This is a genomic window from Micromonospora sp. ATCC 39149 (genome assembly GCF_000158815.1).
Classification (GTDB): Bacteria; Actinomycetota; Actinomycetes; order Mycobacteriales; family Micromonosporaceae; genus Micromonospora.
The window spans coordinates 1,925,393-1,968,038 of sequence record NZ_GG657738.1; the positions used below are offsets into that span (position 1 = coordinate 1,925,393).

The following is a 42,646-nucleotide window of genomic DNA, read 5'->3' on the forward strand; positions in this document are numbered from 1 at the left end:
CACGGAGAGCCCGGCCGGGGCGCGTACCAGCTCGGCCAGGTCGGCGAGGCTGCTCATCCGGCACCGCCGGCCAGCGACGGGCCTGCCTCGGCGTGCAGGGTCGCGGCGAACGCCGTCAGCCGGGCCCACTGCTCGCCCAGCGCGTGGCTGGGGGCGCGGCCGGCGGCGACACCCGCGTCGGGCGCGGGGCGGGCGGCACTCGGCTTGGCGGGGTCGAGCGGGTCCTTGAAGAAGAACGCGAGGTCGACCAGGGGCCCGTGCCGGCCGGCGGCGTGCGCGGCGGCGGTGATCCGGGCCAGGTCGAGCACGAGCGGGGCGGCCAGCGCCGAGTCGCAGCCGTGCCAGGTGAACTCCATCCGCATGGCGGTGCCGAGGAAGCCGGCGAAGGTGACCAGGTCCCAGGCGGTCTTGAAGTCGCCCAGTTCCTCGACGTAGTCGATGCGGGTGTCGCCCTGCGGGACGTATCCGAGGATCTCGCCGAGGACCCGCTGCTTGCTGGCGACCTTGGCGGCGTTGGCGTCCGGCTCGGCCAGGGTGGCGCCGTCGCCGCCGCCGAGCAGGTTGGTGCCGGACCAGGAACGCACCGCGAGGTGCCGCATCGCGAACATCGGGGCGAGCACGGACTTGAGCAGCGTCTCCCCGGTCTTGCCGTCGTGCCCGGCGTACGGCAGGGCGTGCCGGGCGGCCAGCGCCGCGAGAGCGGGCAGCCGGGCCCCGGTCGACGGGGTGAAGTCCACGTACGGGCAGCCGGCGGTGAACGCCGCGTACGCGTACAGCGAGCTGGGCGGCAGCGCCTCCTCGCCGGCGGCGAGCGCGGCGGCCAACGCGTCGGGGTCGGCGTGGCCGGGGTGCGGGCGGGCGGCCGGTTCGGTGGCGGAGACGTTGACCACCACCACCCGGTCCAGCCGGTGCCGCTCGGCGAACGCGGCGAGGTCGGCGACGGCGGCGGCGGCCCGGTCGGCCTGGGTTCCGCCGGCCGGGGCGGGGCGCACGTCGTCGTCCACGGCGGCCAGCTCCTCGCCGAGGGCGGCGACCAGCCGGGCGGGTACCACCCCGGCGTCGGCCAGGGCCTCGGCGCGTTTGGCCAGTGGGGTGGTGGCCACGTCGTGGCCGCCGAACACCAGGTCGGCGAAGGAGGGCCACGCCGGGCCACGCAGCTCGGGTAGCTCGGTGACACAGCCGGTCGGGCCCGTGAGCCCGGCCCGCAGGGCGAGCGCCCCGACGACGCTGGTGGTCGCGACCGAGCCGCGCGCCCCCACCAGCCAGACACCTGTACGCATGGTGCTCCTTCCGCCAGGGTCCAACTATAGATGAGCATCGATGCGGCGGGCCCCGCCCGGCCGCCCGTTCCGGGTCCCCACGCCCGGCGCCGAAGGCGGCGACGACGGTGCCGGTCGGGTTCGCCGGATCGGGTGGGGCGGACGGGGCTGGCAGGCAGGGCCGGTCGGCGTCCCGTCCCTGTCTCCCCCGCATCCGTGGTGCGTGGTGCCCGGCCCTCCGGCGCGGCCGGGGAATCCCGGTCCGGCCGCGCCGGAGGCGCCGTCGTGCTGTCGTGCGCGCCGGGCGAATGCCCGCCGCCGCACGCCCTCCGGAGCCGACCTCGTCCCCGCCGCGGGGCGCAACCGCGGCGGGTCCCTCGCCGGCCGGTCCGGAAAAGCATCTGGCGGGCGGTGCCGGTGCGCTGTCCGGCACCGCCGTTCGGTCAGGCGGAAACCGCTTCAGACGTCGGCTCCTCGGCGGTCCACGAGGAACCAGCTCCGCCGAGCGTGTCACCGCGTCTAGGACGAGCTGGACCTGCAACCCTTCGGAGAACGATGGGGCCGGATCGGTGCCGGTGGCGATCGCCTCGACGAAGTCGCGCGCCTGGTGGGTGAAGCTGTGCTCGTAGCCGATGATGTGGCCCGGCGGCCACCACGCCGACATGTACGGGTGCTCGGCCTCGGTCACCAGGATTCGGGTGAAGCCCTGCTCGGCGGCGGGTCGCGTGGCGTCGTAGAACTCCAGCTCGTTCATCCGCTCCAAGTCGAAGGCCAGGGTGCCCAGCGAGCCGTTGATCTCCACCCGCAGCGCGTTCTTGCGCCCGGTGGCGAACCGGCTCGCCTCGTACGTGGCCAGCGCCCCGCCGTCGAGCCGGGCCACGAAGACCGCCGCGTCGTCCACGGTGACCGGCCCCGTCGCCGGGCCCTGCCCGTCGGCCGGGCCGTTGTCGGCTGCCTGCGCGGCCAGGCCGCTGTACTCCGCCGGCAGCGGACGCTGCTTGACGAAGGTCTCGGTGATCGCGCTGACGCCGGCGACCCGCTGCCCCGTGACGTACTGGGTCAAGTCGATGATGTGCGCACCGATGTCACCCAGCGCGCCGGAGCCCGCCTTGTCCTTCTGCAACCGCCAGACCAGCGGGAACTGCGGGTCGACGATCCAGTCCTGGAGATACGCCGCCCGAACGTGCCGGATGGTGCCGAGCCTTCCCTCGGCGACCATCCGACGCATCAGGGTGACCGCCGGAACCCGGCGGTAGGTGAAGCCGCACATGGACCGTGTCCCCGAGGCCCGCGCTGCGGCCGCCGCGGCGGCCATCTCGCGGGCCTCGGCCACCGTGTTGGCCAACGGCTTCTCGCAGAGCACGTGCTTGCCGGCGGCCAGCGCGGCCAGCGCGATCTCGGCGTGACTGTCCCCGGGTGTGCAGATGTCGACCACGTCGATCTCGTCGGACTCGACGAGACTCCGCCAGTCCGTGGTGTACGCGTCCCAGCCGAGCCGGTCGGCGGCGTCGGCCACCTTTGCGGTGTCCCGGCCGCAGACCAGCGCCATCCGGACCCGCGACGGCAGGTCGTACACCCGGTTCACGGTGCGCCACGCCTGTGAGTGCGCGGCGCCCATGAACGCGTAGCCGACCATCCCGACCCGCAGTTGACTGTGGTGAGTGGACAAGGTGGGTCTCCCCCCGTGTATCAGAACCCGAGCTTGAGGTAGTCGCTCGCGTTCTCCTTGGTGATCGTCTCGGAAGCCAGCACAATCTCCTTGGGCACCTGGAGCTCCACCAGGTCGGACATGCCCTTGCCCTGGCCGATGAGCCGGGCGAGCGAGATCGCGGAGGAGGCCATCGACGGGCTGTAGGTGACGGTGGCCTTCAGGACCGTGTTGTCGGCCTGGATGTCCTCCATCGCCTTCTTCGAGCCTGCGCCGCCGACCATGAAGAATTCCTTGCGGTTGGCCTGGTTGACGGCGGCGAGCACCCCGATGCCCTGGTCGTCGTCGTGGTTCCAGACGGCGTCGATTTTCGGCAGGGCCTGGAGCAGCCCGGTAGCCTCCTGCTGGCCGGAGTCCGCCGTGAACCGGGCCGCCCGGCGATTGGCCACCTTCAGGCCGTACGAGGCGAGGGTGTCGGCGAAGCCCTTCGAGCGCTCCTGGGTCAGCTCCAACTCGTCCATACCCGCGATCTCGCCGATGACCGGGGTGCTGACCCCCTTGGCCTTGAGCTGCTCGGCGATGAAGGTGGCCGCGGCCACCCCCATGCCGTAGTTGTCGCCCTTGATCTGGAGCCGGTAGGCCCGGGCGTCCGGGAAGGCCCGGTCCAGGTTGACCACGGGGATGCCGGCCTTCATCGCCTCCAGGCCGAAGGCGTTGAGCTCCTTGCCGTCGTGCGGCAGCAGCACGATGACGTCCGGCTTCTGGGCGATCAGGGTGGACAGCGCGGCCCGCTGGGCCGCCGCGTCCGCGCCGGCCTCGACCGACGTGAACTTCACGTCGGAGTACGCGCCGGCCTGCGCCTTGGCGTTGTTGGTGATGGCGGCGATCCAGCCATGGTCGGCGGCCGGGGCGGAGAAGCCGATGTTCACCTGCTTGCCGGGGGCGCTGTTGCCGCTGGCGGCGGTGTCGGCCGCCTTGGTCTGCGCGGCGGTGGGCGCCGCCTCGTTGCTGGTGCAAGCGGTGAGCAGCGCGCCGGCGCCGAGCGCGGCCCCGCCGAGCAGCAGCCGCCGACGGGACAGGTCCCGACTGTGCTGGGTCATGACGACCTCCTGGAGAGGGTGGTTGGCGGAAGAACGGTGTGGCGGGCCGAGCCACCGTCGGTACGACGGTTGCCGGGGTGGTGATCGGTGTGGTGCCTCGGGTGGTGGTGCGGGTGGGGTGCCCCGGGTCGTCAGGTGCCTCGGGTGATGCCCGGGTGGATCAGGTGGTGGTAAGGCGGTTCCGGCCGAGGAACTGGGTGAAGCTGCGGAACTGGAACTGCTGGATCAGGACGGCGGCCACGATGATCCCGCCCTTGACCATGTTCTGGGCCTCGGTGGAGAGGCCGTTGATGGCGAAGAGGTTGGTGATGGTGGAGAAGATGATTACGCCGAGCAGGGAACCGATGATCGTCCCCCGCCCGCCGCTGAGCAGCGTGCCGCCGATGATCGCGGCGGCGATCGCGTCCAGCTCGTAGAGGTTCGCCATCGCCGCCTGGGCGGAGTTGGCCTGCGCGGTCAGCATGATCGCGGCGATGCCGCAGCAGAGGCCGGACAACGCGTAGAGCAGCACGGTGTGCCGCCGGACGTTGATGCCGGCGAGCCGGGCCGCCTCCGGGTTGCCGCCGACGGCGACGGTGCGCCGGCCGAACGTCGTCCGGTTCAGCAGTACCCAGCCGGCGACCACCACGGCGGCGAGGATGTAGACCAGCAGGGGGATGCCGAGCAGGCTGGTGCTGGCGATCCCGTTGATCGTGCCGTTGCTCGACACCTGGGTCTGCTTGTCGGAGATCTCCGCCGCCAGGCCCCGGGCGGCCACCATCATGGCCAGGGTGGCGATGAACGGCACCAGCTTCCCGTACGAGACGAGCAGGCCGTTGACCAGGCCGACCCCCACCCCGACGGTGAGCGCCGTGAAGATCATGCCGCCCGTGCCGTAGCTCTGGGTCGCCAGCGTGGTGGCCCAGACCCCGGCCAGCGCCACGATCGCGCCGACCGACAGGTCGATCCCTCCACCGATGATCACGAACGTCATGCCGACGGTGACCACGCCGACGACGGACGCGAGCTTGAGGATGGTGAGCATGTTGTCCCACACCCAGCTCGAATTGCCGTACAGGTCGGGGCGGGTGGCCATGCCGATCACGACCAGCACCACGAGGACGCCGATCAGGCCGAGGTTGCGCCGGGCGCCCTCGCCGCTGCCGCCGCGCCACCAGGAGAGCCGGCCGGCTGCCCCGGCCCCGTGGCCCGGGGTCTTGCCGACCGCCGCCGTCGCGGCGGGATCCACGGGTGGGGACTGGGCCGGCAGCTCCGCCGGCCGGTCGGGTGTGGCGGTGGGGGTGGTATCGGTCATGCTGGTGCGCCTTCCATCAGCGACCCCGCCATGACGAGGTCGAGCACCGTGTTCTCGTCCAGTTCGCCGGCGGGCGCCTCGCGCACCATCCGACCCTCGCGCATCACCAGCACCCGGTCGGCCAGGCCGAGCACCTCGGGCACCTCGCTGGAGACCAGCAACACCCCGACGCCCTGCGCGGCCAGCCCCCGGATCACCTGGTACAGCTCGGCGCGTGCACCGACGTCCACGCCCCGGGTGGGCTCGTCGAGCAGCAGCAGCTTCGTGTCGCCGAGCAGCCAGCGCCCGACCACCACCTTCTGTTGGTTGCCGCCGGAGAGAGTGCGCACCGGCCGGCGCACGTCGCGGGGACGCAGCTCCAGGGACTCGGCGACGCGGTCCGCCTCGGCCCGTTCCCGCCCGGCGTCGGTGAAGCCGAGGCGGGCGAACCGCCCGAACGTGGCCAGGGTGACGTTGCGGAAGATCGGTTCGCCGAGCAGCAGCGCCTGGCTCTTGCGCTCCTCGGGGGCCATCCCCATGCCGGCCCGTACCGCCGCGCCGACGCTGCCCGGACGCAGCGCGCGCCCGGCCATCCGGACCCTGCCGGCGTCTGCGCGGCGGGCGCCGTAGATGGTCTCCAACAGCTCGGAGCGGCCGGAGCCGACCAGCCCCGCGATCCCGACGATCTCGCCGGCCCGCACGCGCAGCGACACCTCGGCGAACTCGCCGGCCCGGGTCAGCCCGTCGACCTGGAGCAGTTCCGCGCCGACGCCGGTGTCGGCCGGGCGGTCCGGGAAGACGTACTCGATGGTCCGGCCCGTCATCCTCGCGACCAGGTCGCCGGTCGGGGTGTCGCGCGCCGGCAGGTTCGCCGCCGTGGTCCGGCCGTCCTTGAGTACGGTCACCCGGTCGCCGATCTCGCGGATCTCCTCCATCCGGTGGGAGATGTAGATGACGGCGATGCCCTGCGCGGTCAGCTCACGGATGATCCGAAACAGGTTGCCCACCTCGTCGTGGGCCAGCACCGCGCTCGGCTCGTCCATGATGATCAGTCGGGCCTCGTGGGACAGCGCCCGGGCCATGCTGACGATCTGCTTGCCGGCCGCTGGCAGCGCCCGCACCATCCGCCCCGGCGGGATCTCGCCGTGGCCGAGCCGGCGCAGGATCTCCCGGGTCCGGCGGGCCATGTGGCCGCGGCGGACGAAGCCGGCCCGCCGCGGCTCGTGGCCGAGGAACGCGTTCTCGGCGACCGAGAGGTCGTCGACCAGGTCGAGTTCCTGGTAGATGGTGGCGATGCCGGCGCGCATGGCGGCCTGCGGGTTGGCGAACTCGACTGGCTGGCCCCGCCACTGCACCTGGCCCGAGTCGGGCCGGTGCACCCCGGCGAGGACCTTGATCAAGGTGGACTTGCCGGCACCGTTCTGGCCGAGCAGGCAGTGCACCTCGCCGGCCCGCACCTCGAGCTGCACCCCGTCCAACGCCCGTACGCCGGGGAAGGTCTTCACCACGTCGGTCAGCCGCAGCACCACCTCGCCCGCGACGGTGTCGGCGGGGGCCTCGACCAGCGGGGCCACGCTGTCGTCCTGGCTCATGACGCCTCCCCGAACGCCACGTCGCTGGCGAGCACGGCCGCGCCGGCCACCCCGGCACGCGCGCCCAACTCGGACAGGACGACCGGCAGATTGCCGGTGGCCAGCGGCAGCGACCGGCGGTACACCACACTGCGGATCTCGGCGAGCAGGATGTGGCCGAGCTGGGCCAGCCCGCCACCGATCACGATCATCGACGGGTTGGCGAAGCTGACCAGGCCGGCCAGGACGCTGCCGACCCGCCGGCCGCCGTCGCGGATGAGCTGGATGCAGGCCACGTCCCCCTCGACGGCGCTCTCGGCGACGTCGAGAGCGGTGACCGCGCCCCGGATGGACAGTCGCTCGGCCAGCGCCGGGGAGGACCCGTTGCGCGCGGCGGCGTTCGCGTCGCGGGCCAGGGCGGCCCCGCTGAACAGCGCCTCCAGGCAGCCGACGTTGCCGCAGGAGCACGTCGGGCCGTGCGAGTCGAGCTGGATGTGGCCGATGTCCCCGGCGCAGCCGTCGGTACCCCGGTAGACCTCGCCGCTGAGGTAGATCCCGCAGCCAATTCCGGTGCCGATCTTGACGAACAGGAAGTCGTCCACCGAGTGGGCGACCCCGCCGTGCCGCTCGCCGATCGCCATGATGTTGACGTCGTTGTCGACCACCGCCGGGCAGCCGTGCTCGCGGGTCAGCAGCTCGCGGACGGGAAACCGGTCCCAGCCCGGCATGATCGGCGGCGAGACCGGCACGCCGTCGCGGAAGCTGACCGGCCCCGGCACCCCGATGCCCACGGCGTGCAGCCGCTCGTACGCCCCGTCGACGCGGGCCTTGTGCAGCAGCTCGTTGACCCGCTGGAGAGTCACCTTCGGACCGTTGCGGATGTCGGCCGACTCCGTGTACGCGGCGATTGGCTCCAGCCGGCCGTCGACCACCTCGACGTCGATCGAGCTGGCCCCGAGGTCGACCGCCGCGAACCGTAGCTGGGGGTTCAGCTCGACCAGGGTCGATCGGCGTCCGCCCCGTGACGCCGCGAGGCCGGCCTCGGCGACGTAGCCGAGCCCCACCAGCCGCTCCAGCTCGGCGAGCAACCGGGGACGCGGCATCTGCAGCCGGTCTCCCAGTTCCGCCCGGGACACCGCCCCCTCGTCGCGGAGCGACCGCAACAGCCGCAGGTGCAGGGGCTCCACCGTTCGCACCGGCACTTCACCTCCACATCGAAGTCAGTCACATCGACGAAACCGCGACGTGTTGTGTCCGACACAGTAGGAGCGTTCCGTGGCCGCTGTCCAGAGCTTCAACCAATCCGACCGCAGCTTTCGTCCATTCAAACAAAAGCATAAAGCTGATCTAGTAAAGTTCGCCGCGTTCGCCGCGTTCGCCCGGAAGGCGCGGCCTCGCCCGGGTGCCCCGACGCCCGGGAGCCGGGCGGTCAGAGGTCCGCGGGGGCGGTGGCGGCGCGGGCGGCGGCAACCAGGCCGTCGGTCTCGGCGAGCACCGGCTCGTCGTCGGCGGGGGTACCCGGGTCGTAGCGGACCGTCCAGGTCAGACCGTCCACCCCGGGCACTCGGCGGGCGGCGATCCGGCCGGCGCCGCCGGGCACCGGGTGATGCTCGGTGTACGCCACCGAGCGGGTCACCCGCGCCCGCACCTGGTGGGGCAGGTCACCCGGTTCGAGCAGCAGGTACGTCTCGGCCGGGCCGTCGGCCACGACGAAGTACCCGGTGCGCTCGGCGACCCGCTCGGCCGGGGTGACGGTCAGCTCCCGCCCGGACCAGACGGCCTTGAGCACGTCGTGCCAGCCCAGCCGGGCGTCCCGCCCCGGCAGCCAGAGCCCGAGGTTGCTGGCGACCAGCACGCCGCCGCCCGCGCCGTCGCCGACGGCGGCCCAGGCCAGCACCCGCTCGCCGTCGGCCAGCGGCGGACGGGCCGCCGGGGGCAGCTTGGGCTTGCGGCTGAACAGCCCCATCACAGCCCTCCCGCAGCCTGTTCGCGTAGCGCCCGCGCGTGCTGCTCCAGCGACAGCAGCTCCCCGAACAGCGCGAAGTACTCGTCCTTGTTGCTCACCGGGTTGATCCGCTGGATCTTGGACTTCAGGTCCCTGACCCGGCCGGTCACCGAGCCCCACTGCAACCGGGCGATGGTCACCGAGACGTACCGGGGGTCCGGTTCGCCGTCGATGCGCAGCGGCTCCACGGCCAGCTCGCCCACCAGCGCCTGGGCGGCGAGGTCGGCGCAGGCGTCGCGAACCGCCTCGACCCAGACCGCGCCCTGCGTGGCGGCGGCGGCCCCACCGGCCGCCGCGATCGCCTCTCGCACGGCCACGTGCACCGGGTGGCGGTACGCCGCCGCGTCGACCGCGTCGAACATCGGCCCGGCCAGCACCGGTTCCTGGAGGGCGAGCTTCAGCGCCTCCCGCTCGACCAGCGACATCGGGCTGTCGGCGCCGGGCGCGGGCCGGGCGGCGCGGGCCGGTGCGGATGCCGTGCCCCCGGCGGGCTGACCGGAGGCGGCGGCGAGTACGGCCCGCTGCACCGGCTCGATCTCCATGCCGAGGTCACCGGCGAGCTTGCGGACGTACTCGGGGCGCTTCTCCCGGTCCTTGATCTTCGCGACGATCGGGGCGGCCCGGCGCATCGCCTCCACCCGGCCGTCGACGGTGTCCAGGTCGTACCGGTTGATCACGTGGCGCAGCGCGAAGTCGACAAGCGGCTCGCGGCGCGCGACCAGGTCGCGCACGGCCAGGTCACCCTTTGCCAGCCGCAGGTCGCACGGGTCCATGTTGTCGGGACTGACCGCGATGAAGGTACGCCCGACGAAGCGCTGGTCGTCGTCGAACGCGCGCAGCGCCGCCTTCTGCCCGGCGGCGTCGCCGTCGAAGGTGAAGATGATCTCGCCGGCCACGTCGTCGGTGTCCAGCAGCAGCCGGCGCAGCACCGAGATGTGGTCCGCGCCGAAAGCCGTGCCGCAGGTCGCCACCGCCGTCGGGACATCGGCCAGATGGCAGGCCATCACGTCGGTGTAGCCCTCGACGACCACCACCTTGCCCTGCTTGGCGATCTCCCGCTTGGCCTGGTCGATGCCGTAGAGGACGTGCGACTTCTTGTAGATCGGCGTCTCTGGGGTGTTCAGGTACTTCGGGCCGTCGTCGTCGTCGAACAGCCGGCGGGCGCCGAAGCCGATCGGGTCGCCGGTGATGTCCCGGATCGGCCACATCAGCCGGCGGCGGAACCGGTCGATCAGGGTGCCGGAGCGCGACGGCCGGGACAGCCCGGCCGTGACCAGTTCGTCGTGGGTGAAGCCCTGCTGGCGCAGATGCTTGGTGAGCAGGTCCCAGGCGTCCGGGGCGAAGCCGCAGCCGTAGCGCTGGGCGGCGGCCCGGTCGAAGCCGCGCTTGGCGAGGAACTCCCGGGCCGGGCGGGCGCCGGCCGTGGTGAGCTGGGCCTGGTAGAACTCGACGGCGGCGGCGTGCGCGGCCACCAGGCGCTGCCGTTGGCCCTGTTGGGGGCGGGCGGCGCGCGGGGTGGCCTGATCGTTCTCGACGTAGCGCAGTTGGATGCCGGCGCGGGCGGCCAGCCGTTCGACGGACTCGACGAAACTGAGGTGCTCGGCGTCCATCAGGAACTTGATCGCGTCGCCGCCGGCCCCGCAGCCGAAGCAGTACCAGACGTTGCGGGCGGGCGAGACGTTGAACGAGGGGCTTTTCTCGTCGTGGAAGGGGCACAGCCCCTTGAGGTTGCCACCGCCCGCCGACCGCAGCGTCACCGTGTCCGAGATGACCTCGGCGATCGAGGTGCGCTCCCGGACCAGCGCGATGTCCTCGTCCCGGATCCGCCCAGCCATTCGCCACCCCCTCGGCCCTACATCCTGCCCTGCCGGGGTGACCCGCGCGGCGTCGGGGGGACGGCGGGGCGGGCGGCACCTCAGACGGGCGCGGTGGCCTCGTCCGCCTCCACCAGCCGGTTCCAGTCGGGCTTCGTGGAGCGCCAGCCCTCGTCGTCCATGCCGCGCCGCCAGTAGCCGGAGATCGACAGCTGCTCCCGGGGCACGCCCCGCTCGACGCGCAGCAGCCGGCGCAACTCGCGGACGAAGGTCGCCTCGCCGTGCACGAAGGCGTGCACCTCGCCGGGCGGGAAGTCCAGCGCCGACACCGCCGCCACCAGCGCCTCGCCGACCGGCCGGTCACCCCGGTGCAGCCAGGTCAGTTCGACCGCGCCCGGGCTGGGCAGCGGTTGCTCCTCGGCGGCGTCGGCCACCTCCAGGAAGACCCGCGCCGGGGCACCGGCCGGGAGCCGCTCCAGGGCGGCGGCGATCGCCGGCAGCGCGCTCTCGTCGCCCACCAGCAGGTGCCAGTCGGCGTCCGGGCTCGGCGCGTACGCCCCGCCGGGGCCGACGAACCGCACCGGGTCACCGGGGCGCAGCCGGGCCGCCCACGGGCCGGCCACCCCCTCGTCGCCGTGGTGCACCACGTCGATGGTCAGCTCGCCGGCCGCCGCGTCCCAGGCCCGCACCGTGTACGCCCGCAGCCGAGGCCACTGCGTGGGGGGCAGGTCCCGGCGGATCGCCGCGAGGTCGACCGGCTCCGGGTAGGTCACCCCGTCCGGCGGAAAGACCAGCTTCACGTAGTGGTCGGTGTACTCGCCCACCGGCAGGCCGGCCAGCTCCTCCCCGCCGAGCAGCAGCCGGACCACGTGCGGGGTGGGCCGCCAGGTCCGCAGGACCCGGGCGGAGGTGACCTTCTTCGGGCGCTCCGTCATTGTCTTAGGCTAACCTAAGTTCCTCCGGCCGCCAGCGGCCGGGTCCGCGGGCGTTTCACTCGGCGAGCAGCCGCTCGTGCCAGGTCACCGCAGCCGGGTCGGTGAGCGAGGCGACCTGGTCGATCACCACGCGCAGCCGGGCGGCGTCGTCCGGCGCGGCCCGCCACAGCGGGGCGAAGACCGGGTCCAGCGCGTCGGGGGCCCTCCGGGTCAGTGCGGAGACCAGCTCGGCGAGGATCTGCCGCTGCCGCTCGTAGCGGCAACGGGCGCCCGGACGGCGCATCACGTAGCGCAGCGCCATCCCCTTCAGCAGCGCGCACTCGGCCCGGACCCGGCGCGGCACCACCAGGTCGGCCGCGTACCGCCGCAGCGGGCCGGGCCCGCAGCGCTCGCGGGTGGCGGCCACCACGGTCGAGACGAACCGGCCGGTGAGCACGCTGGTGGTCGCCTTCAGCGCGGCCTGGGCCCGGTGACTGCCGTCGTAGCCGGCGAGGGGGGCGAGCACCGGGTCGGCGAGCAGCTCGACGAGCACCGCGCCCAGGTCGGCCGGGGACTCCCCGGAGTAGGCGGCGGCCACGTCGGCGCAGAGCGCGGCCCGCTCGTCGGAATCGGCCAGCAGCGGGCTCAGGCAGACGTACCCGCCGTGGACGCCGTCCTCGACGTCGTGCACCGAGTACGCCACGTCGTCGGCCCAGTCCATCACCTGGGCCTCCAGGCAGCGCTGCCCCTCCGGCGGGGCGCCGGCGCGCAGCCAGTCGAAGACCGGCCGGTCGTCGGCGTACACCCCGAACTTGCCGCCCGCCCGGCGGCGCGGCCACGGGTACTTGGTGGTCGCGTCGAGCGACGCCCGGGTCAGGTTGAGCCCGGCGGAGCCGCCGTCGGGGCCGAGCACCTTGGCCTCCAGCCGGGTGAGCACCCGCAGCGTCTGCGCGTTCCCCTCGAAGCCCCCGCAAGTCGCGGCCAACGCGTCCAGCGCCGCCTCGCCGTTGTGCCCGAACGGCGGGTGGCCGAGGTCGTGGGCCAGCCCGGCGGTGTCCACCACGTCGGGTTCGCAGCCCAGCCGGGCCCCCATCTCCCGGGCGATCTGCGCCACCTCCAGCGAGTGGGTCAGCCGGGTACGCAGGAAGTCGTCGGTGCCGGCGGTGTGGACCTGGGTCTTCACGGCGAGCCGGCGGAACGCGGCCGAGTGCAGCACCCGCGCCCGGTCCCGCTCGTACGGCGAGCGGCCCGCGCCGGTGTCCTTGGCCGGCTCGTCGACCCAACGCGCGGCGGCGTGGTGGACCGCGCCGTCGTCGGCCCGGACCGCGTCGGCCCGGACCGCGTCGCCGGGGCCACCCCGGTGCTGGTCGCTCACCCGCACAGCGGCCTATCCGCGCTGTCTGAGCACGCGGAACTCGTTGCCCTCGGGGTCGGCCAACACCGTCCAGTCGACCTCGCCCTGGCCGACGTCGACGTGCCGGGCGCCCATGTCGACCAGCCGCTCGACCTCGGCCTCCTGGTCGGCCGGGCGCAGGTCGAGGCGCAGCCGGCTCTTGCCCTGCTTGTCGCCGGAGAGCGGCACGAAGACGATGCCCGGGAGGCGGTCGGCGGACTGCCGGATCTCCACCGCGCCCGGCTGCTCGGTCACCACCTGGTAGCCCAGCGCCTCGGCCCACCAACGGGCGAGCCGGGCCGGGTCCCGCGCGTCCACGGTGAGACTTTCCCAGACGCTGACCATGCGGTCCACCCTCCACCGGCGATACGACATTCTTCGCGCGAGCCCCAGGCTACGCCTGGCGCATACCGACGGCGCGGCGACGACTCCCCGCCCCCAGCCGGCGCGACAGTCCTCGCCCCGACGTCGCGCAACAGCCGATCAGTCGAGAGTTGTCGGCTAATTGCCGACCGTGACGGGTCGCGATCGGCAATGGCGACCGGTAGCGTTCCCAGAGCAGAACGTTACCGATGATCCGCACACCTGAATCAGATCCGGAACCCTGAATCGGACGACGGGAAGTGACGCTCGTGGACGCTGACACGGTGCTGGGAACGGAATTGCGGGGGCTGCGCCAGCGCCGACCGGAGGTCGCCGGGGGCGTACTCGCCGGCACCGACGGCCTGCTCATCTCCAGCGACCTGCCGGCGACCGACGCCACCCACCTGGCGGCCCTGGCCGCGGCCAGCTTCGGCCTCGGCCACCGGGTCGCCGACACGGTCCGGCACGGCGCGTTCCAGGAGTCGGTGGTGTTCACCGCCCGGGGCTGCGTGGTGACCTACCCGGCCGGCCGGCACGCGCTGCTGACCCTGGTCACCGGGGCCGACACCGACCTGGAGACCCTGCACCGGGAGGCCCGGGAGGTGGCCGCCCGGACCGGTGCGGTCTTCGACCAGCAGCGCAGCGCGCCCAGCAGCATGGCAGCGCTCGACCCGCACGCGCCGCTGGCCACGCGGACCCCGATGGCGACCCTGCCGGGGCGCGCCCCCAACGCGCCCCGCGCCACCAGCTGGCGACGCCCGCCGATCTGAGCCCGCCGGCCCCGGTGGGGATGCGTGCGGCTTCGCCCACCGGGGCCGGCGCTGGCGCGGCGATCGCGAGACACGGCCGCGCGGGGGCGTGGCCTGCCACGGTTCAGCGGCTGTCGGAGCCGGCCGTCTCGACCGCCGCGCGACCGGCCTCCAGCCGGGCCACCGGGACCCGGAACGGCGAGCAGGAGACGTAGTCCAGCCCGACGGAGTGGAAGAAGTGGACGGACTCCGGGTCGCCACCGTGCTCGCCGCAGACACCGAGCTTCAGCCCCGGCCGGGCGGCCCGCCCCTCCTCGGCGGCGATCCGCACCAGCCGGCCCACGCCGTCGCGGTCGATCGACTCGAACGGTGAGATGCCGAAGATGCCCAGCTCCAGGTAGCGCCAGAAGAAGGCCCCCTCGACGTCGTCGCGGGAGAAGCCCCAACCCATCTGGGTGAGGTCGTTGGTGCCGAAGGAGAAGAACTCCGCCGCTTCGGCGATCTGGCCGGCGGTCAGCGCTGCCCGGGGCACCTCGATCATCGTGCCGATCAGCACCTCGACCCCGCTGTCCCCGACCACCTCGGCGATGATCTTCTCCGCCTCGGCGCGTACCGTCTCCAGCTCCTGCACCGCGCCGACCAGCGGGACCATGATCTCCGGGCAGGCCGACGCGCCCTCGCGGGTGACCCGGACGGCGGCCTCGGCGATCGCCCGGACCTGCATGGCGAACAGGCCGGGAATGACCAGGCCGAGGCGCACGCCGCGCAGGCCCAGCATCGGGTTCTCCTCGTGCATCCGCCGGACGGCGGCGAGCAGCGCCTCCTCCTTGGCCACGTCCTCGCCGCGCTCCTGGGCGACGGCGAAGTCGACCGCGAGCTGTTCCAGCGGGGGTAGGAACTCGTGCAACGGCGGGTCGATAAGCCGCACGGTGACCGGCAGCCCGTCCATCTCGCGGAAGATCGCCACGAAGTCGTCGCGCTGCAACGGCAGCAGCGCGGCCAGCGCGTCGGACCGGTCGGTGTCGGTGCGGGCCAGGATCAGTCGCTCGACCAGCTCACGTCGGTCGCCGAGGAACATGTGCTCGGTGCGGCACAGTCCGATGCCCTGCGCGCCGAAGCGGCGGGCCCGGGCGGCGTCCGCGCCGGTGTCGGCGTTCGCCCGCACCGTCAGCCGCCGGGTGGCGTCCGCGTGGGTCATGATCCGGTGTACCGCCTTGACCAGCGCGTCGTCGGCCTCGGCCGGGTCGAGCGTGCCCTCGAAGTACCGCACCACCTCCGATGGCATGACCGGCACCTCGCCGAGGTAGACCTTGCCAGTGGTGCCGTCGATCGAGATGACGTCGCCCTCGCTCACGGACTGCCCGGCGACGGTGAGCCGCCTCGCCGGCACGTTGACATCGATCTCGTCGGCACCGGACACGCAGGTCTTGCCCATTCCCCGGGCGACCACTGCGGCGTGGCTGGTCTTGCCGCCGCGCGAGGTGAGGATGCCCCTCGCGGCGATCATGCCGTCGAGGTCGTCGGGGTTGGTCTCCCGGCGGACCAGAATCACCGCCTCGCCCTCGCCGGCCAGCTCGACGGCGCGGGCGGAAGTGAAGACCACCTTGCCGGACGCCGCGCCCGGCGACGCCCCGACCCCCTTGGCCACCGGCTCGAAGCCGTGGTCGAGCCGGAACCGGGGGAACATCAGCTGGGCGAGCTGCGCGCCGTTGACTCGATGCAGCGCCTCGTCGAGGTCGATCAGGCCCTCGTCGACGAGCTGGCCGGCGATGACGAACGCTGCCGCTGCGGTGCGCTTGCCGACCCGGGTCTGGAGCATCCACAGCTTGCCGCGCTCGATGGTGAACTCGATGTCGCAGAGGTCCCGATAGTGCCCCTCCAGCCGGGCCATGATGCCCAGCAGCTCGTCGTAGGACCTCTTGTCGATGCTCTCCAGCTCCTGCAACGGCACGGTGTTGCGGATACCGGCGACGACGTCCTCGCCCTGCGCGTTGGCCAGGTAGTCGCCGTAGATGCCCTGCGCGCCGCTGGCCGGGTCGCGGGTGAAGGCCACGCCGGTGCCGGAGTCCGGGCCGAGGTTGCCGAAGACCATGGCCACCACGTTGACCGCGGTGCCGAGGTCGGCGGGGATGCGCTCCTGGCGGCGGTAGAGCACCGCGCGCTCGGCGTTCCACGACTCGAACACCGCGCGGATGGCCAGGTCGAGCTGCTCGCGCGGGGACTGCGGGAAGTCGCGGCCGGTGTGCTTGAGGAAGATCTTCTTGTACGCGTCGACCAGCCCGTGCAGGTCGTCGGCGTCCAGGTCGAGATCGTCGGTGGTGCCCCGGGCACGCTTGGCCTCGTCGAGCACGTGCTCGAACTCCTCGCCCGGCACCTCGCAGACGGTCTTGCCGAACATCTGGATCAGCCGGCGGTAGGAGTCCCAGGCGAACCGTTCGTTGCCGCCGGCCCGCGCGGCGAGCCCGACGACGCTGCGGTCGTTGAGGCCGACGTTGAGTACGGTCTCCATCATGCCGGGCATGGAGAACTTCGCCCCGGAGCGTACGGAGACCAGCAGCGGGTCGTCGGGGTCGCCGAGCCGACGGCCCATGCCCCGCTCCAGCGACTCCAGGTGCGCCTCGATCTGACCGGCCAGCCCCGCCGGCTCCTCCCCGGTGGCGAGGTACGCCTTGCACGCCTCGGTGGTGATGGTGAATCCGGGCGGCACCGGCAGGCCGAGATTCGTCATCTCGGCCAGGTTGGCCCCCTTGCCGCCGAGCAGGTCCTTCAGGTCCCTGTTGCCCTCGGCGAAGTCGTAGACGTACTTGTGATCGACCGTCTCTTGCGTTGCCACCAGAGCCTCCCACGCGCGCCGGAACAAACACTTAACGAAGGTTCAGTTCGCTGATACCCCAGGGCCGACCACCGCCAATCCGGTGCCATCGCGATCGATGGGCGAAGGCTAAGCGAATATCGCGTGACCTGGGACTACTTGGTGACAATCGGCACAGCCATCACGACTGTCCGCGTCCGTACCGGTTTTTGGGAACGTTTCCACGCACACGATCACGCAATTCTCAACCCCCCTCGTACTCTTGACCGCACCGGTTCTGCCGAACCTCACCTTTGCCATATCCCTCGCGAATACACCCGGAGCCAGCACGTGCCGCCCACCCCGTCCCGCACCCCCGAAACCGGCCGGGAACCGCTCGACCCGACCGGTCCGGCCGTCGACCCCACCGGCACCGCCGCCCACGAGCCGGCCGCCGCCGACCTCGCCAGGGCTGCCGCGCGCGCCGCCACCGACCGACTCGTCCCGCCCGCCCCGGTCCGGCTGGGCGACGTCGTCCCCGCCCCGGAACGGGTCGAGCCCGCCCCTGCCGCCGACTTCACGCTGCCCGCCGACGCGGCCGTGCGGGTCAGCCCCGACCCGGCCGCCCGGGACGTCGCCGAACAGCTCGCCGCCCTGCTGCGGCCGGCCACCGGCTACCCGATCCCGGTGACCGACGCCGCACCGCCGGCCGAAGGGCTCACCCTCCGGCTCTCCGGCACACCCGGCGACGGCCCCGGCCCGGTCGCACCGACCGCCGGCCCCGACGGGTTCGCCCCGGTCGCGCAGCTCGGCGCGGAGGGTTACCGGCTCGACGTGACCCCCGACGCGGTACGCATCACCGCGGCCACCCCGGCCGGCCTCCTGCACGGCGTACAGACCCTCCGCCAGCTACTGCCACCCGCCATCGAGAGCCCGGCCCCGGTGGCCCAGCGGTGGTCGGTGCCCGGCGGGGTGATCGTCGACCGGCCCCGGTTCCCCTACCGGGGCGCGATGCTCGACGTGGCGCGGCACTTCTTCGGCGTCGCCGACGTGCTGCGGGTTATCGACCACCTGGCCCGGTACAAACTCAACCACCTGCACCTGCACCTCACCGACGACCAGGGCTGGCGAATCGCCGTCGAGGACTGGCCGAGGCTGGCCGCCGTCGGCGGGGCGACCGAGGTGGGCGGCGGACCGGGCGGGGCGTACACCCGGGCCGACTACCGCCGCATCGTCTCCTACGCCGCCCGCCGGCACGTCACCGTCGTCCCGGAGATCGACCTGCCCGGCCACACCAACGCGGCGCTGACCGCGTACCCGCAGCTCGCGCCGGGCGGGGTCGCGCCGCCGCCGTACACCGGCACCGAGGTCGGCTTCAGCTACCTCGACCCGGCCGACGAGCGCACGTACGCCTTCGTCGCCGACGTGCTCGGCGAGGTCGCCGCGCTCACCCCCGGGCCCTGGCTGCACATCGGCGGGGACGAGGCGTTCAAGGTCCCCGCCGACGCGTACAACCGCTTCGTGGAGCGGACGCAGGACATCGTCGCCGCCACCGGCGCGACGGTCATCGGCTGGCACCAGATCGCCCCGGCCCGCCACGCCGACGGGCGGGTCCTCCAGTGGTGGGGCACCGGGGGCGACGACCCCCTGGTGGCCGAGGCGGTCCGGCGCGGCGCCCGGGTGATCCTCTCCCCCGGCAACCACGCATACCTGGACATGAAGTACGCCCCGGACACCCCGATCGGGCACGACTGGGCGGGCCTGATCGACGTGGCCCGGGCGTACGACTGGGATCCGGGTACACACCTGACCGCCGTGCCGGCCGAGGCGGTGCTCGGCGTGGAGGCCCCGCTCTGGACCGAGTCGGTGACGTCGCTGGCCGAGATCGAGTTCATGCTGCTGCCCCGGCTGCCCGCCATCGCCGAGTTGGGCTGGTCGCCCCGGCGCACCCACGACTGGGCGTCCTTCCGCCGCCGCCTCGCCGGGCACGGCCCCCGCTGGAGCGCCGCGGGCATCACCTTCCACCCCGCCCCGGAAATCCCCTGGCCGACCCCTCACCCCACCGGGCTTCCCAGTTCCCGCCCCACAGCCCACCCGGCACCAACCCCGACCACCCCCACCGTCAACGCCACCTGACGCCGCGAACGGCCCGGACCGAAATCGCGGTGGGAAACGGCCCACCGGGGGCAGCCACCCCCGGCGGGCCGCCCCCCGATCGGGGCGGCTGTCCGGTTTGTCGGGTGGTGTCCGGTGGGCCGGGTCACCGTGGCGGTGGAATCGGGTCGGGGGTCGGGGCGTTGTATCTGGCATACGACCGCCGGTCTTCTGGCCCGCCTGGTCGTCTCCCTTTTCTTGATGTGTTCGCGGTGCCGCCGCACCCCCTGTTGGTGGCGCCGTTTTCCCCCGAGCAGAGGAGCACGCTGATCATGCGTACCGATCTGATTCGTAGGACCGCCCTGACCGTTGCCGGTATCGCCGCCACCGCCGGTGGGATCGCCGGCCCCGCGCTGGCCGCGCAGGCCACTCCCGCCGAGCGGGCCGCCACCGTGCAGGCCGAGCGCCGCCCGGCCGGCGACCGCGAGCTCGACGTGCGCTACGAGGCGCAGCCCAACTTCTACTACTGCGGCCCCGCCGCCGCCCGCAACGCCCTGAGCGTGCAGGGCAAGGACATCGACGTCGACACCATGGCCAAGCAGATGGGCACCACCGAGGCCGGCACCAACTCCATCAACGACATCACCCCCGTGCTGAACAAGGAGACCGGCCGCAAGGCCTACCACAGCACGGAGATCCCGGCCGACAAGGTCGACGGCAAGCACGTCGACAAGCTGCGCGCCGATGTCGTCCGCGCGGTCGACGACGGCCGGGCCGTGGTGGCCAACATCGCCGGCACCGCCACCGACACCGACGGCGTCAGCCACTCCTTCGCCGGCGGCCACTACATCAGCGTCGTCGGCTACCACGAGGGCGGCAAGACCGTGACGATCGCCGACTCCGCCAACCCGGACCAGGCCAGCTACCGCGTGGACACCGACGTCCTGGCCCACTGGATCGCCAGCCGCGGCTACGCCTCCTGACCACCAGACACGAAGGGCCCGACCCCTACCGGGGTCGGGCCCTTCGCCGTGGCAGCGGGCACCCGTCGCCGGGCCCGCTGGCGGCTGCGCGCCGGGCCCGCTGGCGGCGGGCGGTCAGCCGCCGGAGTCGGCCAGTTCGGCACCCTCCGGGACGGTGTCGTCGTCCCGGCTGGCCAGCCAGCCGTCGGGGAGGAAGACCTTGCCGGGCGAGTTCGTCCGGCCGCGCGGCTGGCCCAGCGTCGCCACCGGGAACGGCTCGGCCGGGTCGAGCTTGCCGAGCAGGTCGTCGAGCTGGGCCAGGCTGTCGATCATCGCCAGCTCGCGGCGCAGCTCGCTGCCGACCGGGAAGCCCTTGAGGTACCAGGCGACGTGCTTGCGGAAGTCCGTGCAGCCGTCCCTCACCCCGGGCCGGGTTGCGCGCCCCCGCCGTGAACTGTCGACCAGCAGCTCCGCGTGCCGGCGCATGTCGCGCACCTCGCCGAGCGTGGGCAGCCGCGCTCGGTCGCCTCAAACGCGCTCAGATCGCGAAGAGCCACGGCCGCCCCAGGCAGCGCCGCCCGATCACACGCCGTCGACCCAGTGTGGGCGACCATTCGCAGCGGCGTCGTCGGCCTTCCAGATGTCGCCGTTGCCGAGCACTGGCACGTCGAGCGACTGCTTGAGGGTGGCGATGGCGTCCCAGTCGGCGGTGCCCGAGTAGCGTTGCGCGGCCGTACGCCCGTGCAGGGCGACCGCCGCGACGCCGGCGTCCTGGGCGGCGAGCCCCGCCTCGACGTACGTCAGGTGGTCGTCGTCGATGCCCTTGCGCATCTTCACGGTGACCGGCACCCCGGCGGGCGACGCGGCGTCCACGGCGGCCCGCACCAGCCGGGCGAAGAGCCGGCGCCGCCACGGCAGGGCCGACCCGCCGCCTTTGCGGGTGACCTTGGGGACGGGACAGCCGAAGTTCAGGTCGATGTGGTCGGCGAGGTCCTTCTCGACCACGATCCGCACGGCGGCGGCGGTGATCTCGGGGTCGGTGCCGTAGAGCTGGAGGCTGCGCGGCCGCTCGTCGTCACCGAAGGCGATCATGCGCAGCGTCTTCGGGTTCCGCTCGACCAGCGCGACCGTAGTGATCATCTCGCAGACGTAGATGCCGCCGCCCTGCTCCCGGCAGAGCCGGCGGAACCCGACGTTGGTGATCCCGGCCATCGGGGCGAGCACCACCGGCGGCCACACCTCGTGTCGCCCGATGCGCAGCCCGCCGCCCGGCCCGCTCCCGCGCCTTCCGCTCCCACTCACCCGCCAAGTGTAAGGAGGGGCCCCTTCTTAACGCCTTTTGCATAGCAGGGGCCCCCTGTTAACCACGGCCCATAGCACAGCCGCCGGCCGGTGGGGCGCCGTCCACAGGGCCGCTCGTCGTCCACAGCCGGCGTGGCCGGGCGAGACAGGCAGGGCCGGCGCGGCCATGCTGCGGGCCATGGCCGACTTCTCACCCGTGTTGGACCGCACGGCGCAACGCCAGCAGCAGATCGTCACGCGGGCGCAGCTGCTGGCCGCCGGCTTCGACGACATGTACCTGTACCGGCAGGCCCGCCGCGGCCGTTGGCAACGTGTCCTCCCGGCGACGTACGCCCTGTTCACCGGCGCGCTGACCGACGAGCAGCGGCGCATCTCCGCCGTCCTCTACGCCGGCGGGCAGGCGGCGGGGGTACGCCGACCTGCCCGCGCTGGACGAGGAGATCCGCCGGGACCCGGACCGCGTGCGCCGCACGGTGGAGGACGCGTACGAGTCGCGGCGCGGCGTCGGCGCCACGACCCGGGTGCGGGTGGAGCCCCGCCCCGAGGAGGCGCCCCGCCCGCAGCCGGACCCGCACGCCGGGGAAGGCCCGCTCACCGGGGAGGACCCGCTCCTCGGGGAGGGGCGGTGAGTCATCGGAGAGGGGCGGTGAGAAGGGGCCCCTTCTCTACCGGAAACGTTAAGAAGGGGCCCTTCCTTACACCTTCAGCAGCCGGGGAGGCGCTCGATCAGGTAGCGCTCCACCTGGTCCAGACCGATGCGCTCCTGGGCCATGGTGTCCCGGTTCCGCACGGTCACCGCGTCGTCGTCGAGGGTGTCGAAGTCGACCGTCACGCAGAACGGGGTGCCGATCTCGTCCTGGCGGCGGTAGCGGCGGCCGATGGCCTGCGAGTCGTCGAACTCCACCACCCAGCGCTTGCGCAGGTCGGCGGCGAGCTGCTTGGCCTTCGGCGAGAGCGCCTCGTTGCGGGACAGCGGCAGCACAGCCACCTTCACCGGGGCCAGGCGCGGGTCGAAGCGCATGACGGTGCGCTTGTCCACCCCGCCCTTGGTGTTCGGGGCCTCGTCCTCGTCGTACGCCTCAAGCAGGAACGCGAGCACCGCGCGGGTGAGGCCGGCGGCCGGCTCGATCACGTACGGCATCCAGCGCTCGCCCTTGGCCTGGTCGAAGTACGACAGGTCGACGCCGGAGTGCTTGCTGTGCGTGGACAGGTCGAAGTCGGTGCGGTTGGCGATGCCCTCCAGCTCGGCGAACTCGTTGCCGCCGAACTGGAACCGGTACTCGATGTCGACCGTGCGCTTCGAGTAGTGGGAGAGCTTCTCCTTGGGGTGCTCGTAGAAGCGCAGGTTCCCCTCGGACAGGCCGAGGTCGAGGTACCAGTTCCAGCGCTCGGAGAGCCAGTACTCGTGCCACTGCTCGTCGGAGCCGGGCTCGACGAAGAACTCCATCTCCATCTGCTCGAACTCGCGGGTGCGGAAGATGAAGTTGCCCGGGGTGATCTCGTTGCGGAACGACTTGCCGGTCTGCGCGATGCCGAACGGCGGCTTCTTGCGGGCGACCGTCTCCACGTTCTTGTAGTTGACGAAGATGCCCTGGGCGGTCTCCGGGCGCAGGTAGTGCAGGCCCTCGTCGCTCTCCACCGGGCCGAGGTAGGTCTTCATCAGGCCGTTGAACATCTTCGGCTCGGTGAAGGTGCCCTTGTTGCCGCAGTTCGGGCAGTTCAGCTCCGTCAGCGAGGTCAGCGGCTTGCCGTGCTTGGCCTCGTACGCCTCCTCCAGGTGGTCGGCGCGGAACCGCTTGTGGCAGGACTGGCACTCGGTCAGCGGGTCGACGAACTCGGCGATGTGGCCGCTGGCCTCCCAGACCTTGCGGGCCAGGATGACCGCCGAGTCCAGGCCGACGACGTCGTCGCGCTGCTGGACCATGGTCCGCCACCACTGCCGGCGGACGTTCTCCTTCAGCTCCACGCCGAGCGGACCGTAGTCCCACGCCGACCGGGTGCCCCCGTAGATCTCACTGGAGGGGAAGACGAAGCCTCGGCGCTTTGCGAGGCTGACGACGGCGTCGATACGGTCGGCTGGCATGTTTCCTCCTACGCCGGCTGGCGGTCGGCGGGGGCGCGAAGTGGATGGAACGGTCGAGCTCGGGACCCACGGTACGACCGCAGCGGCCCCGAGCCCAGGAGAATACCGGGGGCGGCGGTCAGCTCACCCCGCAGACCTCCATGGCGCCGGTCTGCCCGTCGGCGGCGAGGGTGACCTCCTGGTCGCCCCGGTCGCCCCCGCTGAAGGTGACCGAGACCGGCACGGTGAGGTTCGCGGTGTCGACGTCGCCCACCCGGTACGAGTCGATCTGCGGCTCGGCGGAGACGCGACGCTCGAACTCCTGCCGGGACTCGCGTCGCTGCGCGTCGTCGCAGAGCGCGTCGTACGACTGCTCGTACCTGCGCTCGACCAGCCCCTCGTAGTAGTCGTCGGTCACCGAGCGGCCCTGCTCGCGTATTGCCTGCACGTTGCTGACCGCGAGACCCACCACGGCCGTCCCGCCCCCGCCGCAGCAGATCAGCACGGCGACCGCCCCGGCGCCGAGGCCGAGCCACAGGCGGGCGCTCCACCCCTCGGTCGGGGGCGCGGCGAACGGCGGGACCACTCCGGGGCCCGCCGGGGGCGTGGGCACCTCCGGCTCCGGGGGCGTCGGCGGCACGCCGGGGCCCGGCGGGCCGGCGGGCGCGGGCGCCACGGGGTACAGGGGTGGACCGGACGGTCCGGGTGCGGTCATAGGTGCAGGGTAGTGCCCGCCGGCTCAGCGCAGCGGATCAGCGGCCCGATCACTGGGGTTGACCTCGACGGTGCCGCCGGGGGCCGCGCCGGCCAGCGTCTCGTACGCGGACGGCTCGTCCAGGGACTCGGTCAACAGCGGCGTGGCGTGCACCTTCACGTCGAACCCGCCGAGCGCCCGCCGGTACGTCCCGACGGACTCCCACTCGGTGAGCAGGCACCAGTGGCGCGGGTCGTCCAGCGCCCGCAGCAGTTCCCCGCGCAGGTAGCCGGGGCGGGCGGCGAGCGCGGCGAGGGCGGCGTGCGCGCGTTCGGTGAAGGCGGGGGCGACGTCCTCGTCGACCACGAACCGGTTGGTGACCAGCACCCGGGTCCTCCTCGTAGAGTCTGTGGGATGCAGCGTACGCAGCGCTCCCTGCCGGTCCGGCTGGCCCGGGCGAACCCGACGACGATCTTCCTGGTCACCCTGGTGCTGGTGCTGGTGGGGCTGTTCGCCCCCGGGGTGGTCGGCGGGGCGCTGCTGCTGGCGCTCGCCGCCGCCGGAGTGGCGCTGCTGCTCACCACCTGGCCGGTGCAGTCCCCGGCCACCCGGGTGATCCGGCTGGTGATGCTCACCCTGCTGGTGACCGTGGCACTGGCGAAGCTCCTCTGACCACACCCGAGGGGCGGCTGCCGAATCACCCGAAGAGGCAGCCATCGGGGCGGCCGTAGCAGAAACGCCACTCTCATGCAAGGATGCGTTTTTGACAATCAATTTCGTTGTCGCGGAGAGTTGGGGCCATGATGCTCCGCCACCCCACCGCACGTGTCCTGGCCACCGCGACCGCCCTGGTCGCCCTCGGTGCAGTGTCCGCCTGCTCCGACGGCGCCGCGACCAGTGCCGACCCGCAGCGGATCGACGTGGCCGCCGCCTTCTACCCACTCCAGTTCATCGCCGAGCGGGTCGGCGGCGACGCGGTCCGGGTGACCAACCTGACCAAGCCCGGCGCCGAGCCGCACGACCTGGAACTCACCCCGAGCCAGGTCGGCGAGGTGAACCAGGCCGAGCTGGTCGTCTACCTCAAGGGCTTCCAGCCGGCCGTGGACGAGGCGATCGCGCAGAGCGGCGGCGACCGGGCCTTCGACGTGGCCGGGGTGCAGCCGCTGCTGGCCGCGAGCGCCGGTGGGCACGAGCACGAAGGCGAGGGCGAGGGCGAGGAGGAGCACGCCGAGGAGGGCAACGGCGGCAAGGACCCGCACCTCTGGCTCGACCCGACCCGGCTGGCCGGCGTCGCCGACCAGCTCGCCGAGCGGCTCGGCAAGGCCGACCCGGAGCGCGCCGCCGACTACACCGCGCGGGCGAAGACCCTCCGCGCCGACCTGGAGAAGCTGGACGCCGAGTTCGCCGCCGGGTTGAAGACCTGCCAGCGGCGGGAGATCGTGGTGAGCCACACCGCGTTCGGCTACCTGGCCGAGCGCTACAAGCTCGAACAGGTCGGCATCACCGGGCTCACCCCGGAGAACGAGCCCTCCCCGCAGCGCCTCGCCGAGGTCACGAAGGAAGCCCGCGAGCACGGTGCCACCACGATCTTCTTCGAGACTCTGGTCAGCCCGAAGGTCGCCGAGACCATCGCCCGCGAGGTCGGCGCGAAGACCGCGGTGCTCGACCCGCTGGAGGGGCTGACGGCCGACGGCAACGGACAGGACTACCTTTCGGTGATGCGTACCAACCTGCAGACTCTGAGGACGGCGTTGAGCTGCTCGTGACCGAATCTGTCATCACCGTCGCGCACGGGGTGGTCGGCTACGACGGCCGCCCCGTGCTGCGGGACGTCTCCCTCGCCGTCGACGCTGGCGAGGTCGTCGCCGTGCTCGGCGCCAACGGCTCCGGCAAGTCCACCCTGATCCGCGCGGTGCTCGGGCTGGTCCCGCTGCACGCCGGGTCCGTGGCGCTCTTCGGCACCCCGCTGCGCCGGTTCCGGCAGTGGCAGCGCATCGGGTACGTCCCGCAGCGGCTCGGCGCGGGCGGCGGGGTTCCCGCCACGGTCCGCGAGGTGGTTGCCTCCGGCCGGCTGGCCCGCCGGGGCGTGCTTCGCCCACCGGGGCGCGCCGACCGGATCGCGGTCGACGCCGCGCTGGTGTCAGTGGGCCTGGCCGACCGGGCCGGCGACCCGGTGGCCACCCTCTCTGGCGGCCAACAGCAGCGCACCCTGATCGCCCGGGCGCTGGCCGGCGAGCCGGAGTTGCTGGTCCTGGACGAGCCGACCGCCGGGGTCGACGCGGCCAGCCAGGAGGCGTTCGCCGGGGCGCTGCGCGGCTTCCTCGACGACGGCGGGACGGTGCTGCTGGTGGCCCACGAGCTGGGGCCGCTGCGGCCGCTGATCAGCCGGGCCGTGGTGGTGCACCACGGCGGGATCGCGCACGACGGCGCGGTCCCCGAACCGGCCGGCCACCACGCCGACCCCGACCACGACCACGTGCACCCGCACGGACCCAACGAGCCCGTAGGGCTGTGGAGCAGTTGAGCATGGAGCTTTTCCAGTACCCGTACATGCAGCGCGCCCTCATCGGCGCGCTGGTCATCGGCCTGGCCGCCCCGGCGCTCGGCATCTACCTGGTGCAGCGCCGGCTGGCGCTGATCGGCGACGGGGTCGGGCACGTGGCGCTCACCGGGGTCGGCGCGGGGCTGCTGCTCAATCGCTCCCCCGTGCTGGTGGCGGTGGTCGTGGCGACGCTCGGCGCGGTCGCCATCGAGCTGGTCCGGGCCCGGGGCCGCACCTCCGGCGACCTCGCGCTGGCGCTGCTGTTCTACGGCGGCATCGCCGGCGGGGTGATGCTGGTGGGGCTCTCCGACGCCACCAGCGCGAACCTCAACGCGTACCTGTTCGGGTCGCTGACCACCATCTCGCCGCAGGACCTGGTCACGATCGTGGTGCTCGGCGCGGTGCTCCTGGTCACCATGCTGGCGCTGCGCCCGGCGCTGTTCGCGGTCTGCCACGACGAGGAGTACGCCCGGGTCGCCGGCCTGCCGGTGCGGGCGCTGAACCTGCTGCTCGCGGTCGGCACCGCGGTCACCGTGACGATCGCCATGCGGGCCGTCGGGGTGCTGCTGATCAGCGCGTTGATGGTGGTCCCGGTGGCCACCGCCCAGCAGGTCACCCGGGGGTTCCGGGCCACGATGACGGCGGCGATGGCGCTCGGGCTGTTCGCCGCCGGCGCCGGGGTCTGGGTGGCCGCCAACGCCGACACCGCGCCCGGCGCGTCCGTGGTGCTGCTGGCGATCGCCTCCTTCCTCGTGGTGGCGGTCGTCGCGGCGGCCTGGCGGGCGCTGCGCCGACAGCGCGCGGAGTCCGGCGCACCGGCCCCGGAACCCCACGAGGTGGTGCTGCGTTGAGCCTGCTCCTCGGCGTGTCGGCGGGATTGGTTACCGTTATGGAGTGACCAGCGGATCAGGGTACGAGGCCTACGAGGGCGCCGGTGAGTTGCTGCGCGCGCTCGCGGCACCCATCCGACTGGCGATCGTGAGCGAACTGGCGCAGGGTGAACGGTGCGTGCACGAGCTGGTGGAGAAGCTCGGGGCCGCCCAGCCACTGGTTTCCCAGCACCTGCGGGTGCTGCGCGGGGCAGGCGTGGTCCGGGGCTCCCGGCGTGGTCGCGAGATCGCGTACGCGTTGGTCGACGGACACGTCGCGCACATCGTGGCCGACGCGGTAAGCCACGCTGGGGAGGCATCATGACCGAGAGCAGCACCGCCGTCCGGAACACCAGGCAACGCTCCGCGGTCAGCGCGCTGCTGGCCGAGGTGGAGGGCTTCCACAGCGCACAGGACCTGCACGCGATGCTCCGCGAGCGCGGCGAGCGGGTGGGGCTGACCACCGTCTACCGCACCCTGCAGGGGCTGGCCGACGCGGGTGAGATCGACGTGATGCGCCCGCCCGGCGGCGAGCACCTCTACCGGCGGTGCAGCGAGGGTCACCACCACCATCTGGTCTGCCGGGTCTGCGGGCGCACCGTCGAGGTCGCGGGGCCGACCGTGGAGACCTGGGCGGAGCGGGTGGCGGCGCAGCACGGGTACGCCGACGTCAGCCACACCCTGGAGATCTTCGGCACCTGCCCGGCCTGCGCCGGCTGACAATTCCGACCCGTGCCGGTTCGGTCCGGCCGTGGCACGCTGTGCGGCGTGAAAATCTACGCCGATCGCTTCCCGACAGCTTGCCGTCAGTTGCTCACCGACCTGCTCGTCCTCGCCTGGGTCTACGCCACGATCCGCTTCGCGCTCTGGGTGCACGACCTGGTGCGGAAGCTCGCCGTACCCGGTCAGAAGCTGGAAGGCGCCGGCGGCGGCCTGGCCGACAGCCTCGCCGACGCCGGCGGCAAGGTGGGTCGGGTGCCGCTGGTCGGCGACGAGCTGACCGCGCCCTTCACGAAGGCCGCCGACGCCGCGCGGGCCGTCGCCGAGGCAGGCCGCGACCAGCAGGAACTGGTCGGCCAGCTCGCCTTGGCGCTCAGTATCGCGGTGCTGGTCCTCCCCCTGGGCCTGGTGCTGTTCGGCTGGCTGCCGCTGCGGCTGCGCTGGATGCGCCGGGCCGCCTCGGCGAAGGCGCTGGCCACGGCCCCCGCCGGGCGGGACCTGCTGGCCCTTCGGGCGCTGGCCAATCAGCCGCTGGGGAAGCTGGCCCGGGTCGCCCCGGACGTGGCCGAGGCGTGGCGGCGCGGCGACGACGCGACCGTGGACGCGCTCGCCGCGCTGGAGCTGCGCCGGCTCGGCCTGCGAACCGGCCGCTGAGCGGCCGCGCGGGCGGCGACCGGCGGCTCCGTCGGGTACGCCACCGGGCAGTGGCAGGGCGGCTTCGAGGCGACGTCGCGATCCGCACCGCCGGCGCCGCGCCGATCAACGGCTGGACACGTTCGTCGACGACGGCCGACCGGCCCGGCAGCCGCTCGTCTAGGGTGGGGCGGTGCTGTACTTCTTGATCGTCGTCGCCGTGCTGCTGCTGGCGTACGCCGCCGCGCTGGTCAGTTTCGTCCGTCGGGGGCGCAGGATCCCGCCGCAGGCGTACCTGGTGCTGGCGCTGCTCAACGGCCTCATTCTGGCGGCCGTGCTGGCCTGGGCGATCGCCCGCTGACGAGCTGAGCCGGCCCGGTGTTTAACAGGGGCCCCTTGCTATGCAGAAAGCGTTAACAGGGGGCCCTTCCTTTCACTCGTGGGGGATGCGGCGGCGGACGTCCTCGGCGGTGGACGGGCCGGGCGTCCAGCGGGCCACCCAGGGCAGCTCGGCGGGTGGGGTGATCACCCCGTCCTCCAGGGCGGCGTACCGGCCGGCGAGGATCCGCCTCGCCGCCGCCACGTCGACCGAGTCGGTGTTCGCCCACAGGCCGGCGAACAGGGCGTCGACCCGCAGCCGGGCCTGACGGCAGAACAGGTCGGCCAGCTCGACGTGCTCCGGGCGCGCGTCCTTCTCCGCGTACGCCCGCACGCAGACGGCGCTCATCGCGAACAGCTCCGCGCCGATGTCCACCACCCGGCCGAGGAACGCCTGCTTGCGCTCCATCTTCCCCTGCCACCGCGACATCGCGTAGAACGTCGACCGGGCCAGCTTGCGGCTGTACCGCTCGACCTGGCGCAGGTGCCCGGCGAGCGGGCCGAACTCCGCGTACGCCTTCGGGGCCTGACCCCGGCCGACGGCGAGGGTGGGCAGCCACCTCGCGTAGAACGCGCCGGCCCGCGCGCCGGCCCTGGCCTTGCGGCCGAGCCCCGCGTCGGGGTCGATCAGGTCCCCGGCGACGGAGAGGTGGGCGTCGACCGCCTCGCGGGCGATCAGCAGGTGCATGATCTCGGTGGAGCCCTCGAAGATCCGGTTGATCCGCAGGTCCCGCAGGAGCTGCTCGACCGCCGCCGGGCGCTCGCCCCGGGCGGCCAGGGAGTCGGCGGTCTCGTAGCCGCGCCCACCCCGGATCTGGATCAGCTCGTCGCCGATCTTCCAGGCCATCTCGCTGGCGTACAGCTTGACCAGGGCCGCCTCGATCCGGATGTCGTTGCGGTCGTCGTCGGCGAGCAGGCAGCACAGGTCGAGCATCGTCTCCATGCCGTACGTGGTAGCGGCGACGAAGGCGAGCTTCTGGGCGACGGCCTCGTGCTCGCCCACCGGCCGGCCCCACTGGACCCGGTCGGCGGCCCACTCCCGGGCCACGTTGAGCGACCACTTCCCGGCACCGACGCACATCGCCGGCAGCGAGAGCCGACCCGTGTTGAGGGTGGTCAGGGCGATCTTGAGACCCTTGCCCTCGCCACCGATGACGTTCTCGGCCGGCACGAACACGTCGTGGAACCGGGTGAGGCTGTTCTCCAGGCCGCGCAGGCCGGTGAACTCGTTGCGCCGTTCCACGGTGATGCCCTCGGCGTCGCCGTCGACGACGAACGCGGTGATCCCGCCGCGCCGCCCCTCGCTCGCCGGCACCCGGGCCATCACCACCAGCAGGGTGGCCACGGTGCCGTTGGTGGCCCAGAGCTTGACCCCGTTGAGCCGGTAGCCGGTGCCGTCGGCGGTCGGCTCGGCGGTGGTGGCCAGCCGTGCCGGGTCGGAGCCGACGTCCGGCTCGGTGAGCAGGAACGCCGACACCTCACCGGCGGCGAGCCGGGGCAGGAAGCTCCGCTTCTGCTCGCCGGTGCCGAACATCTTCAGCGGCTGCGGGACGCCGATCGACTGGTGCGCCGACAGCAACGCCCCGATCGCGGGGCTGACCGAGCCGGCCAGCATCAGCGCCCGGCAGTAGTGCAGGTTGCTCAGCCCGAGCCCGCCGTACTCCCGGTCGATCTTCATGCCGAACGCGCCGAGCCGGGCCAGTCCCCGGAACACCTCGTCGGGGATGCGGGCGTCCCGCTCGATCGCCGCGCCGTCCACCTCGGAGGTGAGGTACCCGCGCAGCCGGGCCAGGAACTCCTCGGCGCGGGCGTCCTCGGCCGGGTCGGTGCGCGGCCACGGGTGGACCAGGTCGAGCCGGAACCGCCCGAGGAACAGCTCCCTGCCGAAGCTGGGCCGGTCCCAGGCCGACTCGCGGGCCGCCTCGGCGACCTGCCGGGCCTCCTTCTCGGACACCTGCCCGGCCTCCGCCGGCAGCGGGCCGGTGGTTCCCGGGCCCGCGCTCCCCTGCGCCGGGGGCAGGCCGGCTCCGGCCCCTTCCACCGGGTCGGGCGCGGGTCGGCTGTTCTGGGTCGTGGTCACGGCGGCCTCCTCGAACCTCGGTCCGGATGCGTCAACGTGCTCGACACAAACAACGCTACCCCCGGTTGTTACCCAGGGGTAGCGTCGCGGATACCTCGGATTTCCGACAGCGTCGCCGCTGGTCGGAGGGTCAGTCGCCGGCGAGCACCTGCGGATCGTCATCGTCGTCGTCGACGTCGTCCTCGCCCCAGTTGCGGCGGGCGAACGGCAGGAAGGCCCAGAGGGTCAGGAACCAGACGGCGGTGATCGCGGTGAGCACGAAGGCGATGCCCCGGTTCAGCACGAAGTCGGTGATCAGCAGGACCGCGCTGACCATCGAGACGAGCATGAACGCGAGCCCGCCGCTGGCCATCCGGTGGGCAAAGCGGACCAGCTCCGGCTTGCGCCCCTGGCGGAACAACGCCCGGTGGAAGGCCACCGGGCTAATGATCATCGCGGTGGCGGCGGCAGCCGCCAACAGCGAGACGATGTAGACGTCCTTCTGGAAGGCGTTGGTGCGGGTGAAACCGCTGCTGAACGGCAGGGTCAGCAGGAACGCGAAGAGGATCTGCACGCCGGTCTGCGCGACCCGCAACTCCTGGAGCAGATCGGCGAAGTTGCGCTGCCAGCGCTGCCTCTCGGTTTCCTTCGACACGTGTTACCTCCGGGGCGACGGTACTGCCGGCGGGTGCGGCCCGCCGACAGCATCGCCATTGCCCGATCGCCCGGGCGGCGAAACCGATTCACGCCCATGCCCGCGCGGTCAGGAGCCCCGACGGATCCGGCCCGCGTACCGGGCCTCCAGGGCGTTGTTGTGCTCGTCGCCGCCGGCGATGTTGGCCGACAGGTAGACCGGGGGCCGCTCCCCCGCCGCGAGCAGCCGGGCCACCACCTCGACCGTGATCTGCTGCGCGAGCAGGGCCGCCGTGATCGAGGAGACCGCGCCGACCGCGCCGCCACCGGGCATCGGCAGGGTCGCGTCGCCGTACGGGGCCCCGTTGTCCAGCACCACGTCGGCGAAGTCGGCCAGCTTCCGCCCCGACGGGTGCCGGGAGGTCATCCGCGCCGAGTGCTGGGCCGACGTGATGGCGATCAGGCGGTGCCCGCGCCCGGTCACCAGCGCCGCGAACTCCACGATCGCCCCGTTGACCCCGGAGTTGGAGGCCACCACGAACACGTCGGACGGGTGAACCGGGGCCAGCTCGTAGAGGCGGTGGGCCACCGACGGGTCCCGCTCCAGTAGCGGGCCAAGGACGTCGGCCGGCGCCCCGCCGTGCAGTACCACGTCGCGCAGCGCGATCCGGTTGGTCGGCACCAGGCCACCGGCCCGGCCGGCGATCTCCATGGCGAGGGCCTCCGAGTGGCCGGTGCCGAACGCGTGGACCACCCCGTCGGCGCGCAGCGCGTCGGCGATCAGCTCGGCCGCACGACCCACCGCCTCCCGCTGGCTGGCCGACACCTGCCCGATCGTCTCCGTCACCACCGCCAGGTAGCTCTCGGCGCTGAGCGTCATGCGTCCTCCATCCGCCGGTTTCTGTCCGCCGCCGGTGGATCTGGGTCCGCCGCCCGCCGGTTGCGGGCCAGCCACCCCACCGCGAAGTCGACCGCCGCCCGCTGGCGCATCAACCGTCCCGTCCCTTCGCCGACCGGGCCGACCCGCACCGCCCCGGTCGCCTCCAGGCCGGCCCCGAGCCGGGGGAAATCGCCCTCGTCGAGCACGATGTCGTCCCACCACACCCAACGCCGCCCGCCGTCCGGGGTGAGCACCGCCGCGCCCTCCCGCTGCCTCGGCGGGGTGGCCTGCCGGTACTCGGCCAGGTGCAGCGACGTGTTCGAGTCGTGGCCGACGCCGAGCAGCAGCACGTCGGCGTCGGCGTCGGCGTCGTACAGCCGGCCCAACGGCGACTCGGCACCGAGCATGCCGGCCAGGGGATGCCCGGTCACGACCCGCTCGGCGGCGGGCCCGAGGGCGGCGAAGGAGACCCGCGGGTGATCGCTACGCCGGGCCCCCGGCCAGCACCGGACCGTCTCGGCCAGCGCCCCCATGAACCGGCTCGGGGTGACCGCCGGGTCGAAGGCGGGGGTCTCGGCCCGGATCACCGGCCACCAGTCCGCCGGCACCGGCGGGTTCCGCCACCCGGCCGGGTCGCTGTTCTCCGGTGTGTGGGTGGGCACCACGATCGTGCCCTGCGGGCCAAGCGCGTCGCGCAGGGCGAGGGCCACCGCCTGCGCGCCGCCGCAGACGAACCCGAGCGCCTTCAGCCCGGCGTGCACGAGCACGATGCCGCCGGGGCGTACCCCCAGGTCGGCGAGCTGCGCCGCGAGCGACGCGCGGGTGTGTGGCCGGGTCGCGCCGGGCCCGGTCGCGGTCATCGGGCGGTCGCCGTGCGTGCCAGGACCGCCTCGGCCAGCGGGCCCGGCGCCTCGTCGGGGATCCAGTGCGACACCCCGGCCAGCGTGACGCGGCGGTAGTCGCCGGTGACGTGCCCGGCGCACGCCTCGGCGGCGGTACGGCCGATCGCCCTGTCCCGGTCGCTCCAGACGAAGGTGGTCGGCACCGGCACCGGACCGACCGCCGCGAGGTCCCGCCTGGACATCGCGCGGTACCAGTTCAGGGCGGCGGTCAGCGCGCCCTGGGCGCGCATCGGCTCGGCGTAGTGGGCGACCCGGTCGGCGTCGCCGACGCCGCCGAGCAGCCGGCGCAGGGCGGCGGCCCGAAACGCCAGCAGCACCTTCTCGGCCTTGCCCGGCTTGCGGAACAGGGCGATGTACGACGAGCGGGCCTTCTGCTCGGCGTCGGTGGCCAGCGCGTGCGCCATCGCGGCGGGGTGCGGGACCGACACGGCGGTGAGGGTGCGCACCCGGTCGGGGTGGGCGGCGGCGAGCCCCCAGGCGACGATCGCGCCCCAGTCGTGCCCCACCACGTGGGCCGCGTCGACGCCCAGCGCGTCGAGCACCGCCGCCGCGTCGGCGACCAGCTCGGGAACGCGGTACGCCTCGACCGCCGCCGGCCGGGCGCCAGGCGAGTATCCGCGCTGGTCGAGCGCGTACGTGCGCAGCCCAGCGGCGTGCAGCGCCGGGGTCACCCCGTCCCACTCGCCGCTGTGCTGCGGGAAGCCGTGCAGCAGCAGCACCGGCTCGCCGTCGGCCGGACCGCCGGTGCGCACCTCGAACGTCAGCCCTCGCGCGTCGACCCGCATGATCGGCAGCCTACCCGGGGCGCCCGCGCTCACTCGTACTGGTTTCTCGGCGCGGGCACCTCCCGCCAGGACTCCACGGCCAGGTACGGGATCTCGGCGTCGTTGACCGGGTCCCGCGCGATTCGGTCGCTGTAGCGGCCGGTGACCTCGACCCAGGTGTCGTGCGGCAGGCCGACGGGCACGTCGCCGGTCATCCCCAGCTTGACCGGGCGGCCGTCGGCGGCGCAGCAGGAGAGCACCATGCGGGCCAGGATCGGCTGCCCGTCAGGACCGGGCGCGATGAACCCGGTGAGCCGGACCCGCCGGTCGCCGATCGACTCGCCCCGCTCGAACAGCGCCCGGGCGGCGTAGTCGAGGACGGTGACCGGGGCCGGGTCGCCCGGCGGCAGGGGCGGGTAGTCCGACTGCTGCTTGCTGGCCAGCGCGGTGCCGGCCTGGCCCACCGCGTACGAGCCGAGGGCCGGCGGGGCGACCAGCAGCAGCCCGAGCACCGGCAGCAGGAGCAGCCAGCCGACGCGCGGCTCGTGGTGACCGTGCCCGTCGTCGTCGGCCGCGTGGCCGTGCCCGTCGTCGTCGGGCCCGTGACCGGGGTCGGCCGGGGCCGGCGCGGGCCGCAGGTCGTACCAGAGGGTCATGATCGCGGCGGCGATCAGCGCGAGCCCGGCGGCGATGAGGAACGGCCGCAGCCCTTCCTTGACGTACCGCAGGTAGAGATCGGTGACGCTGGCCCGGACCACCGCGCCGCCGAGCAGCAGCAGCATGACCGCCTGCGCCTGCCGGTTCACAGCAGCACCGTCCCGGCGAGGCTGGCCACCCCGACGGCGACCACGAAGGTCGCCGGGGCGAACCGGAACGCGAACCGGCGACCGAAGATGCCGGCCTGCATCGAGATCAGCTTGAGATCGACCATCGGCCCAACCACCAGGAAGACGAGACGGGAGGTGAGAGAGAACTGCGACAGCGACGCCGCGACGAAGGCGTCGGCCTCCGAACAGAGCGACAGCAGCACGGCGAGCACGGCCAGGGCGAGCACCGACAACACCGGGGAGTCGGCGAGGGTCTGCAACCACCGCTCCGGCACCAGCACGTTGATGCTGGCGGCGGCCATCGCGCCGACGACCAGGAAGCCGCCGGCGTGAATGATGTCGTGCCGCATGGCCGCCCAGAAGGCCGCGCCCCGCGACGTGCCCTCCAGCTCGGGCCGGTGCGGCAGCCGGATCCAGTCGGCGCGGCCGAGCCGCAGCCAGAGCCATCCCATGATCATGGCGACGACCAGGCTGGCCAACGCCCGAGCGAGCACCATCTCCGGTGCTCCCGGGAAGGCGACGGCGGTAGCGGCGAGCACGATCGGGTTGACCGCCGGAGCGGCGAGCAGGAACGCCAGGGCCGCCGCCGGGGTGACGCCACGCCGGATCAGGGAGCCGGCGATCGGCACCGCACCGCACTCGCAGCCGGGCAGCACCACACCGGCGGCGCTGGCCACCGGCACCGCGAGGGCCGGATGCCGGGGCAGCGCCCGGGCCCAGAACGAGCGTGGCACGAAGACCGCGATCACCGCCGAGAGCAGTACCCCGAAGACCAGGAACGGCACCGCCTGCACGAGCACCGAGACGAAGACCGTGGTCCAGGTCTGCAACCGGGGCCCGGCCAGCGCGGCGGCGAGCTGCTCGCGGAACACGATCAGCAGGACCAGCAGCGCGGCCAGCACCTCGACCGAGCCGAACCAGCCGCCGACGGAGCGTCGCGGCCCGCCCGGTGCCGCCTTCCCCTCCGGTACGTCCGGCGTGGCCCCGCCGGCCGCTCCCGTCCCCGGGGTCGCCCCGGGCGGGACATCCACCGACCCGCCGTCCGCCGCCGGCGCCCTGGCGGCTCCCCCGCCGGGTCTGACGGGCGGGACGGAACTGTCCGTCGTCGATGTCACGGTCACGCTCCCTCGGGGCGGATGGATTCGGCGGCGCGACACTACCGCGCCCAGCGGCCCGGGTCGATGGACTCCGCCAAGATGGTGGTGTCTGGATCGGAGTGAGCTGCGAAAAGGTCCTTTTGCCCGGTGATCTTCCAGGGTGTAGCGTCAACGGGACAACTTCACATCCGACAGGGGAGCGCACAGCGCTGAGAGTGCGGGCACCGCCCGCAGACCCTCGAACCTGATCTGGGTAATGCCAGCGCAGGGAGTTCGGTCGACCTCCAGCCGCGTCGACGTCCGGTTCCACCGGGCGCGACGTGCGTCTTCTCCTGGTTCGTCAAGGACTGGGAGCCGCCATGAACCACACCGACAGCAACCGCTGGCGCACGATCGACATCGTGGTCGCCTCGGTGATCGCCGTCGCCTTCGGCGTCATCTTCTGGGCCTGGGGCCTGGTCTGGAGCGCCACCGAGGGGGCGTTCGCGTTCTTCCCGCCCGCGCAGACCCTGCTCTACGGCGTCTGGCTGATGCCGGCCGTGCTCGGCGGCCTGGTGATCCGCAAGCCGGGCGCGGCCCTGTACTGCGAGACCGTCGCCGCCGTCCTGTCCGCCCTGCTGGGCAGTCAGTGGGCCGGCACGGTGATCCCGCAGGGCATGATCCAGGGCCTGGGCGCGGAGCTGGCGTTCGCCGCGTTCCGGTACCGCTCGTTCCGGCTGCCGACCGCGCTGCTCGCCGGGGCGTTCACCGGTGTCAGCGCCGCCCTGTTCGACTTCTTCGTCTGGAACGCCGAGTACGACCTGACCGGCTACCGCCTCCCGTACGCCCTGATCACCGTGATCAGCGCCACGATCATCGCGGGCGCGGGCGGCTGGGCGCTGACCCGCGCCCTGGCCACCACCGGCGCCCTGGACCGCTTCCCCGCCGCCCGCACCCGAACCCCCATCTAGGCGACCTGGCGCGGGCATCCGCTCGAGGCTGGGCGGGGAGGGAGGGGTCCGATGGGTCAGGTGGTGGCTCGGGGGTTCGGGTGGCGGCATGCTGGGCGGCGGGCCTGGGCGGTGCGGGGAGTCGACCTGCGCGTCGAGGTTGGGGAGCGGGTGCTGCTGCTGGGGCCGTCCGGTGCCGGCAAGAGCACGCTGCTGGCCGCGCTGGCCGGGCTGTTGGCCGACGACTCGGGCGAGCAGGAGGGCACCGTCGAGGTCGACGGGCTCGACCCCCGCACCGACCGGAAACGGGTCGGCATCGTCTTCCAGGACCCGGAGAGCCAGCTCGTGATGGCCCGCTGCGGCGACGACGTCGCGTTCGGGCTGGAGAACCGGGGTGTGCCCGCCGGTGAGATCTGGCCCCGGGTGGACGAGGCGCTGCGCCGGGTCGGCTTCCCGTACCACCGGGACCGCCCGACCGCGGCCCTCTCCGGCGGCGAGCAGCAGCGGCTGGCGCTGGCCGGGGCCCTCGCCCTGCGGCCGGGACTGCTGCTGCTCGACGAGCCGACCGCCAACCTCGACCCGGCCGGGGCGGCGCTGGTCCGCCGGGCCGTGGCCGACGCCGTGGCCGCCGACACCACGCTGATCCTGGTCGAGCACCGCGTCGCCGAGGCGCTGCCGCTGGTCGACCGGGTGGTGGTGCTGGAGCCGGGCGGCGGGGTCCGCGCCGACGGGCCGCCGGAGGCGGTCTTCGCCGTCCACGGCGACGCGCTCGCCGCCGAGGGGGTCTGGGTGCCCGGCCGGACGGTGCCGCCCCGGCAGGCCACCGCCGCCCCCGGCGACCCGCTGCTCACCACCGACCGGGTCGCCCTGCCGCCCCGCCTCGCCCCGACGGATCTGGCGGTACGCGCCGGCGAGGCGCTCGCCGTCCTCGGCCCGAACGGGGCGGGCAAGTCCACCCTGGCGCTGCTGCTCGGCGGGCTGCTGCGGCCAGGGGCCGGCCGGGTGGCGGCGACCCCGGAGCTGGCCGGGCGGGACGCCGCCGTCGCACCGCACCGCTGGCGGGCGCCCACTTTGGCCCGCCGGATCGGGTCGGTCTTCCAGGACCCGGAGCACCAGTTCGTCACCGGGACGGTCTTCGACGAGCTGGCCCTCGGGCCGCGCCGCACCGGCCAGGCCGAGGCCGCCGTCCGGGCCACCGTGGACGGACTGCTCGACCGGCTGCGGCTGGCGCGGCTGGCCCGGGCGAACCCGTACACCCTCTCGGGTGGGGAGGCGCGGCGGCTGAGCGTGGCGACCGCCCTGGCCACCGCGCCCCGCCTGCTGGTCTGCGACGAGCCCACCTTCGGCCAGGACCGGCGCACCTGGCTGGAGCTGGTCGACCTGTTCGCCGAGCTGCGCGACGGCGGGCACGGCGTCGTCACCGTCACCCACGACCCGGACTTCGTGGCGGCCCTGGCCGACCGGCGGGTCACCCTGACCGGCGGGGCGGCGGTGACGGCATGACCAGCCACGGGCCGGCGACCGGCACGCGCCACGGGCAGGGGAGCGGCACGCGCCACGGGCAGGGGAGCGGCACGCGCCACGGGCAGGGGAGCGGCACGCGCCACGGGCAGGGGAGCGGCACGCGCCACGGGCAGGGGAGCGGCACGCGCCACGGGCAGGGGAGCGGCACGCGCCACGGGCCGGCGGTGGCGGCGTGATCAGCATCGCGCCGGTGGCCACGCCCGGCAGGCCGCTGGCCCGGCGCAACCCGGTGGCGAAGGTCGCCGCCGCGCTGGTCTTCTCGTTCGCCCTGCTCGCCACCCTGGACCCGGTGGCACCGGCCATCGCCATCGGCGTCGAGCTGGCCGTGCTGCCGCTGTTCGGATCCGTACTGATGCTCGCCCGCGGCCGGGCCACTGCTGCTCAGGGCCGCCGGCATCGTGGTCACCCTGGTCCTGTTCGCCGCCGAGCGCACCGGCCGGGTGCTGGTCGAGGCGGGGCCGGTGCTGGTCACCAGCGGGGTCCTGCTGACCGCGCTCGGGTTGGCGTTGCGCATGCTCGCGGTGGCGCTGCCCGGCGTGATCGTCTTCGCCACCACCGACCCCACCGACCTGGCCGACGCGCTGGTCCAGAACGCGAAGGCCCCGGCCCGCTTCGCGATCGGCGCGCTCGCGGCGTTCCGGCTCGTGCCGCTGCTCGGCCGGGAGTGGCAGATGATCAGTATGGCCCGGCGGGCGCGCGGAGTGGACGCCGGGCGCAACCCCGTGGCCCGGCTGCGGCTGTTCGTCTCGACCGCGTTCGCGCTGCTGGTCGGGGCGATCCGGCGGGGCACCCGGCTGGCGGTGGCGATGGACGCCCGGGGGTTCGACGCGGGCACCCCGCGCACCGTGGCCCGGCGGCAGCGGTTCACCGCCGCCGACGGCCTGCTGATCGCCGGGGCGGCGGCGCTGGCCGGGGCGGCGCTGGCGGTCAGCGTCGCGCTGGGCACGTTCCGCCCGCTGATCGGCTGACCAGGAGCGTGGACGACGGGCCCGAGGGCGGGGCGCGCGGCCGGGGCCTGCGGCGACGCAACCACACTGTGACACTGTGTCGACCACGGGTCCCGGTCCGTTGGACGGCGCGATACCGTCGCAGCACTACAGGCGACGCGAGAGGTGGCGGGTACGGATGACGCAACAGGCGACGGCGCAGATCGGCGTGACGGGGCTGGCGGTGATGGGCCGGAACCTGGCCCGCAACCTGGCCCGGAACGGGTTCACGGTGGCGGTGCACAACCGGTCGCCGGAGCGGACCCGCAGCCTGGTCGCCGATCACGGTGACGAGGGAACGTTCGTGCCGTCCGAGTCCCTGGAGGATTTCGTCGCGTCGCTGGAGCGCCCCCGCGCCGTGATCATCATGGTCAAGGCGGGCGCACCCACCGACGCGGTGATCGACGAGCTGGTGCCGCTGCTGGACGAGGGCGACATCATCGTCGACTGCGGCAACGCCCACTTCGCTGACACCCGGCGGCGGGAGGAGGCGCTGCGCGCCCGAGGGCTGCACTTCTCCGGCACCGGCGTGTCCGGCGGCGAGGAGGGCGCGCTGCTCGGGCCGAGCATCATGCCGGGCGGCTCCGCCGAGTCGTACGCGAAGCTCGGCCCGATGTTCGAGAAGATCGCCGCGCAGGTGGACGGCACCTCGTGCTGCCGGCACATCGGCCCGGACGGCGCCGGCCACTTCGTGAAGATGGTCCACAACGGCATCGAGTACGCCGACATGCAGCTCATCGCCGAGGCGTACGACCTGCTGCGGGCCGGGCTGTCGGCGAGCCCGGCGGAGATCGCCGAGATCTTCCGGGAGTGGAACACCGGCGAGCTGGAGTCGTTCCTCATCGAGATCACCGCCGAGGTGCTGGGGCACACCGACGCGGCGACCGGCCGCGCCTTCGTGGACGTGGTACTCGACCAGGCCGAGCAGAAGGGCACCGGCCGCTGGACGGTGCAGAGCGCGCTGGACCTGGGCATCCCGATCACCGGCATCGCCGAGGCGACGTTCGCCCGATCGCTGTCCGGGCACGCCGGCCAGCGCGAGGCCGCCCGCCGGGCGTTCGGCGACGCCGGGGAGAAGTGGCAGGTCGAGGACCGGGACACCTTCGTCGAGGACGTGCGGCGCGCGCTGCTGGCCAGCAAGATCGTCGCGTACGCGCAGGGCTTCGACCACATCCGTGCCGGCAGCAGCGAGTACAACTGGGACATCGACCTGGGCGGCACCGCGACGATCTGGCGGGGCGGCTGCATCATCCGGGCCCGTTTCCTGGACCGGATCAAGGAGGCGTACGACGCCCAGCCGGAGCTGCCGTCGCTGCTGGTCGCGCCGTACTTCGCCGAGGCGGTCAGCGCCGGCGTGCCGAGCTGGCGGCGGGTGGTGGTCGACGCGGCCCGCGCCGGGGTGCCCACGCCGGCGTTCTCCTCCTCGCTGGCGTACTTCGACGGGCTGCGCGCCGAGCGGCTACCCGCCGCGCTGTTGCAGGGGCTGCGGGACAACTTCGGCGCGCACACCTACCGCCGGGTGGACCGGGACGGGTCGTTCCACACGCTGTGGGCCACCGAGGCTCGCTCCGAAGTGGAGGCCTGAGCACTCCGTCGGCGCCGCCCCCGAGGTGCGGGGGCGGCGCCGACGGACGGGTCAGAAGAACCGGCGACGCTTGGCCTTGTGCGGGCGCAGCAGGTCGGCGCCCCTGGTGAGCAGTCGGGTGACGCCGGTGGGGCCGCGTCGGGCCTCCAGCGTGTGGCTGAGCCGGCGTGCGCCGGCCGCAGCCAGCGGCACGGCGGCCGCCATGACCGCCCACTGGGCAATCCGCTTCTGAATCATGTGGGTTCACCTCCGCCGTCGTGGCTGTTGCCGACGGTGATACCCCACCGGCCGCGCCGGTAAGCCTGCCTCGGCTGCGGGGTGCTCAGAGCTGCGGGGCCACCGGGTTGGGCAGCGCGCCGCCGAACCGGCGGTCCCGCTGGGCGTACAGCTCGCAGGCGTACCACAGGTGACGGCGGTCGAAGTCCGGCCAGAGGGTGTCGAGGAACACCAACTCCGCGTACGCGGTCTGCCAGAGCAGGAAGTTGGAGATCCGCTCCTCCCCGGACGGGCGGAGGAAGAGGTCCACCTCGGGGATCTCCGGGTGGTAGAGGTACTTCGCCACGGTCTTCTCGGTGACCTTGCCCGGGTCGAGCCGGCCGGCCGCCACGTCACGGGCGATCGCGGCGGCGGCGTCGGCGATCTCGGCCTGCCCCCCGTAGTTGACGCAGAACTGGAGGGTCAGCGTCGAGTTGCCCCGGGACATCTCCTCGGCGGTCTGCAACTCGGAGATGACGCTCTTCCACAGCCGCCCGGCGCGGCCGGACCAGACCACCCGCACGCCCAGATCGACGAGCTGGTCACGGCGGCGGCGGATGACGTCGCGGTTGAAGCCCATCAGGAACCGGACCTCCTCCGGCGAGCGCCGCCAGTTCTCGGTGGAGAACGCGTACGCCGACAGGTAGGGGATGCCCAGCTCGATCGCACCCTCGATGGTGTCGAAAAGGCTGTGCTCGCCCTGCTCGTGACCCTTGGTGCGGGGTAGCCCCCGCTCCTTGGCCCACCGGCCGTTGCCGTCCATGACGATCGCGACGTGCTTCGGCAACGCGTCGGCCGGCAACGCCGGGGGCCGGGCACCCGACGGGTGCGAAGTCGGCGGCACCGGCGCACCCCGGCCGGGCCTCATCGATCGGATCACTCGGTCTTCTCCCTGTTCACAGCGGCGGTACCGCCCCGGCCGCCGGGCCGCCCCGGTCGACCAGCGGCAGCGAGCGTAGCGCGCGCTCCAGGTGCCATTTGCAGGTGCGCCGCGACCAGGCCGCTGCACTCCCGGCGTACGCCGGTCTCGGTGGCGTCGGCGAGCACCCAGTCGCCGGTGGTGAGCGCG

At 73.4% G+C, this 42,646-nt stretch carries 40 protein-coding genes, 4 pseudogenes and 1 riboswitch; of the genes and pseudogenes, 17 read left to right on the forward strand and 27 right to left on the reverse strand.

Annotated elements, in window-relative coordinates; all coding sequences use genetic code 11:
- Positions 1–53: 53 nt before the first annotated feature.
- The 11 genes and pseudogenes from MCAG_RS07850 to MCAG_RS07905 form a co-directional block, all read right to left on the reverse strand.
- Positions 54–1,280, reverse strand: a complete 1,227-nt coding sequence (locus MCAG_RS07850) for an inositol-3-phosphate synthase (protein WP_036372791.1) — start codon at positions 1,278–1,280, stop codon at positions 54–56.
- Positions 1,281–1,702: 422 nt separating this feature from the next.
- Positions 1,703–2,895 (reverse strand): annotated as a pseudogene (locus tag MCAG_RS30555) (Gfo/Idh/MocA family protein).
- A gap of 53 nt (positions 2,896–2,948) precedes the next feature.
- Positions 2,949–4,007, reverse strand: a complete 1,059-nt coding sequence (locus MCAG_RS07865) for a substrate-binding domain-containing protein (protein WP_007072429.1) — start codon at positions 4,005–4,007, stop codon at positions 2,949–2,951.
- A 160-nt stretch (positions 4,008–4,167) separates the two neighbouring features.
- The gene (locus tag MCAG_RS07870) at positions 4,168–5,301 is read right to left on the reverse strand and encodes an ABC transporter permease (protein WP_007072430.1); all 1,134 of its coding nucleotides are present in this window, start codon (positions 5,299–5,301) and stop codon (positions 4,168–4,170) included.
- Entirely contained in the window at positions 5,298–6,872 is a 1,575-nt protein-coding gene (locus MCAG_RS07875; RefSeq protein WP_036372798.1) for a sugar ABC transporter ATP-binding protein, read from the reverse strand. Before MCAG_RS07875 ends, MCAG_RS07870 begins: the two co-directional genes overlap by 4 nt.
- On the reverse strand, positions 6,869–8,047 hold the full coding sequence (locus MCAG_RS07880) for an ROK family protein (RefSeq protein ID WP_036376630.1): 1,179 nt from the start codon (positions 8,045–8,047) through the stop codon (positions 6,869–6,871). The genes MCAG_RS07875 and MCAG_RS07880 overlap by 4 nt, the downstream gene beginning before the upstream one ends.
- A gap of 233 nt (positions 8,048–8,280) precedes the next feature.
- Positions 8,281–8,817 (reverse strand): hypothetical protein, encoded by a 537-nt coding sequence (locus MCAG_RS07885; protein WP_007072433.1) that lies wholly within the window; start codon positions 8,815–8,817, stop codon positions 8,281–8,283.
- Positions 8,817–10,691, reverse strand: coding sequence for a DNA primase (gene dnaG / locus MCAG_RS07890; RefSeq protein ID WP_036372801.1), 1,875 nt, complete (start codon positions 10,689–10,691; stop codon positions 8,817–8,819). The genes MCAG_RS07885 and dnaG overlap by 1 nt, the downstream gene beginning before the upstream one ends.
- A gap of 80 nt (positions 10,692–10,771) precedes the next feature.
- On the reverse strand, positions 10,772–11,605 hold the full coding sequence (locus tag MCAG_RS07895) for a siderophore-interacting protein (RefSeq protein ID WP_007072435.1): 834 nt from the start codon (positions 11,603–11,605) through the stop codon (positions 10,772–10,774).
- Between the two features lie 55 nt (positions 11,606–11,660).
- Complete coding sequence (locus tag MCAG_RS07900) at positions 11,661–12,959, reverse strand: deoxyguanosinetriphosphate triphosphohydrolase (RefSeq protein ID WP_007072436.1); 1,299 nt, start codon at positions 12,957–12,959, stop codon at positions 11,661–11,663.
- Positions 12,960–12,971: 12 nt separating this feature from the next.
- Complete coding sequence (locus MCAG_RS07905) at positions 12,972–13,322, reverse strand: VOC family protein (protein ID WP_036376633.1); 351 nt, start codon at positions 13,320–13,322, stop codon at positions 12,972–12,974.
- Positions 13,323–13,624: 302 nt separating this feature from the next.
- Between MCAG_RS07905 and MCAG_RS07910 the strand changes: the two genes are divergently transcribed.
- Positions 13,625–14,110, forward strand: a complete 486-nt coding sequence (locus MCAG_RS07910; protein WP_232290110.1) for a roadblock/LC7 domain-containing protein — start codon at positions 13,625–13,627, stop codon at positions 14,108–14,110.
- A 103-nt stretch (positions 14,111–14,213) separates the two neighbouring features.
- Here the strand turns inward: MCAG_RS07910 and ppdK are convergent, their stop codons facing one another.
- Positions 14,214–16,922 carry a pyruvate, phosphate dikinase gene (gene ppdK, locus MCAG_RS07915; protein WP_036372804.1) on the reverse strand — a complete coding sequence of 903 codons (2,709 nt, stop codon included), beginning with the start codon at positions 16,920–16,922 and terminating at the stop codon, positions 14,214–14,216.
- Positions 16,923–17,231: 309 nt separating this feature from the next.
- Here ppdK and MCAG_RS07920 point away from each other — a divergent pair, with 309 nt between their 5' ends.
- Positions 17,232–19,016, forward strand: coding sequence for a beta-N-acetylhexosaminidase (locus tag MCAG_RS07920; protein WP_007072440.1), 1,785 nt, complete (start codon positions 17,232–17,234; stop codon positions 19,014–19,016).
- 290 nt (positions 19,017–19,306) lie between these two features.
- Positions 19,307–19,957: a C39 family peptidase gene (locus MCAG_RS07925; protein WP_007072441.1), complete on the forward strand. Its 651-nt coding sequence runs from the start codon at positions 19,307–19,309 to the stop codon at positions 19,955–19,957.
- A gap of 114 nt (positions 19,958–20,071) precedes the next feature.
- Here the strand turns inward: MCAG_RS07925 and MCAG_RS35630 are convergent, their stop codons facing one another.
- Together MCAG_RS35630 and MCAG_RS35635 are read right to left on the reverse strand one after the other, a co-directional pair.
- Positions 20,072–20,422: a hypothetical protein gene (locus MCAG_RS35630; protein ID WP_255348980.1), complete on the reverse strand. Its 351-nt coding sequence runs from the start codon at positions 20,420–20,422 to the stop codon at positions 20,072–20,074.
- Between the two features lie 96 nt (positions 20,423–20,518).
- Entirely contained in the window at positions 20,519–21,238 is a 720-nt protein-coding gene (locus tag MCAG_RS35635) for a tRNA-dihydrouridine synthase (protein ID WP_007072442.1), read from the reverse strand.
- A 178-nt stretch (positions 21,239–21,416) separates the two neighbouring features.
- On the opposite strand from MCAG_RS35635, the pseudogene MCAG_RS36180 reads away from it, so the two are divergent.
- Together MCAG_RS36180 and MCAG_RS32330 are read left to right on the forward strand one after the other, a co-directional pair.
- Positions 21,417–21,548 (forward strand): annotated as a pseudogene (locus MCAG_RS36180) (type IV toxin-antitoxin system AbiEi family antitoxin domain-containing protein); the annotation flags it as partial.
- A gap of 151 nt (positions 21,549–21,699) precedes the next feature.
- Positions 21,700–21,867, forward strand: a complete 168-nt coding sequence (locus MCAG_RS32330) for a hypothetical protein (protein ID WP_157547954.1) — start codon at positions 21,700–21,702, stop codon at positions 21,865–21,867.
- 74 nt (positions 21,868–21,941) lie between these two features.
- Here the strand turns inward: MCAG_RS32330 and MCAG_RS07940 are convergent, their stop codons facing one another.
- From MCAG_RS07940 to MCAG_RS07950, 3 genes are all read right to left on the reverse strand, one after another.
- Positions 21,942–23,321: a glycine--tRNA ligase gene (locus MCAG_RS07940; protein ID WP_007072443.1), complete on the reverse strand. Its 1,380-nt coding sequence runs from the start codon at positions 23,319–23,321 to the stop codon at positions 21,942–21,944.
- Between the two features lie 118 nt (positions 23,322–23,439).
- Positions 23,440–23,913 (reverse strand): hypothetical protein, encoded by a 474-nt coding sequence (locus MCAG_RS07945; RefSeq protein WP_007072444.1) that lies wholly within the window; start codon positions 23,911–23,913, stop codon positions 23,440–23,442.
- A gap of 126 nt (positions 23,914–24,039) precedes the next feature.
- Positions 24,040–24,381 (reverse strand): antibiotic biosynthesis monooxygenase, encoded by a 342-nt coding sequence (locus tag MCAG_RS07950; RefSeq protein WP_007072446.1) that lies wholly within the window; start codon positions 24,379–24,381, stop codon positions 24,040–24,042.
- 27 nt (positions 24,382–24,408) lie between these two features.
- Between MCAG_RS07950 and MCAG_RS07955 the strand changes: the two genes are divergently transcribed.
- The 8 genes from MCAG_RS07955 (at position 24,409) to MCAG_RS33525 (ending at position 29,119) form a co-directional block, all read left to right on the forward strand.
- On the forward strand, positions 24,409–24,666 hold the full coding sequence (locus tag MCAG_RS07955; RefSeq protein ID WP_036372810.1) for a DUF6703 family protein: 258 nt from the start codon (positions 24,409–24,411) through the stop codon (positions 24,664–24,666).
- A 128-nt stretch (positions 24,667–24,794) separates the two neighbouring features.
- Positions 24,795–25,760, forward strand: coding sequence for a metal ABC transporter substrate-binding protein (locus tag MCAG_RS07960; RefSeq protein ID WP_036372812.1), 966 nt, complete (start codon positions 24,795–24,797; stop codon positions 25,758–25,760).
- Positions 25,757–26,518, forward strand: coding sequence for a metal ABC transporter ATP-binding protein (locus MCAG_RS07965; protein ID WP_036372814.1), 762 nt, complete (start codon positions 25,757–25,759; stop codon positions 26,516–26,518). The genes MCAG_RS07960 and MCAG_RS07965 overlap by 4 nt, the downstream gene beginning before the upstream one ends.
- 2 nt (positions 26,519–26,520) lie before the next feature.
- Complete coding sequence (locus MCAG_RS07970) at positions 26,521–27,387, forward strand: metal ABC transporter permease (RefSeq protein WP_036372816.1); 867 nt, start codon at positions 26,521–26,523, stop codon at positions 27,385–27,387.
- Positions 27,388–27,430: 43 nt separating this feature from the next.
- Positions 27,431–27,730: a metalloregulator ArsR/SmtB family transcription factor gene (locus MCAG_RS07975; protein ID WP_007072450.1), complete on the forward strand. Its 300-nt coding sequence runs from the start codon at positions 27,431–27,433 to the stop codon at positions 27,728–27,730.
- Positions 27,727–28,125, forward strand: coding sequence for a Fur family transcriptional regulator (locus MCAG_RS07980; protein ID WP_007072451.1), 399 nt, complete (start codon positions 27,727–27,729; stop codon positions 28,123–28,125). Before MCAG_RS07975 ends, MCAG_RS07980 begins: the two co-directional genes overlap by 4 nt.
- A gap of 48 nt (positions 28,126–28,173) precedes the next feature.
- Positions 28,174–28,779 carry a hypothetical protein gene (locus MCAG_RS07985; RefSeq protein WP_036376640.1) on the forward strand — a complete coding sequence of 202 codons (606 nt, stop codon included), beginning with the start codon at positions 28,174–28,176 and terminating at the stop codon, positions 28,777–28,779.
- Between the two features lie 172 nt (positions 28,780–28,951).
- On the forward strand, positions 28,952–29,119 hold the full coding sequence (locus MCAG_RS33525) for a hypothetical protein (RefSeq protein ID WP_007072453.1): 168 nt from the start codon (positions 28,952–28,954) through the stop codon (positions 29,117–29,119).
- Between the two features lie 72 nt (positions 29,120–29,191).
- On the opposite strand, the gene MCAG_RS07990 is transcribed toward MCAG_RS33525, so the two are convergent.
- The 7 genes from MCAG_RS07990 to MCAG_RS08020 form a co-directional block, all read right to left on the reverse strand.
- On the reverse strand, positions 29,192–31,216 hold the full coding sequence (locus tag MCAG_RS07990) for an acyl-CoA dehydrogenase family protein (protein ID WP_036372819.1): 2,025 nt from the start codon (positions 31,214–31,216) through the stop codon (positions 29,192–29,194).
- A 130-nt stretch (positions 31,217–31,346) separates the two neighbouring features.
- The gene (locus tag MCAG_RS07995) at positions 31,347–31,850 is read right to left on the reverse strand and encodes a DUF6328 family protein (protein ID WP_007072455.1); all 504 of its coding nucleotides are present in this window, start codon (positions 31,848–31,850) and stop codon (positions 31,347–31,349) included.
- Positions 31,851–31,958: 108 nt separating this feature from the next.
- The gene (locus MCAG_RS08000) at positions 31,959–32,708 is read right to left on the reverse strand and encodes a sugar isomerase domain-containing protein (protein WP_007072456.1); all 750 of its coding nucleotides are present in this window, start codon (positions 32,706–32,708) and stop codon (positions 31,959–31,961) included.
- Entirely contained in the window at positions 32,705–33,568 is an 864-nt protein-coding gene (locus MCAG_RS08005; protein ID WP_007072457.1) for an aminoglycoside N(3)-acetyltransferase, read from the reverse strand. The genes MCAG_RS08000 and MCAG_RS08005 overlap by 4 nt, the downstream gene beginning before the upstream one ends.
- The gene (locus tag MCAG_RS08010) at positions 33,565–34,395 is read right to left on the reverse strand and encodes an alpha/beta fold hydrolase (RefSeq protein ID WP_036376645.1); all 831 of its coding nucleotides are present in this window, start codon (positions 34,393–34,395) and stop codon (positions 33,565–33,567) included. Before MCAG_RS08010 ends, MCAG_RS08005 begins: the two co-directional genes overlap by 4 nt.
- 29 nt (positions 34,396–34,424) lie before the next feature.
- Positions 34,425–35,180: a TIGR03943 family protein gene (locus MCAG_RS08015; protein ID WP_036372822.1), complete on the reverse strand. Its 756-nt coding sequence runs from the start codon at positions 35,178–35,180 to the stop codon at positions 34,425–34,427.
- Positions 35,177–36,232: a permease gene (locus tag MCAG_RS08020; RefSeq protein WP_083802225.1), complete on the reverse strand. Its 1,056-nt coding sequence runs from the start codon at positions 36,230–36,232 to the stop codon at positions 35,177–35,179. The genes MCAG_RS08015 and MCAG_RS08020 overlap by 4 nt, the downstream gene beginning before the upstream one ends.
- A 249-nt stretch (positions 36,233–36,481) precedes the next feature.
- Positions 36,482–36,587: riboswitch (TPP riboswitch) on the forward strand.
- A 70-nt stretch (positions 36,588–36,657) separates the two neighbouring features.
- Between MCAG_RS08020 and MCAG_RS08025 the strand changes: the two genes are divergently transcribed.
- The 4 genes and pseudogenes from MCAG_RS08025 (at position 36,658) to gndA (ending at position 41,322) form a co-directional block, all read left to right on the forward strand.
- On the forward strand, positions 36,658–37,248 hold the full coding sequence (locus MCAG_RS08025) for an ECF transporter S component (protein WP_007072460.1): 591 nt from the start codon (positions 36,658–36,660) through the stop codon (positions 37,246–37,248).
- A 51-nt stretch (positions 37,249–37,299) separates the two neighbouring features.
- Positions 37,300–38,730, forward strand: coding sequence for an ABC transporter ATP-binding protein (locus tag MCAG_RS08030; RefSeq protein ID WP_007072461.1), 1,431 nt, complete (start codon positions 37,300–37,302; stop codon positions 38,728–38,730).
- A 193-nt stretch (positions 38,731–38,923) separates the two neighbouring features.
- Positions 38,924–39,719, forward strand: a pseudogene (locus tag MCAG_RS08040) (energy-coupling factor transporter transmembrane protein EcfT).
- A gap of 157 nt (positions 39,720–39,876) precedes the next feature.
- Positions 39,877–41,322 (forward strand): NADP-dependent phosphogluconate dehydrogenase, encoded by a 1,446-nt coding sequence (gene gndA, locus MCAG_RS08045; RefSeq protein ID WP_007072464.1) that lies wholly within the window; start codon positions 39,877–39,879, stop codon positions 41,320–41,322.
- Positions 41,323–41,373: 51 nt separating this feature from the next.
- On the opposite strand, the gene MCAG_RS08050 is transcribed toward gndA, so the two are convergent.
- From MCAG_RS08050 to MCAG_RS30565, 3 genes and pseudogenes are all read right to left on the reverse strand, one after another.
- Positions 41,374–41,559: a hypothetical protein gene (locus tag MCAG_RS08050; protein ID WP_007072465.1), complete on the reverse strand. Its 186-nt coding sequence runs from the start codon at positions 41,557–41,559 to the stop codon at positions 41,374–41,376.
- Positions 41,560–41,644: 85 nt separating this feature from the next.
- Positions 41,645–42,445 (reverse strand): isoprenyl transferase, encoded by an 801-nt coding sequence (locus MCAG_RS08055; RefSeq protein ID WP_198141723.1) that lies wholly within the window; start codon positions 42,443–42,445, stop codon positions 41,645–41,647.
- 28 nt (positions 42,446–42,473) lie between these two features.
- Positions 42,474–42,646: pseudogene (locus tag MCAG_RS30565) on the reverse strand (DNA repair protein RecO); the annotation flags it as partial.

Coding starts and splice junctions, on each gene's coding strand:
- MCAG_RS07850 (WP_036372791.1), bottom strand. CDS start 1,280: ATGCGTACAGGTGTCTGGCTGGTGGGGGCGCGCGGCTCGGTCGCGACC.
- MCAG_RS07865 (WP_007072429.1), bottom strand. CDS start 4,007: ATGACCCAGCACAGTCGGGACCTGTCCCGTCGGCGGCTGCTGCTCGGC.
- MCAG_RS07870 (WP_007072430.1), bottom strand. CDS start 5,301: ATGACCGATACCACCCCCACCGCCACACCCGACCGGCCGGCGGAGCTG.
- MCAG_RS07875 (WP_036372798.1), bottom strand. CDS start 6,872: ATGAGCCAGGACGACAGCGTGGCCCCGCTGGTCGAGGCCCCCGCCGAC.
- MCAG_RS07885 (WP_007072433.1), bottom strand. CDS start 8,817: ATGGGGCTGTTCAGCCGCAAGCCCAAGCTGCCCCCGGCGGCCCGTCCG.
- dnaG (WP_036372801.1), bottom strand. CDS start 10,691: ATGGCTGGGCGGATCCGGGACGAGGACATCGCGCTGGTCCGGGAGCGC.
- MCAG_RS07895 (WP_007072435.1), bottom strand. CDS start 11,605: ATGACGGAGCGCCCGAAGAAGGTCACCTCCGCCCGGGTCCTGCGGACC.
- MCAG_RS07905 (WP_036376633.1), bottom strand. CDS start 13,322: ATGGTCAGCGTCTGGGAAAGTCTCACCGTGGACGCGCGGGACCCGGCC.
- MCAG_RS07925 (WP_007072441.1), top strand. CDS start 19,307: ATGCGTACCGATCTGATTCGTAGGACCGCCCTGACCGTTGCCGGTATC.
- MCAG_RS35630 (WP_255348980.1), bottom strand. CDS start 20,422: ATGCGCCGGCACGCGGAGCTGCTGGTCGACAGTTCACGGCGGGGGCGC.
- MCAG_RS07940 (WP_007072443.1), bottom strand. CDS start 23,321: ATGCCAGCCGACCGTATCGACGCCGTCGTCAGCCTCGCAAAGCGCCGA.
- MCAG_RS07955 (WP_036372810.1), top strand. CDS start 24,409: ATGCAGCGTACGCAGCGCTCCCTGCCGGTCCGGCTGGCCCGGGCGAAC.
- MCAG_RS07960 (WP_036372812.1), top strand. CDS start 24,795: ATGATGCTCCGCCACCCCACCGCACGTGTCCTGGCCACCGCGACCGCC.
- MCAG_RS07970 (WP_036372816.1), top strand. CDS start 26,521: ATGGAGCTTTTCCAGTACCCGTACATGCAGCGCGCCCTCATCGGCGCG.
- MCAG_RS07980 (WP_007072451.1), top strand. CDS start 27,727: ATGACCGAGAGCAGCACCGCCGTCCGGAACACCAGGCAACGCTCCGCG.
- MCAG_RS08000 (WP_007072456.1), bottom strand. CDS start 32,708: ATGACGCTCAGCGCCGAGAGCTACCTGGCGGTGGTGACGGAGACGATC.
- MCAG_RS08005 (WP_007072457.1), bottom strand. CDS start 33,568: ATGACCGCGACCGGGCCCGGCGCGACCCGGCCACACACCCGCGCGTCG.
- MCAG_RS08010 (WP_036376645.1), bottom strand. CDS start 34,395: ATGCGGGTCGACGCGCGAGGGCTGACGTTCGAGGTGCGCACCGGCGGT.
- MCAG_RS08025 (WP_007072460.1), top strand. CDS start 36,658: ATGAACCACACCGACAGCAACCGCTGGCGCACGATCGACATCGTGGTC.
- MCAG_RS08030 (WP_007072461.1), top strand. CDS start 37,300: ATGGGTCAGGTGGTGGCTCGGGGGTTCGGGTGGCGGCATGCTGGGCGG.
- gndA (WP_007072464.1), top strand. CDS start 39,877: ATGACGCAACAGGCGACGGCGCAGATCGGCGTGACGGGGCTGGCGGTG.
- MCAG_RS08050 (WP_007072465.1), bottom strand. CDS start 41,559: ATGATTCAGAAGCGGATTGCCCAGTGGGCGGTCATGGCGGCCGCCGTG.
- MCAG_RS08055 (WP_198141723.1), bottom strand. CDS start 42,445: ATGAGGCCCGGCCGGGGTGCGCCGGTGCCGCCGACTTCGCACCCGTCG.